Annotated in this window: 53 protein-coding genes and 2 pseudogenes (1 of these 55 only partly in view); 4 read left to right on the plus strand and 51 right to left on the minus strand. The window is 50.3% G+C overall.

The window, feature by feature from the left end; genetic code table 11:
- From CCB157_RS00480 to ftsE, 4 genes are all read right to left on the minus strand, one after another.
- Window positions 1-318 carry the start of a S41 family peptidase gene (locus CCB157_RS00480; RefSeq protein WP_077614063.1) on the minus strand. Its footprint begins 1,116 nt before the window's first position, so 318 of the gene's 1,434 nt are visible here — the first part of the coding sequence; its start codon is at window positions 316-318; its stop codon lies beyond the left edge, outside the window.
- Window positions 319-622: 304 nt separating this feature from the next.
- Window positions 623-1,786, minus strand: a complete 1,164-nt coding sequence (locus CCB157_RS00485) for a murein hydrolase activator EnvC family protein (RefSeq protein ID WP_158077148.1) — start codon at window positions 1,784-1,786, stop codon at window positions 623-625.
- Window positions 1,787-1,913: 127 nt separating this feature from the next.
- The gene (ftsX, locus tag CCB157_RS00490) at window positions 1,914-2,816 is read right to left on the minus strand and encodes a permease-like cell division protein FtsX (protein WP_077613961.1); all 903 of its coding nucleotides are present in this window, start codon (window positions 2,814-2,816) and stop codon (window positions 1,914-1,916) included.
- Window positions 2,806-3,492: a cell division ATP-binding protein FtsE gene (gene ftsE / locus CCB157_RS00495; RefSeq protein WP_077614064.1), complete on the minus strand. Its 687-nt coding sequence runs from the start codon at window positions 3,490-3,492 to the stop codon at window positions 2,806-2,808. Before ftsE ends, ftsX begins: the two co-directional genes overlap by 11 nt.
- 773 nt (window positions 3,493-4,265) lie before the next feature.
- Between ftsE and CCB157_RS00500 the strand changes: the two genes are divergently transcribed.
- Window positions 4,266-4,448: a hypothetical protein gene (locus tag CCB157_RS00500; RefSeq protein ID WP_077613962.1), complete on the plus strand. Its 183-nt coding sequence runs from the start codon at window positions 4,266-4,268 to the stop codon at window positions 4,446-4,448.
- Window positions 4,449-4,817: 369 nt separating this feature from the next.
- On the opposite strand, the gene CCB157_RS00505 is transcribed toward CCB157_RS00500, so the two are convergent.
- From CCB157_RS00505 to secA, 7 genes and pseudogenes are all read right to left on the minus strand, one after another.
- Entirely contained in the window at window positions 4,818-5,699 is an 882-nt protein-coding gene (locus tag CCB157_RS00505) for a YitT family protein (RefSeq protein ID WP_077613963.1), read from the minus strand.
- 329 nt (window positions 5,700-6,028) lie between these two features.
- Complete coding sequence (locus CCB157_RS00510) at window positions 6,029-7,123, minus strand: ABC transporter ATP-binding protein (RefSeq protein WP_077613964.1); 1,095 nt, start codon at window positions 7,121-7,123, stop codon at window positions 6,029-6,031.
- Window positions 7,123-7,953 (minus strand): carbohydrate ABC transporter permease, encoded by an 831-nt coding sequence (locus tag CCB157_RS00515; protein WP_077613965.1) that lies wholly within the window; start codon window positions 7,951-7,953, stop codon window positions 7,123-7,125. The genes CCB157_RS00510 and CCB157_RS00515 overlap by 1 nt, the downstream gene beginning before the upstream one ends.
- A gap of 16 nt (window positions 7,954-7,969) precedes the next feature.
- The gene (locus CCB157_RS00520; RefSeq protein ID WP_202970035.1) at window positions 7,970-8,956 is read right to left on the minus strand and encodes a carbohydrate ABC transporter permease; all 987 of its coding nucleotides are present in this window, start codon (window positions 8,954-8,956) and stop codon (window positions 7,970-7,972) included.
- Window positions 8,953-10,376, minus strand: a pseudogene (locus CCB157_RS17880) (sugar ABC transporter substrate-binding protein). The gene CCB157_RS00520 and the pseudogene CCB157_RS17880 overlap by 4 nt, the downstream one beginning before the upstream one ends.
- Before the next feature lie 1,189 nt (window positions 10,377-11,565).
- Window positions 11,566-12,673, minus strand: a protein-coding gene (gene prfB / locus CCB157_RS00540) for a peptide chain release factor 2 (RefSeq protein ID WP_143286860.1) whose coding sequence is annotated in 2 segments (ribosomal slippage) — window positions 11,566-12,600 and window positions 12,602-12,673 — 1,107 coding nt in all. Because the reading frame shifts where the segments join, the coding sequence is not laid out codon by codon here.
- 226 nt (window positions 12,674-12,899) lie between these two features.
- A complete protein-coding gene (gene secA, locus CCB157_RS00545) occupies window positions 12,900-15,416 on the minus strand; it encodes a preprotein translocase subunit SecA (RefSeq protein ID WP_077613970.1) in 2,517 nt (838 codons plus the stop codon).
- 640 nt (window positions 15,417-16,056) lie between these two features.
- On the opposite strand from secA, the gene CCB157_RS00555 reads away from it, so the two are divergent.
- A complete protein-coding gene (locus CCB157_RS00555; protein WP_077613972.1) occupies window positions 16,057-17,010 on the plus strand; it encodes an ABC transporter ATP-binding protein in 954 nt (317 codons plus the stop codon).
- Entirely contained in the window at window positions 17,000-17,818 is an 819-nt protein-coding gene (locus tag CCB157_RS00560; RefSeq protein WP_077613973.1) for an ABC transporter permease, read from the plus strand. Before CCB157_RS00555 ends, CCB157_RS00560 begins: the two co-directional genes overlap by 11 nt.
- 167 nt (window positions 17,819-17,985) lie before the next feature.
- Here the strand turns inward: CCB157_RS00560 and CCB157_RS00565 are convergent, their stop codons facing one another.
- The 5 genes from CCB157_RS00565 to CCB157_RS00585 all read right to left on the minus strand — a co-directional run bounded on the left by CCB157_RS00565 (window position 17,986) and on the right by CCB157_RS00585 (window position 21,880).
- Window positions 17,986-18,441 carry a hypothetical protein gene (locus tag CCB157_RS00565; RefSeq protein ID WP_077613974.1) on the minus strand — a complete coding sequence of 152 codons (456 nt, stop codon included), beginning with the start codon at window positions 18,439-18,441 and terminating at the stop codon, window positions 17,986-17,988.
- A gap of 345 nt (window positions 18,442-18,786) precedes the next feature.
- A complete protein-coding gene (locus CCB157_RS00570; protein ID WP_077613975.1) occupies window positions 18,787-19,590 on the minus strand; it encodes an energy-coupling factor ABC transporter ATP-binding protein in 804 nt (267 codons plus the stop codon).
- Window positions 19,583-20,428, minus strand: coding sequence for an energy-coupling factor ABC transporter ATP-binding protein (locus tag CCB157_RS00575; protein WP_077613976.1), 846 nt, complete (start codon window positions 20,426-20,428; stop codon window positions 19,583-19,585). The genes CCB157_RS00570 and CCB157_RS00575 overlap by 8 nt, the downstream gene beginning before the upstream one ends.
- Complete coding sequence (locus CCB157_RS00580; protein ID WP_238594544.1) at window positions 20,425-21,183, minus strand: energy-coupling factor transporter transmembrane component T family protein; 759 nt, start codon at window positions 21,181-21,183, stop codon at window positions 20,425-20,427. Before CCB157_RS00580 ends, CCB157_RS00575 begins: the two co-directional genes overlap by 4 nt.
- A 28-nt stretch (window positions 21,184-21,211) precedes the next feature.
- Entirely contained in the window at window positions 21,212-21,880 is a 669-nt protein-coding gene (locus tag CCB157_RS00585) for an ECF transporter S component (protein ID WP_439951300.1), read from the minus strand.
- Between the two features lie 489 nt (window positions 21,881-22,369).
- Between CCB157_RS00585 and CCB157_RS00595 the strand changes: the two genes are divergently transcribed.
- Window positions 22,370-22,909: a transcription repressor NadR gene (locus tag CCB157_RS00595; protein ID WP_077613979.1), complete on the plus strand. Its 540-nt coding sequence runs from the start codon at window positions 22,370-22,372 to the stop codon at window positions 22,907-22,909.
- A 272-nt stretch (window positions 22,910-23,181) separates the two neighbouring features.
- Here CCB157_RS00595 and hpf read toward each other — a convergent pair whose 3' ends face one another.
- From hpf to CCB157_RS00780, 35 genes and pseudogenes are all read right to left on the minus strand, one after another.
- Window positions 23,182-23,739: a ribosome hibernation-promoting factor, HPF/YfiA family gene (gene hpf / locus CCB157_RS00600; protein ID WP_077613980.1), complete on the minus strand. Its 558-nt coding sequence runs from the start codon at window positions 23,737-23,739 to the stop codon at window positions 23,182-23,184.
- A 397-nt stretch (window positions 23,740-24,136) separates the two neighbouring features.
- The gene (locus CCB157_RS00605) at window positions 24,137-25,852 is read right to left on the minus strand and encodes a DHA2 family efflux MFS transporter permease subunit (protein WP_077613981.1); all 1,716 of its coding nucleotides are present in this window, start codon (window positions 25,850-25,852) and stop codon (window positions 24,137-24,139) included.
- A 12-nt stretch (window positions 25,853-25,864) separates the two neighbouring features.
- Window positions 25,865-26,527, minus strand: a complete 663-nt coding sequence (locus CCB157_RS00610) for an HlyD family secretion protein (protein WP_077613982.1) — start codon at window positions 26,525-26,527, stop codon at window positions 25,865-25,867.
- Window positions 26,528-26,542: 15 nt separating this feature from the next.
- Entirely contained in the window at window positions 26,543-26,980 is a 438-nt protein-coding gene (locus CCB157_RS17495) for a MarR family winged helix-turn-helix transcriptional regulator (RefSeq protein WP_158077151.1), read from the minus strand.
- 591 nt (window positions 26,981-27,571) lie between these two features.
- A complete protein-coding gene (locus CCB157_RS00620; RefSeq protein WP_077613984.1) occupies window positions 27,572-27,958 on the minus strand; it encodes a DUF8042 domain-containing protein in 387 nt (128 codons plus the stop codon).
- 8 nt (window positions 27,959-27,966) lie between these two features.
- Window positions 27,967-28,413 (minus strand): hypothetical protein, encoded by a 447-nt coding sequence (locus tag CCB157_RS00625; protein WP_077613985.1) that lies wholly within the window; start codon window positions 28,411-28,413, stop codon window positions 27,967-27,969.
- Window positions 28,413-28,811, minus strand: a complete 399-nt coding sequence (gene fliS / locus CCB157_RS00630; RefSeq protein ID WP_439951299.1) for a flagellar export chaperone FliS — start codon at window positions 28,809-28,811, stop codon at window positions 28,413-28,415. The genes CCB157_RS00625 and fliS overlap by 1 nt, the downstream gene beginning before the upstream one ends.
- A 394-nt stretch (window positions 28,812-29,205) precedes the next feature.
- Complete coding sequence (locus CCB157_RS00640) at window positions 29,206-31,044, minus strand: flagellar hook-associated protein 2 (RefSeq protein ID WP_077613988.1); 1,839 nt, start codon at window positions 31,042-31,044, stop codon at window positions 29,206-29,208.
- 84 nt (window positions 31,045-31,128) lie between these two features.
- Window positions 31,129-31,485, minus strand: coding sequence for a flagellar protein FlaG (gene flaG, locus CCB157_RS00645; protein WP_158077152.1), 357 nt, complete (start codon window positions 31,483-31,485; stop codon window positions 31,129-31,131).
- Between the two features lie 291 nt (window positions 31,486-31,776).
- Window positions 31,777-32,466, minus strand: a complete 690-nt coding sequence (locus tag CCB157_RS00650) for an acylneuraminate cytidylyltransferase family protein (RefSeq protein ID WP_077613990.1) — start codon at window positions 32,464-32,466, stop codon at window positions 31,777-31,779.
- A complete protein-coding gene (locus CCB157_RS00655; RefSeq protein ID WP_077613991.1) occupies window positions 32,463-33,512 on the minus strand; it encodes a nucleotidyltransferase family protein in 1,050 nt (349 codons plus the stop codon). The genes CCB157_RS00650 and CCB157_RS00655 overlap by 4 nt, the downstream gene beginning before the upstream one ends.
- Before the next feature lie 2 nt (window positions 33,513-33,514).
- Window positions 33,515-34,147, minus strand: coding sequence for an acetyltransferase (locus tag CCB157_RS00660; protein WP_077613992.1), 633 nt, complete (start codon window positions 34,145-34,147; stop codon window positions 33,515-33,517).
- The gene (neuB, locus tag CCB157_RS00665) at window positions 34,120-35,217 is read right to left on the minus strand and encodes an N-acetylneuraminate synthase (RefSeq protein ID WP_077613993.1); all 1,098 of its coding nucleotides are present in this window, start codon (window positions 35,215-35,217) and stop codon (window positions 34,120-34,122) included. The genes CCB157_RS00660 and neuB overlap by 28 nt, the downstream gene beginning before the upstream one ends.
- A complete protein-coding gene (neuC, locus tag CCB157_RS00670; protein WP_077613994.1) occupies window positions 35,214-36,371 on the minus strand; it encodes a UDP-N-acetylglucosamine 2-epimerase in 1,158 nt (385 codons plus the stop codon). The genes neuB and neuC overlap by 4 nt, the downstream gene beginning before the upstream one ends.
- Window positions 36,364-37,536, minus strand: coding sequence for a LegC family aminotransferase (locus tag CCB157_RS00675; RefSeq protein ID WP_077613995.1), 1,173 nt, complete (start codon window positions 37,534-37,536; stop codon window positions 36,364-36,366). Before CCB157_RS00675 ends, neuC begins: the two co-directional genes overlap by 8 nt.
- Window positions 37,533-38,543: an NAD-dependent 4,6-dehydratase LegB gene (locus CCB157_RS00680; protein WP_077613996.1), complete on the minus strand. Its 1,011-nt coding sequence runs from the start codon at window positions 38,541-38,543 to the stop codon at window positions 37,533-37,535. Before CCB157_RS00680 ends, CCB157_RS00675 begins: the two co-directional genes overlap by 4 nt.
- A gap of 31 nt (window positions 38,544-38,574) precedes the next feature.
- Window positions 38,575-40,428 carry a motility associated factor glycosyltransferase family protein gene (locus CCB157_RS00685; protein ID WP_077613997.1) on the minus strand — a complete coding sequence of 618 codons (1,854 nt, stop codon included), beginning with the start codon at window positions 40,426-40,428 and terminating at the stop codon, window positions 38,575-38,577.
- Window positions 40,418-41,062: a DUF8042 domain-containing protein gene (locus CCB157_RS00690; protein ID WP_143286862.1), complete on the minus strand. Its 645-nt coding sequence runs from the start codon at window positions 41,060-41,062 to the stop codon at window positions 40,418-40,420. The genes CCB157_RS00685 and CCB157_RS00690 overlap by 11 nt, the downstream gene beginning before the upstream one ends.
- Before the next feature lie 160 nt (window positions 41,063-41,222).
- Window positions 41,223-42,194, minus strand: coding sequence for a flagellin N-terminal helical domain-containing protein (locus tag CCB157_RS00695; protein WP_077613999.1), 972 nt, complete (start codon window positions 42,192-42,194; stop codon window positions 41,223-41,225).
- A gap of 231 nt (window positions 42,195-42,425) precedes the next feature.
- Complete coding sequence (gene csrA / locus CCB157_RS00705) at window positions 42,426-42,662, minus strand: carbon storage regulator CsrA (RefSeq protein ID WP_077614001.1); 237 nt, start codon at window positions 42,660-42,662, stop codon at window positions 42,426-42,428.
- Complete coding sequence (gene fliW, locus CCB157_RS00710) at window positions 42,634-43,116, minus strand: flagellar assembly protein FliW (RefSeq protein ID WP_077614002.1); 483 nt, start codon at window positions 43,114-43,116, stop codon at window positions 42,634-42,636. Before fliW ends, csrA begins: the two co-directional genes overlap by 29 nt.
- Before the next feature lie 216 nt (window positions 43,117-43,332).
- Window positions 43,333-43,905: a DUF6470 family protein gene (locus CCB157_RS00715; protein WP_077614003.1), complete on the minus strand. Its 573-nt coding sequence runs from the start codon at window positions 43,903-43,905 to the stop codon at window positions 43,333-43,335.
- A 486-nt stretch (window positions 43,906-44,391) separates the two neighbouring features.
- Window positions 44,392-45,300, minus strand: a complete 909-nt coding sequence (flgL, locus tag CCB157_RS00720) for a flagellar hook-associated protein FlgL (RefSeq protein ID WP_077614004.1) — start codon at window positions 45,298-45,300, stop codon at window positions 44,392-44,394.
- Window positions 45,301-45,615: 315 nt separating this feature from the next.
- Window positions 45,616-47,139, minus strand: coding sequence for a flagellar hook-associated protein FlgK (gene flgK, locus CCB157_RS00725; protein WP_077614005.1), 1,524 nt, complete (start codon window positions 47,137-47,139; stop codon window positions 45,616-45,618).
- A 176-nt stretch (window positions 47,140-47,315) separates the two neighbouring features.
- Window positions 47,316-47,798 carry a flagellar protein FlgN gene (locus CCB157_RS00730; RefSeq protein ID WP_238594545.1) on the minus strand — a complete coding sequence of 161 codons (483 nt, stop codon included), beginning with the start codon at window positions 47,796-47,798 and terminating at the stop codon, window positions 47,316-47,318.
- A gap of 5 nt (window positions 47,799-47,803) precedes the next feature.
- Entirely contained in the window at window positions 47,804-48,082 is a 279-nt protein-coding gene (flgM, locus tag CCB157_RS00735) for a flagellar biosynthesis anti-sigma factor FlgM (RefSeq protein ID WP_077614007.1), read from the minus strand.
- A gap of 625 nt (window positions 48,083-48,707) precedes the next feature.
- A complete protein-coding gene (locus CCB157_RS00740) occupies window positions 48,708-49,127 on the minus strand; it encodes a TIGR03826 family flagellar region protein (RefSeq protein WP_077614008.1) in 420 nt (139 codons plus the stop codon).
- A 434-nt stretch (window positions 49,128-49,561) separates the two neighbouring features.
- Window positions 49,562-50,269 (minus strand): ComFC family protein, encoded by a 708-nt coding sequence (locus CCB157_RS00745; RefSeq protein WP_077614009.1) that lies wholly within the window; start codon window positions 50,267-50,269, stop codon window positions 49,562-49,564.
- Window positions 50,270-50,477: 208 nt separating this feature from the next.
- On the minus strand, window positions 50,478-51,149 hold the full coding sequence (locus CCB157_RS17885) for a helicase-related protein (RefSeq protein WP_238594541.1): 672 nt from the start codon (window positions 51,147-51,149) through the stop codon (window positions 50,478-50,480).
- A gap of 169 nt (window positions 51,150-51,318) precedes the next feature.
- Window positions 51,319-52,341: pseudogene (locus tag CCB157_RS18280) on the minus strand (DEAD/DEAH box helicase family protein); the annotation flags it as partial.
- The gene (locus tag CCB157_RS00760; protein ID WP_077614011.1) at window positions 52,341-53,204 is read right to left on the minus strand and encodes a DegV family protein; all 864 of its coding nucleotides are present in this window, start codon (window positions 53,202-53,204) and stop codon (window positions 52,341-52,343) included. The pseudogene CCB157_RS18280 and the gene CCB157_RS00760, both read right to left, overlap by 1 nt.
- Window positions 53,205-53,466: 262 nt before the next feature.
- Entirely contained in the window at window positions 53,467-53,898 is a 432-nt protein-coding gene (locus CCB157_RS17165) for a hypothetical protein (protein WP_158077153.1), read from the minus strand.
- A complete protein-coding gene (locus CCB157_RS00770) occupies window positions 53,892-54,431 on the minus strand; it encodes a nuclease-related domain-containing protein (RefSeq protein WP_077614013.1) in 540 nt (179 codons plus the stop codon). Before CCB157_RS00770 ends, CCB157_RS17165 begins: the two co-directional genes overlap by 7 nt.
- A gap of 566 nt (window positions 54,432-54,997) precedes the next feature.
- On the minus strand, window positions 54,998-55,456 hold the full coding sequence (locus CCB157_RS00775) for a chemotaxis protein CheX (protein WP_077614014.1): 459 nt from the start codon (window positions 55,454-55,456) through the stop codon (window positions 54,998-55,000).
- A 791-nt stretch (window positions 55,457-56,247) separates the two neighbouring features.
- Complete coding sequence (locus CCB157_RS00780) at window positions 56,248-56,973, minus strand: response regulator transcription factor (RefSeq protein WP_077614015.1); 726 nt, start codon at window positions 56,971-56,973, stop codon at window positions 56,248-56,250.
- Between the last annotated feature and the right edge of the window lie 698 nt (window positions 56,974-57,671).

Raw genomic sequence — 57,671 nt, forward strand, 5'->3', positions numbered from 1 at the left:
GATGCCTTGGAAGGAAGAAGAGAGCGATTCCGTGAACGCGCTCGCCGACTTCGGATCCATGTAAGAGGAAAACGGGTCATTGAGCGCCTCGATCATACCCTGAATCGCGCCGTTCAACAGTTTGTCGTCATCAACCTTTTTATAGTAGTTTTTATCGATAAAATGATAGAGCGACTCGATCTTTTGAATGTCGGCATCCGTTGCCTTTGACGGCGCCGCCGCAGGTACGTCCCGGCCGTCGCCTCCAAACCACGCCATCGCGCCGTACGTTCCTCCGGCGCCAACGAGGAAGGAGACGATCATGAGGAGCGCCACCATTTTTCCGCTGAATTTCACCGTTTTCTGCCACCCCTTTTATAAACGAAAATGCGTCGCGTTGTGATCACGGGCCGAACCGCCAGCCGGCGGAGCATTCGAATCCTCGTGTCGGGCGCTGCCGAATGGTTTGGCTCATCACACACGGCGCCCGCCCCGCGGTTGTTTGCCGCAACTCGTTTTTGCGGAAAGAAAGAGCATCACACCCAATGATGCGATGCTCTTCATCCACATCATCCGTACGGGGCCGCCCGCTACGGATTATTATACTATATGTTTGTACAACCGGGCCTATTCTCCGGTCATTTTACGGCAGATAATTTAATGGGTTGACAGAGCCTGGATGCTTTGCTCCCTCAGTAGGAGCAGCACGCCATGCACCAATATATACCTCAAAATGCAGGTGAAAGCCTGTCGATTCTCCTGTGCTACCAACATATCCAATCACTTGTCCAGCTGAAACGGTTTGGCCGTTTTGTACCAATCGTTTCTCCATATGTGCATAAACAGTCGTATACTGTTGACCATTGATGTAATGGGAAATAAAGATACATTCCCCATAGCTGGAAGACCTATATGAACGGGCTACAACGCCGGAGGCCGCCGCAACAACGGGTGTACCTTCTTTCGCTGCTATATCAATACCGGAATGAAAACCGCCATCACGGGGGCCAAAACCAGAACTAATAGCCCCAGAAGTCGGCCAGATAAACAGACCTTTTCCATGATGTACATTACTCGTTCCACCGCCAGAAACTCCATCCACGCGGTGAGTCTTGTGTTTATTCGACTGTTCTTGTTTCCAAAGCTCATAAGCCTTTTGCGCCGCCGCTTTTTGCGCGGCCAAGTTTTCGGCGATCTCTTGCTTGCTCATGACGAGTTTTTCAAGATGCTTTTCGTCTTCTTTCAACTGGGCCAAGAGCGCTTTATGTTGCGCTTTTTTGTCGGCAAGCGATTGCTGCAGCGCGCGCAAATCCGCATAATCCTTTTGCAAATCGGCCAACTGGCTTTCCACCTGCGTCTCTTTGGCTTCCAATCTCGCTTTATCGGCTTTTTGGGCGTTCAAAATCCTTTTGTCTTGATCCACAATGGTGTTCAAGGCGAGCACCCGGGTGACGAAATCGCCGAAGCTTTTCGCGCCAAGCAGCACTTGCAAATAGTCGATGGAACCTCCGTTTATGTACATGGAGCGGACGCGTTCTTTCAAAAGTTTATCGCGTTCCGCGATGCGCACCTTCGTATCGGCGATGTCCTTTTTCAAGGCCTCGATCTGTGTTTTTGTCCGGCTGATGTCGTCTTGTTTGGCCTGGATCTTGTCGGTCGTCGACTGAATCTCGTGATCCAAATCGGCAATCTCGTCGTTGATATTCTTTTGCTTCGACCGGTTTTCGTTCAGTTGGTCTTTCGTGCGGTTGATCTCATTTTGGTTTTGTTCCTGCTTTTTTTCGATTTCGTTAACCTTTTGCTTCAAACTTTCGCCGGTATTCGCACGGGCGGCGCCGGCCCCGACCGCGCCGATCGCCGTCGTGACCGTGATGCCGACCGCCAATGCCCGGCGCATCCAACGCGCTGCCATCTTCCTCCCCCTTATATGAATCTTAAACCTTCAAAAACTTGCGGACCGAAGTCAAGCTGCCCCAGACGCCGATGACCGCTCCGAGCAACACCAAAAGCCCGCCTAAATAAAGCGTCATTTTTTCATACGGAATGAGCTTGACAAATAAATAAGTTTGGTAGTTTTTGCCGATGAACCAATCATAGACTTGATGATAACCGATCGCGATCAGCAAAAACGGAATGATGGAACCGAGGACGCCGAGCATCAATCCTTCGATGAAGTACGGCCAACGGACAAAAGCGTCGGTCGCACCGACGAGCTTCATGATCTCGATTTCGCGGCGCCGCGCGACGATGGTCAGTTTGATCGTGTTGGCGATTAAGAAAATCGACGTAAAGAGCAAGCCGACGATTAACACCAGGCCGATGTTGCGCAGGATGTCAACGACGTGAAACAGCTTTTCGACATAGTCTCTGCCGTAGTTCACTTCATCGACGTAATTCAACTCTTTGGCGGCTTTGGCGACGTCGATCGTTTCTTTCGGTTTATCCGTTTTCACGACAAAAGCGTCGGGGAGCGGGTTTTCTTTTCCTTTCATCGATTTGAAAACGTCGCCGTCATCCCCCATGCTCTTGATGAAGTCTTCCAAGCCTTGTTCCTTGGAAACAAACGTGACGCTCTTGACATGGCTCAACTGCTGCAGTTGGTTTTTGAGCGTTTCCTGCTGTTCCTTCGTCGCCGTCCGATCGATGAAGACGCGAACTTCCACGTTGTTTTCGACTTGGCTCGCAATCGAATTCAGATTTAACATCACGGTCAAAAACAGTCCGACCAACAAGAGGGCGACGGTGACCGCACTGATCGACGCGAACGTCATCCAGCCGTTACGCCCGAGACTTTTTGCCCCTTCCTTGGCGTGCCGCATCAACGTCCTAAGCTTCATAACCGTATTCCCCCTGCTCGTCATCGCGAACGATCATGCCGCTTTCAATGGCGATGACGCGCTTCACCATGCGGTTCACGATTTCTTTGTTATGGGTGGCCATAACGACCGTCGTGCCGTTGTTATTAATGCGTTCAAAGATTTCCATAATCGTCCACGCATTTTCAGGATCGAGGTTGCCCGTGGGTTCGTCGGCAACGACCACGGTCGGATTGTTGACGATGGAACGGGCAATGGATACGCGCTGCTGCTCGCCTCCCGACAGCTCATTGGGGAAGGAACGCGCTTTATGTTTGAGATTGACGAGATCGAGCACTTCCATGACTTTTTTTCGTATATTCCTGGGGTTCTCTTCAATGACTTCCAACGCGAAGGCGATGTTTTCATAGACGGTCAATTTCGGAAGAAGTTTAAAATCTTGAAAGACAACCCCGATTTTGCGGCGCAAAAAGGGAATTTGTTTTTGCTTCAGCTTGGTGATGTCCGTGCCGTCAATAAAAATTTTGCCGCGCGTCGGCAGTTCTTCCCGATACATCATTTTAATGAACGTCGATTTCCCGGAACCGCTCGGCCCGACGATATAGACAAATTCGCCTTTATCAATGTGGACGCTGATGCCGTTGACAGCCATGACGCCGTTGGCATACGACTTCCACACATCCTGCATTTCGATCAAATCGATCACTTCCCAGCCTCATATGTATATCCATTCATCGGAAATCTCGATTGACGAGTGATGGGCCGCTTAAAGGAGATAAGTGCGCCCGTGGTCAAGATCTCGCCGCCTTCCAAGTGGGGAAGCGCCCTCTACAAGCGCCCGTCGGCGGCCTGATCTTATGAAAATAACGATGCGATCGCTGATAGCGAGATGATGAGGCGGCCTTGCCGAACATCCGGCCGGCCGGCAACGGTGAACTTGCTACTTAACTAAAATGGTAAATTACTAACTTACTAACACAGTTATTAATCTTACTAGGGTTATTATAACACCCTCATGTGACAAGTTAAGACAAAGTTTTATTACATTTGTATTTCAAGGGATGTAGAAAAGGATCGATTCGTGGACCTGTCGCCAAAAAGTGAATGGCGGCGTTTCGCTTGTTCATGCACAGCCGCCGCCGGATGCGGCGCACGTGCATCGGACGGGGCTGAATCCCCGACTAAGCGGAGCGTTGCCGCCGAATCCGCCCGAAAAACCCTAATTATCCAACGCGGAAGTCTATGAAACACGCAGCATCACTAAACTCCCGCAGAAAAACGCAAATTTTTCCACTTTCTTTTGTGCCACGCGATTGGCTGCCGAAGCGGATGGAAAATACGACGGTTCGGCAGCCATGTGAGACCTATCCAATAGCCGAAAGAGTCGGGAGGGAGTACGCGGGAGGGCGGAACGCACAACGGCCGCCTTTTCCGCATAAAATGATAAAAATTCATGTGGGAGGTCACTTTATGGAAGAAAGGAAGGAAACCCGTTTTATGGAGGCGGAGCTCCCGCTCGGAACCGCCCTTAATCCCGGCGTTATGATCATAAACGAGCGGCAAACGGACGCCGTTGGCGAGCGCTTAACGCCCGAGCCGATCTTTCCGAACGCCACCCATGAAAGACCGTCTCCGTTCGGCGAACATTCATAAGCATTCCTCAATGCAACTACAGGGGATAGACCGGTTATAAAAACGCATTTAGCCCGAGCAAGGCTTAGAAACCCGCACAAGAGCGGGCCTCTCGCCAAATCAAAGGCGCTTTCCATCCCAAAGGGCACGGCGGGCTGGGAAAAGGATGCGCCGGTCGACCGTTAAAAAAACATGCGCATCCCTTTATAAGGAGACCGGTTCCGTTCAGCACCCCGCCGCGCGTGGCGAATCCTTTACCAGAAAAGACCGATCCTCTTCAGAAGCGTGGCTGCCCGCCTTCATGGTTTGAAACCATCCGACTGACACAATGTATTTTTTAGGATGTTTTCTTCAACAAGCGTGCTCGCCGAGCAAAGGACGACCGCGCCGTCAGAGGGAGCGCTTAAATCCTTCGCCGAGCACTTCGGTCGCCTGCGTGACGATCACAAACGCTTTCGGGTCCACTTCTTTGACGAGCTGTTTCAGCTTGGTGATCTCGTTTTGCGAAACGACGCACAACAAGACCGGGCGCGGATGATCGGTGTAACCGCCGATGCCTTCCAATCGCGTGACGCCCCGATCAATCTCGGACAAAATTTTCGGCCGCAGCTCGTTTTGCCGCTCGGAAATGATGAACGCCATTTTAGAGGTGCTCATCCCCATTTGCACGATGTCGATCGTCTTGCCGGTCAAATACATGCCGACGAGAGCATAGAGGGCGCTTTCCAAAGACAGGGTGAGCGCCGAGGCGAGGACGATCATGCCGTCGATGGCGGCCACCGAAACCCCTAATGAAATGCCCGTATATTTGTTCACGATCTGCGCCGCGAGGTCGGTTCCTCCAGTCGACGCCTTGCCGCGGAAGACGATTCCGAGGCCAAGCCCGACGCCGATGCCGCCGAAGATCGCCCCCAGAAGGGGATTGGACGTCGCCGGCGGCCAACCCGCCGTTAAATGGACGACGAGCGGAAGAAACAGCGTTCCGATCAACGTTTTTAACGCATATTGAAAATAGCCGAAGCGCGAGCCCAATAGGAGAATGCCGCTAATATAAAGAGGAATATTCAACGCCCATTGGACATAAGAAGGTTCAAATCCGACCGTCCAGTGCAAAATCGTACTGATGCCGCTGACGCCGCCGGAAGCGATTTTATTCGGCAGAAGAAAGGCATTAAACGCCAAGCCGACGATGGCGGATCCCGCCAGGACGCAAACATAATCCATGACCAAGCGCATCCGCGCGGAAAGCTGAGGTTGTCGTTTTTTTCGCATCGTTCATAGTCACCTGATATTAAAAGATAATTAAAAGTCATCGCGTTTTTTCGATGGGTTTGTCCAACAACAAACTATAGCCGCAGCCGATGGCGCTGTCAAACCCCACCGCGCCTATAACGATGCCGTGCCGCCTCTCCCCGCTGCGCTTTCCTGTTTTCCATTCATGCGCAGGGGACTTTGGCATCGATCATACACCTCGTTTTTCAATGAACGCGGCAAAAACGAATAAAGCCCTCGCCGCATATCGGCGAAGGCTCAAACAACAATCGCCTGCTCGCTTATGGTTCTCTCCTCACGCTTGTCTACCCACGATCAACCGTGCCGGTTCACTCACCCGCAGCGCTTTCGATCATGTCGAAATCGATGCGGCGGCCCTCTTCGTCAAAATAAAGGACGTGCTCCCAGTCGATGCGCACACCGACCTTTTGCCCTTCATTCACCGGAACGCTTTCATGACTGCGGACGCGCAAGGTGTGCGGGCCGTAGGTTAACGTGTAAATGTATTCATATCCGAGCGCTTCGATGACCGTTACGTTTGCCACAAAATTATGGTCCCCGTTTAAATCCGGTGTCAAAGCCAAATGTTCGGGGCGGACGCTTAAAGTGAACGACCGGTCGTCGTGGCGCGGATAGCCGATCAGGCCGATCGCCTCCCCGCTCCATTGCGTCAACAGTTTGCCTTGCCGCAGCATCACGGGAATGTGGTTGATCGGCGGGCTTCCGAGAAATTCCGCGACAAACCGGTGATCCGGCTTGTTGTACAGATCCATCGGCCGGCCGTAAGCCATCAAGACGCCGTCCTTCATCACCGCGATCTTATCGGCCATCGTCATCGCTTCCGTCTGGTCGTGTGTCACGAGCACGGCCGTAAAGCCCAATTCCTTTTGAATCCGGCGAATTTCCGAACGCATTTGCATGCGCAAGCTCGCGTCCAGGTTGGACAGCGGTTCATCCAACAGCAATAATTCCGGTTCTTTGACGAGCGCCCGCGCCAACGACACGCGCTGCTGCTGGCCGCCGGACAATTCCGCCGGTTTCCGTTTGAGCAGCTTTTCGATTTGCACGATTTCGGCCGCCTCATGAACCCGCTTTTTGATTTCCGAACGGCTCATTTTTTTGTTTGTGAGCGGGAAGGCAATGTTATCAAACACGGTCATGTGCGGATAAAGGGCATAGTTTTGGAAAACCATCCCGATTTTTCTTTCCTGCGGCGGGAGATGATTGACGACTTGATCGCCGAACTTAATGACGCCGTTCGTCGGCCGGTAAACGCCCGCCAGCATCATTAACGTCGTCGTCTTGCCGCAGCCGGACGGACCGAGAAGTACCACCATGTCGCCGTCTTCAATGTACAAATTCATGTTTTTCACGGCGAATTCCGAACCGAACCGTTTTTCGACGTTTTCCAACCTGACCTCCATCAGCCTTTCACTCCCCCTGAATAAATGTGCAGCAAATATTTTTGCGTGAACGTGTAAAAGAAGAGCACGGGGATGACGTAAAAGACGCCGACGGCTGCAACAAGCCCGTAATTGGCTTTATCGGCTTCGCTCATCAGCGAATTCACAAGGATGGAAAGCGTAGCGCTCGTCGAATTGGGCGCGAAAATATACGGGATCAAGAATTCGCTCCAGCCGGTGAGAAACGCAAAAATGCAGACGGCCGTCAGCCCCGGCCGAACAATCGGCATCACGATCTTCCGCCAAATTTTCCATCGCGACGCACCATCGACCATTGCCGCGATCTCCACGTCCCACGGCACGCTGTCGAAGAACCCTTTCATAATCCAAAGGGCGAACGGCGTTTCAAACGCGACCTTGACGATGACCGTCCCGGCAACCGTGTCATAAAGGCCGAGCGTTTTCAAAATCCAAAAAATCGCGATGATCAACGTTACGATCGGAAAAGCATGCAGAATGATGATGAACGACAGAAAATATCGGCGGCCGGGAAAGTTCAGGCGCGACACCGCATAAGCGCCCAGCGAAGCGATGAATACCTCCAGCACCATTACAAGGAACGCATAGATGCACGTGTTGGCAAGATACGGCCAAATGGTCGTGCCGCCGTCAAGCGGCTGCCAAAGGAACGTCCAGTTTTTGGCCGTCAAATGTTCCGGCACGATTCCGGTCATCCGGTCGCTGATCGATGCGAGAAACAGCCAGACGAACATAATGACGATCGGCAAGGTGATCGGAATCAATATCATGTAGGGCACCCACGATTTCTTCCGGTTTTCCGATTGCAACATAAAGCTCCCCCCTTCCTCAAGCGTTGATTTCGATCTTGGGATCGGTGACCATCGAGCGGAATTTAAAGAATTTCAAGTAAATGAAGGAAATGACGATGCCGAGGACGACGAGAACGACCGCAAGCGCCGCGCCCAAGCCGAACTTCGCATTGCCGTAATAGTTGGATAACGCCGTATGATAAGCGAACAACGACCAGACTTCGGTCGTGTAAAATCCGGGACCGCCGTTTGTCGTGAGCATAATGTATTCAAACGACGTGAGGAGCGAGAGCGTCTGATATACGGTCGTAAACAAGATCGCCCATTTCAATTGCGGCAAAATGATGCGCCGGATGATCTTCCAGTTGGAAGCGCCGTCGATTTCCGCAGCCAAAAACTGGCTCGGGGGAATCGATTGAATCGCTGAGCTGAACAAGATCATCCCCATCGATGCGCCGACGAGGCCGTTCAGCGCGAGGATGAACAACCACGGCTTGACGTACATCCAATTTTGCGGGTGCACGCCCAAGGGCGCCAGAAGTTGATTTAAGATCCCATACGGCTCATCGGCGGCCATGTATTTCATCATGAGCACATAGACAACGGACGGCGTGATCCTCGGCAAAAGCCAGACCATCCGGATCAAACCGCTGACATGCTCAGGAATAAACGCACAAGCGATCGCAATCACAAGTGCAAGTCCGACGTTAAAAACAATCAGCGTCCCGAAAACATAGAACAACGTATTTTTTAAAATCATCGGGATCCACGGGCTGTGCAAAATTTCTTGATAATTGCCCGTCCCGATCCACGAAAAACCCTTTAGACCGGTGGAAACGCTCATGTTCGTCGCGCTGATCGCAAGCGTCAAAAGGACCGGCGCGACGAAAAACCCGGCGATGATCAATAAAGCAGGTATTAAAAAAAGAAGGGGAAGCCGGTAGCGGCTCCACAAACCTTCTTTTTTAACCTCGACGTGCTTCACATGCGCCTCGGGTTTCGGCGCGGTGACCATCGCGCTCATTGGATCACCACCTGATTGCCCAACTTCTGCTTGATATCGGCCACGACCGTATTCAACGCCTTTTTCGGCGTCATTTGTCCGGACATGACCGCCGACAAGCCGCGGAAGACGGATTCGTCGTAGTCGCCGAATTTATCGTTGTTCGGCAAGTAATGCGTATAGTCGAGCATGTAGGTGATGTCGTTTAAGAATTTGTCTTTCTTATACTCCGGCACTTGATCCTCGCCTTTTAAGATGCCGATGTGGTTGCTGGTCACCGCATGTTTCGCGTTTAATTCCGGCGTCGTCGCATAGGCGAGCACTTCAGCTGCCAAATCTTTATGCTGGCTTTGCTTCGTGATCATGTAAACGAGGGGGTGAGACAGCGTCACCGGTTTGCCGCCTTTTTCAGCCGCCGGCAGCAACGCGTAGCCCAATTGGTTCCATTCTTTTTCGGACATGTTGTAGTCTTGCATCCATTGCGACGTCATCCACGAACCGCCTTGGATGATGAAGCTTTTGCCCGAGGTGACGACTTTATGCCAAATGTCCCAATCCATGCCGACGAAATGATCTTTAGTCAAACCATATTTTTGAGTGACGTCATAGAAGAATTGATATTCTTTCAAAAGCGCCTGTTTATCCAAAACGAGCTTGCCGCTTTCGTCTTGCATCTTTCCGCCAAAGTCATAGTACCACATATAAAAGTCTGAACCGGTGACGGGACGCGGCCAGAACGCGTAGCCTTTATCGACAATCCCTTTGTCTTGCGCTTCTTTTGCAAGATCGATGAGGTCATTCAGCGTGAAGTCGCCGTTTTTGATTTTTTCGGGCAGCTGGTTGATTTCCTCATCCGTCCAGCCAAGTTTCTTCATGACGTCTTTTTGATAGAAAATCGGGCGGGCTTCCACGTCTTGGGGAATGCCCCATTTTTCCCTTTGTAAGTCACCGAATTCCAAAGGGTGTCATAGACGTTGTCGAATTGCGAATATTTGTCGATGTACGTATCCAGCGGCACGATATAACCCGAAGACGACCACGGCGCGATGTCTTCGTGACCGCTCAAAATGATGTCGGGCGCTTTCTTCGATTCAACGGCAAGAATGAATTTTTGCCTATAATTGTTCCAGTCGCCGCCGTTGTCGATTTTACCGTCAATCTTAATGCGCGTTTTCTTGCCTTCCTCTTTAAATTTTTCATTCAGCTTTTCGGCCGCCGCTTCGATGTTTTTCAGACGGTAAGTTTCGGTCGGATTGGCGAATACCCAGACTTTTAAGGTGACCGTGTTTTTATCGCCGGAGGCCGATCCGCTGCTGTTATCTTTTTTCACCGTGCTGCAGCCGGTGAGCGCCGTGAACAAAAGGACAGACAAGATAGATGCCAAGACAATGAACTTTCGAAGTGAAAACGTCATATCCACCACCGACACTCCTTTGTTCATTTAGATTGGAATAAATATCCAATAAAATCCCAAAGAATTGTTCTAGAAGATAGTGACGTTTTTAAAAAACGAGTGGTCATTTTAGGTAATGTACAGATTTAATAGGGTGCAAGAATCATTTGGATAGATTTAGGCGGGTAATAAGAGGTGTACGCATGACTTAAGTGATGTTCGGGATGCAAGTGGCCAGCCGCCCACGGATTTTAGCGGCAGATCGGCACAGAGAGGCCCCCGACTCACCCCAAAGATGAAAGGCGGTGGTCTCCGCATGGGGCGCTAGCCGCGCCTCCCGAATCTAAGCAACGATGGCTAAGAAAAGGCCATGGAAAGCGGATGGTCATAACTGCTTTCATGGCACCATTTCATCGGTCATCCCTCCAAGGTCTCATCGTGGCACCATGAATGGGCAACATCCAGCGGCTTGACGCTCGACAAAAGACGAAAAAAGATAAGGAAATTTGCCCATTGAGCACGTATCAAATGATTCCACCATGGTGGTCGGGCGCTCGCAAGCGATCCAAAGAGTCAAATTAAAAAGTTTCAAACGCGAACGGTTTGAACAAAATTCTACGAAAAGCTCTTTTGATCCCTACCGATAAAACAGAGGAGCGCCAAGTCCGCAGCGTCATATCTTTTACGACGCAAGTCGCAAGAAAGCTTTCTAACAGCACGCGCCGTAAAATCCCGATATTATCTTAGCATACTCAACTATATTTTTCAAAACGGGAAAACTCTGACTAGATTCTTCCACACGAAAGCAAAAATATTTTCGTGTCGTCGTTTCAACCATGCTTTTTAGGAGCATCGCGCGCGGTATTCAACAAAGAGAGGTTTTGCGGAAATGCAGCGGCGCTGGGCGATGCCTTTTTTTGATGGTTGTCACGACCCCTCTCCGGTCCGCGCCAAAAAATAAAAAGCCCCCGCCGGAGCGAGGGCTTTCTGACTGGACGACATATGTTTTTCGATCCGGGCCGTCCGGGACGGGGCTGTCGGACTTCCGATGAAAAGCGGCGCTTCGCCGCGGTCCCCGTCGATGCGAGGCGCATCGAGCCACCGCAGCCCAATCGAGCTCAAGGCCGCCTGTTGACATGGCAGGCTTCACGTCGGCGCACGAAACGAGAAGGCTTCCATCTCCCCATCTCGGTTGACCGTCACCGGCATGCCCGGTTCCCGTGCGGTGCCAAAGCGACTAAGCTTGGTTCAAACGGGAGCGGAGATACGCGTCGATGAACACGTCGATGTCTCCGTCCATGACGGCTTGAACGTTGCCGACTTCCACGCCGGTCCGATGGTCTTTCACCATGGAGTACGGGTGGAAGACGTAAGAGCGGATTTGGTTGCCCCAAGCGATCTCCTTTTGTTCGCCGCGCAGCTCCGCCAATTCTTGCCGCTGCTTTTCCAATTCGAGCTGATAGAGTTTCGCTTTCAGCATTTTCATCGCTTTTTCACGGTTTTTAATCTGCGACCGTTCGGATTGGCAGGTCACAACCGTGTTCGTCGGCAAGTGGGTGATGCGCACGGCGGAGTCCGTCGTGTTGACGTGCTGGCCGCCGGCGCCGCTCGAACGGTACGTATCGATTTTTAAATCCTCCGGACGGATTTCGATTTCGATGTCATCGTCCATTTCCGGAAGCACTTCACATGAAACGAACGACGTGTGGCGGCGCCCCGACGCATCGAAGGGCGAAATGCGCACGAGCCGGTGAACGCCTTTTTCCGCTTTCAAATAACCATACGCATTATGGCCTTTGATCAACAAGGTGACGCTCTTGATGCCGGCTTCGTCGCCGGGCAAATAATCGAGCGTCTCGACGGTATAACCGTGATCCTCAGCCCAGCGCTGATACATTCGCAGCAGCATGGACGCCCAGTCTTGCGATTCGGTGCCGCCGGCGCCCGGATGCAATTCGAGAATCGCGTTGTTTTTGTCCATCGGTTCGTTGAGCAGCATTTCAAGTTCGTATTGATCGAACTTTCCGCGCAACGCCTTCAAGTTCTCTTCCAGTTCTTTGCGGAGATCCGGATCGTCTTCCTCTTTTAAAAGCTCGTAGGAGACTTCCAAGTCCTCGAGGCCTTGATCCAATTCCCGGAACGTCTCGACTTTTTCTTTTAAGGCGTTCGCCTCGGCGATGACCTTCTGGGCGTTTTCCTGATCATCCCAAAAGCCGGGGAGCGCCATTTGTTCCTCTATGACTTGTATGCGTTCTTCCTTCGCAGCTAAGTCAAAGAGACCCCCTAAAATCTTCGAGCCGCTTTTTCATGGCCTGCAGCTCGTTTTTTATTTCAGTCAATTCCATCGCACTCACTCCGTTTCAGAAATTCATCCCTCATGGGCGCAAAGAAGTCCCGAGACGACCGGCCTTGCCCGGATGAAGCGGGCTTTGGCCGTTCATCCCTTTCGGCGGATTGGCCAAGAGACCGTTCATGCAGCCTCATCCAGGTGAAACCGCAAACGGCCGGCCGTTCACCCCGCTTTTTGCGCGCCATAAATCATTATATCGAATGCGGGCCGGCCGGAAAACCTCAAGCAAACCGGCCGTGGCAATTTTTATATTTTTTCCCGCTGCCGCACGGGCACGGATCATTGCGGCCGACTTTTTTCCCTTTGACGATCGGCTTTTTCTTCACGGGTTCCCCGCCGTCCGCACCCGGCCGGACGGCTTCGCCTTCCGCTACTTTTTGCCTTTGCATGTTTTCTTCAATTTCGGCCTTCATGATGTACATGACGACGTCTTCTTCGATGGATTCCACCATTTCTTCGAACATCCGGAAGCCTTCAATTTGGTATTCGCGGAACGGGTCGACTTGGCCGTATGCGCGCAGGTGGATGCCTTCGCGCAACTGTTCCATCGCATCGATGTGGTCCATCCACTTCATGTCGACGGTCCTGAGCAAGATGATGCGTTCAAACTCGCGCATTTGCTCAGGAGAGAAGGCTTCTTCTTTCTTCTTGTATTTCGCGACGGCTTTTTCATACAGCCAATCGACGATTTCGTCGGCATCCTTGTCCTTCAAATCGTCGACCGTGATTTCGCCTTCGTCGAAAATCTTGGCGTTCATGTAATCGACGATGGCCTTCAAATCCCATTCCTCTGGAAGTTCGTCGTCGCCCGCGTGCGCCTGCACGTTGCGCTCGATGACCGATTTCATCATCGCTTTGATATCTTCGCTCAAATCCTCGGAATCGAGCACTTCATAACGTTGTTTGTAAATGATTTCGCGCTGTTGCCGCATGACGTCGTCAAACTGCAGCAGCTGTTTCCGGGCGTCGAAGTTGTTGCCCTCGACCCGTTTCTGCGCCGATTCCACCGATCTCGTGACCAATTTGCTTTCGATCGGTTGGTCGTCGGACATGCCGAGGCGGTCCAGCATGGCCTGCATCCGCTCCGAACCGAACCGGCGCATCAATTCATCTTCCAAGGACAGATAAAATTGGGAAACGCCCGGATCGCCTTGCCGCCCGGCGCGGCCGCGCAATTGGTTGTCAATGCGGCGGGATTCATGGCGCTCGGTGCCGATGATGTATAAACCGCCGAGTTCTTTCACGCCTTCGCCGAGCTTAATATCCGTCCCGCGGCCGGCCATGTTCGTCGCGATCGTGACCGCGCCTTTTTGGCCGGCCTGAGCGATGATTTCCGCTTCCTTCGCATGGTTTTTCGCGTTTAAAACGTTGTGGGGAATGCCGCGTTTTTTAAGCATGTCGGACAAAAGTTCCGACGTTTCGACGGAAACGGTCCCGACGAGCACCGGCTGCCCCGTTTTATGGGCGCGGACGATCTCATTGACGACGGCCTTAAATTTGCCTTCCATCGTTTTGAAAATGAGATCGGGTTTGTCGATGCGGCGCACCGGCTTGTTCGTCGGAATTTCGATGACATCCATGTTGTAGATGCTTTGGAATTCTTCTTCTTCCGTTTTCGCCGTCCCGGTCATGCCCGCCAGCTTTTTGTACATGCGGAAATAGTTTTGGAACGTGATCGTCGCAAGCGTCTTCGATTCGCGTTGGATGGGCAAGCCTTCCTTCGCTTCAATCGCCTGATGCAGGCCTTCGCTGTAGCGACGTCCGGGCATGAGACGACCGGTAAACTGGTCGACGATGACGATCTCGCCGTCCTGAACGACGTAATCCGTGTCGCGGCGCATGATCGCATGCGCCTTCAGCGCTTGATGAATGTGGTGGTTGAGCGACACGTTCTTGTAATCGTACAGGTTGTCGATTTTGAAATATTTTTCGGCCTTGGTGATGCCCTCTTCGGTGAGTTGCACCGTTTTCGTTTTTAAGTCGACCGTATAATCCTCGCCTTCTTTCAGCAAGCGGACGAATTGGTTGGCTTGCGTGTAGAGGGCGGTCGATTTCTCCGCATTGCCTGAGATGATGAGCGGGGTGCGGGCTTCATCGATGAGAATTGAGTCGACTTCGTCGATGATCGCGAAATTGAGCGGGCGCTGCACCATTTCCTCTTTATACAGCACCATGTTGTCCCGCAAATAGTCGAAGCCGAATTCGTTGTTCGTCCCGTACGTGATGTCCGCTTGGTAAGCGGCCTTCTTCTCCTCATGGGAAAGATTGGAAACGTTCAAGCCCACACTCATGCCGAGGAAGTTGAAAAGCTTGCCCATTTGCTCGGCATCGCGTTGCGCGAGATATTCATTCACGGTGACGAGATGCACGCCTTCCCCGGTGAGCGCGTTCAAGTAAAGCGGCATTGTGGCGACCAAGGTTTTCCCTTCACCGGTTTTCATCTCCGCGATATTGCCTTGATGCAGCACGATCGCGCCGAGCAATTGGACATAAAACGGCGTCATGCCGAGAACGCGCGTCGACGCTTCACGGACGACCGCATAGGCTTCGGGGAGGAGATCATCCAATGATTCGCCATCGGCGTAACGCTTTTTAAATTCCTCCGTTTTCATGCGCAGTTCGGCGTCCGAAAGCTTCTTCATGTCGTCGGCCATGGCGTCGATTTCATCGGCGATCCGCTTGATTTTCGCGAGCTGGCGTTGGCTCGGATCAAGCAGTTTTTTTAATAAACCCATTATTATACACCTCGTTTATCGTAAAAGGCAGACTTCCTTGCTTTGAGAGAAAGAACGGTTTGAAACCCGCTTGAACGGATCGAAAGCCGTTTTCGGGATCACATATTTATTCGAACCGCTTTGGGGAGCGACCGACCGTATCGTACAAATCACTCTACCATTTTAACAATTTTAAGAAACAGCCGCAATCAATGGAAGGCAACGGATGGCGGGCGGGTTCGCGAAAGATGGGGAGGTTCGTCGGAAAACCGCGGCGAGGAAGGCTGAGCATTTGCGCGAAAAAGACGGCCGCGGCGTTGCCCGGTGAAGGATATCCCGTTCGCCGCACGGCGGCGCCATCGGTACGTTTTTTATCGATTTTAATCCTTGCGGCGCGGCGCGTCCACAGACATGCTTCACCCGCCGAGGCAACGGACCGAGCGCTTTTCGGCGCGCAGCGATCAAATTTTGCTGGAAAAATCCGACCGCAGGCGGAGAAAAAAACGAACCGGAGGGCCATCACTTTCGGAGACCGGAACCCTTAATATAAAATCACGAATTCCGCAAGCAAAGAGGCGCCTAAATAACAGAACAGCGGAAGCGCCTTCACATGACCGCATCCGCATGAAGAACGATTCACCAATCATTGCAAGGAGGGAACGACGTGCCGATCCTCTATGAAGTCTCCCATGTCGAAAAAACGTACAAAAAAGGTAAAGTGCGCGCCAATCGCGACATTTCGTTTACCGTGCAACAGGGCGAAATCCTCGGGGTTTTCGGGCCGAACGGGGCGGGAAAATCGACGCTGATCAAGCAGCTCGTCGGCCATATCAAACCGACATCGGGGGAAATCCGCTTCGAAGGCAAGGACATTTTTAAACAAACCAACCGCCTCGCCCGGCTCGTCTCCTACTACGCGCAAGAACCGCACGCACTGACGAGCTTAAAAGTGCGCGAAGTGATCACGTTTACCGGCCGGTTGCGCGGCATGCCAAAGCGCGCGGCGGAACGGGAAGCCGATATCTTGTTAGAGCAGCTCCATCTGACCGACGTCCAACACAAGCTGCTCAAGCGCATCTCCGGCGGGCAAAAGCGGCTCGTCGGCATCGCGGCCGCCTTGATCGGCGACATGAAGGCGCTCATCCTTGACGAGCCGACGAATGAGCTCGATCCGGAGAACCGCCGCCTCGTCTGGAATTTGATCTTGGAATACAACCGAACGCGCGGCGTCACCGTCTTGCTCGTCACCCACAACGTTCTGGAAGCCGAGCAGGTCGTCGATCGCGTCATGGTCATCGACCGCGGCCAACTGCTGGCCATCGACACCGTCGGCAGATTAAAACAGCTCGTCGATCAACGCCTGCGCATCGAAGTCACCTCCCGTTTCGGCGAACGGGAAAAAACCGAAAACGCGCTCAAAAAATGGGGCGAAGTCATCGTCCTGAGCGAAAACCGCCTGCGCCTGATGGTCGATAAACATCGAGCGAGCGCGATCGTGAGCGAAATCATCGAACAGAGCGACGCCATCGCCTGCGAGGAATACAAGCTGATCCCGCCGAGCCTCGAAGACGTCTATTTCCATCTCGGCGGAAAGGAGGCGCTCACCCATGGGAACTGAACGCCCGCTCGTCCAAGAAGCCGTTCAGCCTCACGGTGAACGGGCCGCCGAAGCCCAGCACATCCGGCAAAAGCTAAACGAAATATGGATTTTGTTCCGCATTCAGTTTGCGGAAATCCGCGAATCGTGGATTTGGATTTTCTTCATGGCCTCGATGTTTCCCTTTTCAACGTTGCTGTTTTTAAAATTTTATACGGTAAATCCGACGCCGGAAGCGATGATCCGCATCATCGTCGGCAACATGGTCTTTGCGGTCATCGTCATGGGCATCAACGCGCTGGCGCAAGAAATCTCTTGGCAAAAGCATCAAGGGCATTTCGTCTATTACGCCTCGCTGCCGATTTCGAAGCTCAATTTCGTTCTCGCCGTTTTTCTGCGCGGTTTTCTGACGTCATTTCCATCGGTCGTCATCATCGCCGCGATCGGCCAGCTCATCTACGGCATCCATTTTCACTACAGCTTCGGCCTGATTCCCGTTTTCCTGCTGTCGATGCTCGCCTGTGTCGGCATCGGAACGATGATCGGGTTCGTTTCGCCGAACCACCAATTCACCAATTTGCTCGCGCAAACGCTGCTCATGGTCATCAGCTTCCTGTCGCCGGTCATGGTGACGATGGAGATGCTGCCGAAAATGCTGCAATGGCTCAGCTATCTCTTCCCGACGACGTACGTGGCGAACGCCTTTCGCGACTTGTTCATCCACGGCTGGACGCACGCGGTGACCGTGAACACCGCGGTGTTGAGCGGCTACGTGATCTTGTCGTTCCTCGTGATTTACCGATTCGTCGAATGGCGCGTGGAACGCTGACCAAACCGAAGCCGGGATCGGTTCCCAAAAACAAAAGGCAAGCCCGCAAGACGAAAGCACATCTTACGGGCTTGCCTCCTATGTTTTTATGTGCGTTCAAGCCGGCCGCCGCCCCTGTACATCGAAGAGAAACCTAAGCGCCTGCCTTCCGGATCGGACCGGTCCTCTTATTGCGCCTCGTCTTCGTCTTCTTCACCCGGCTTTTTCGCCAACGCTTCCAGCTTCGGCGCCAATACATCAATCAGATCAAAGATAACCGAGTAAACCCAGGCCATGACCAATCTTCCCAAAACGGAGAGCGAAACATCCGCCATAAGCAAGTCGATCAAGGAGATATAACCCGCCAGCAAGAGATAACCCGTGATCGCTTCAACGAGCCCTCTCGCCTTTTTCAACCGGGACAAGAAGAGATCAAGCAAAACGGCGACGGGGTAGGCGACAATGACCGAAAACGACATGGCGACCGAAAACACGATCAACGCGCCCCGCGTCGGAATCGAAATTCCCAAAAACGGAAAGCGCGACAATCCGAAAAGAAGCGCGTAATTGATAAACAACGGAATCATCAATGCCCATGCAACAATCAAAAGAACGATGAAGAATGGCAAAATCGTTTTCTTCAAAAAGCATGACCCGCTTTCTATCTATGACCGGGATGTTTTCCTTTCCCGTCACGACTGGACATTCAAGATGGCGAAGCTTTTATCGGCATTTTGCGCACCGTCCGATCCGGCGGCGCCATCGCCCGCCGCGATAAAGACGTCCATCATTGATCATTATACCAAAAGTTTTAATCGGAACCCCCGAGCTATAAGAGGAAATGCCGGCCGAACATCGACATCGGTTGATTATGAGACCAGGTTTGTTTAGGCCGCAAAACCGTCTGCTCCGAAGACCGCGCGCCTTTCCCGTTGCCATGCTTTTTTTCCGTCCATGACCAATGCGCAGCTCTGTGCCCCCCGCTGTTTTTATCTCCGTTCATAATAAAGGCGAAGAAAAGACTCTTTTGTAACGGGCCGTTCGGTGAACCCGCACCGAATCGCCAACTGCATGACCGGCGGCGGTTCGACGCCTGCTTTTTTGAGCGCCTCTTCATTTGCGAAGACGGCTTCAGGCGGACCGTCCAAGAGGATTTCGCCGTGCGCCATGACGACGATGCGTTCAAAACATTCGGCGGCAAACGCCATGTCGTGCAAAACGGCGAGAACAAGCTTGCCTTGGCCCTTCAAATCCTCAAGGATCGCCTTTAACGTTCGGATGCCTTTTTCGTCTTGCCCCATCGTCGGTTCATCAAAAATGACGATGTCCGTATCCATCGCAAGCACCGAAGCCGCCGCGACGAGTTTCCGCTCCGACAGGCTCAAATCGTACGGGTTTACATCTTTCTTATGAAACAAGCCAACCGTCCGCAGCGCCGCCGCCGTGCGGGCTTCCGCCTCTCGCGCATCCATGATGCGCCGCGGACCGAAAGCGACTTCATCAAAAACCTTATGCTTGAAAATTTGCTCGTTGGGGTTTTGAAAGATCAAGCCGATTTCGCCGGCGAGTTTGGCGGCGCTCGTATCCTTCGTATTCTTGCCGTTGATCAAAATGTCGCCCCGCTCAGGAACCAATAAGCCCTTCAACAGTTTCATGAGCGTCGACTTGCCGGCGCCGTTCTGTCCGATAAACGCCGTCGATTCGCCGCCTAGATCGAGAGAGACGTCGTTCAACGCCCAACCCGTCCGTTTGTCGTAAGAAAAAAAGACATGATCGACTCTAATTTCAGCCACGATGTTTCACCAACCATTCGGCGGCGCCTTCCAGCGTAACAGGCACCGTTTCGGCGGATATTCCGCCCGCCTTCTGAACGGTTCGAACGATCTCCGTGTATACGGGCCGGCGGACGGAGATTCCGGAAAAATCCATGGCAAAAAGGCGCTCCGGCGTGTCGAAGGCGACGAGCCGGCCGCCGTGCATGAGCATGATCCGGTCGGCATGCCGCGCCAAGCGTTCCATTTGATGCGAGACGACGAGAACGGTCACGCCGTTTCGGCTCAACGTTTCGATCGCTTCAAACACCTCGGTCGCCCCTTGGGGATCCAATTGCGACGTCGGCTCATCAAAAATCATGATCTCCGGACGCATGGCGATCATGCCAGCGATCGCCACGCGCTGCATTTGTCCACCGGATAGGGCGAACGGCGATTTATCGCGAACCTCGGCGAGATTCAGCAGCTCGATCGCCTCGTCGACCCGCTCGATAATGGTTGACCGCGGCAAGCCGAGATTTTCCAAGCCAAAGGCAATTTCTTCGTACACTGTCAGCTTCGCCCCGGTGATCTGCACCACGGGATTTTCAAAAACCATGCCGACGATCGTTGAAAGTTCGCCGACGCTCGTCTCATGGACGGTTTTCCCCGCAACGGTCACCGTCCCGCCGTAGGCGCCCTTGTGAAAATGCGGAACCAATCCGTTGAGCGCCTGGCAGAGCGTCGATTTGCCCGCCCCGTTTTCGCCAATGATGCCGATGAACTCGCCCTTGTCGATGGAAAACGAAAGATGATCCAAAGCGAGTTCATCCTGCATCGGATATTTGTATCGCAAGGCTTCCGCTTTAATGATGCTCATCCCACCAGCCTCCAAACAACCGCCAAAATAATGGCAGCAAGACACATGATGCGCAACGCGACGTCCGCCGGATGCTTTTTTCTCACATGCAAAAAGGTGCGTTTGGTTTTGCTGTTAAAAGCGCGGACTTCCAGGGCCATGGCGCGGTCTTTCGTTTCGACAAAAGCGTTCATGACCACGGGGCCGATCAGCGGGAAAAAGGCTTTGATCCGGTCGAGCAAACGGCCGTCCGTCTCGAGCCCGCGAGCGCGCTGGGCATCGGTGATCCGCTGCAAGGCGTTCGCCATTTGCGGAATGATTTGCAACACCGCGTTCAATACATAGCCGATCTCGGGCGGCAAGCCTTTTTCCATCAGCGCTTGAATAAGGTCCGACGGCTTGGTCGTCAGGACGAGAAGAGAAAATGCCCCGAGGATGCCGATGACGCGCAAGCTCAACAAGGCGGCGTAACTTAAGCCTTCCTTATAAAAATAAAGGGGCCCAATGCGGAAGACGAGCGCATGATTGTCCGGCATGAACATCCCTTGTATGATGAATATCGACAAAAGAACGGGCGCGACGAACCCGAGCAGCGGCAACACTTTCGTCACCACCCGACCCGCTGCCAGTAAAATGTACGTGACGGCCGCGACGAGGAGCGCCACGCTCTTTACCGGACAGATAAACGGGACCGTCACGGCGGCCGCGATATAACAAAGCTTGGTCAGCGGATCCAAGCGGTGGATGACGGAAGGGCGGTCAACGTATAAGCTCATAGCTTTCAAAAAGGCTCACCGTCCAGCGTTAAAGGACATCGGTATGGTTTTGTCGATCGAATTGTTGCAGGAAAGTCTTCGGCAGGCCGCGGAAGATCAAATAACCGATGAAAACGGTGATGATTTTGTCGGGCACATCGACGACCCATTCGTCAAGGAACGAGGATAGCCAAACCGGAAAGTGATGGGCGATGAGCGCGGCGTACAAGGAATCGCCCCAGACGTTCCCCGTCTGACCGCCCCAAAAAATGATATTAATGGGCGTCGACACGACGCTCGCCACCAAGACGGCAACCAGCCCGACGATTAAGGCTTTGCCGGCATTTTCAATCCAGCCTTTATAGGCCATGGCGCCCACCGCCAATCCGAGGAACAAGCTCGTGAACGCGTAAGCAAAAGAAATGGGATCGAGCGTCAAACCGTAAATGATGTTGTTGATCGCACCGCTGAGCGCGCCAACAACGGGGCCGCCAATCATAGCGGCGAGCACTGTACCGATGGCATCGAGCCAAAGCGGCAGCTTCAGGAATCCGGCAATCATCTTGCCGATATAATTGATCCCGACGGCCGCCGGGATGAGGACGAGCGAAGCGGTGGACAATTTGAAGCTCCACATGCTGGTTTTCATCGTTTCCAACCCCTTTTCTTTATGGCTGTCCTTCTTGTTGTCAAATGTGGAATGGCTTTTTCTTTCCACGATCAAACCCGGCCGCCCACCGAAGGGCGAACGACGTGATTTTTTGTCGATCCATAGGCGGTTTCAAGCGCCGCCTCCGGATCCCTGGCACTCCAAGACATCGGGTAATTGCGCTTTCCTCAGTCCCGCCGTATGGCGACAGCAAGCAACGGACGGCGGAAATAAAGTCAATTTGGATCGACAGGCGTCATGACATATATATTGTCTTGTCACTTATATTGACATAAAAACGCACCTTTGACAATCTTTTTTTATCGTGCAAAGGATGATGGGAAGCCGTGCGGCGATCAGGACGATCGCATGCAATGTCGCGCGGTTTTCGGTATAATTTTTGAAAGATCGGCATTGCCGATTTGCATAACCGGCCGACGGCAGACTTTCGCAATCCGTATGCATGCGATGACCGCGTGCCGATTGGTTCACTTGTGCATCTCTGCTATCCCTTTAGGAAGAATTGCGGCAGGCGTTTGGATCTCAGGAGGGAAAATCATGCGGGATAAAAGCGATAAAGTGCTTGGAAAAGAACGGCGCGATTACATCTTGTCGCGGCTGAAAACGAGCGATCAACCGCTCACGGGACGGGCGCTCGCCGACGAAACGAACGTGAGCCGCCAAGTCATCGTGCAGGACATCTCGCTTCTCAAGGCGAGCGGCGAACCGATCATCGCGACGTCCCGCGGTTATGTCTATTTGAAAAAGAACGGAACCAACGAACGAATGACCAAAGTCGTCGCCGTCCGCCACCGTCCCGAGGACACCAAAAAAGAATTATACACATTGGTCGACTACGGCGTGACCGTCAAAAACGTCATCGTCGAACATCCGCTTTACGGCGATTTGACGGGGTCGTTAATGTTGCAAAACCGGCGCGACGTCGACGATTTTTTGGCGGAACTCGCGGCAAAAAAAGCGGCGCTGCTGTCTGACCTGACCGGCGGCATCCACCTGCATACCCTCGAAGCCGATTCCGCGGAGCGGATGGATCAGGCCGTCGCTGCGCTGAAAAAACTCGGCTTTTTATTGGAATAAAGACCGTTGCGATCTGCGCCGGCAGCCCGTTGTTCATGAAAAGAACACTTGGTTTATATTTATGTCAAACGCTTGATCAATATTTTATGATCGATCCAACCCGAAAAAAGCCGTTAAACGAACCCATCGAGCGTGAGGTGGCAGGGACGCCGGCTCTCCCACGAATCCCCTATCCAATATGAAAAAGCCGAGGCGGGCAAACCCGGCCGTCGGCTTTCAGCTCGTTCATCGCTCCTATCATCGAATCCATCCGTTATTTCCATTTATAGTATTTAAGCCTCTTGTTCAATCAACCCGTATTTCCCGTCTTTTCGACGATAGACGACATTCGTCTCGCCGGTTTCGGCATTGGAGAAAACGAAGAAGTCGTGACCAAGCATGTCCATTTGCAAAATGGCTTCTTCCACGGTCATCGGCTTCAGATTGAAGCGTTTTTTGCGAACGACTTCGAATTGGGGCTCTTCTTCCACTTCCGGTTGGATGGCGTTGGCCCCTTCGACGCCGTATGATCCTGCTTTCAGGTCCCCGTTAAACTGCCGGCTCTTGCGATTGATCTTCGTCTTATACTTGCGGATTTGCCGCTCCAGTTTCTCGATGACGAGATCAATCGCCGCGTACATATCTTCGTGCCCTTCTTCTGCCCTTAAAAGAAGGCCTTGCATCGGGATCGTGACCTCGACCACTTGCTCGTTGTTGTGCACGTGCATGTTTACGCGCACATCATCGAGCGGAGCATCGAAATATTTTTCGAGCCTTGAAAGCTTTTTCTCTGCATAATTACGGAGCGAGGTCGTCACCTCAAGATTTTCGCCGCGGATGTTGACCACCATCGGGGAACTCCTCCTTTGCAGTTTATATTCATACTATTCGACACGGTTGTTCATTATCCCTCTATCGTTTGCGAAAATTATAAGCGATTTCAGCTTTCAAAGAAGTGACGTCCGTCACACGCGCTGGAAGCGGTGCCGCGCGTTTTTTCTTTCCCTGCAAAAAAACGGTTATTTGCATTATTGAAAGGCGTTCCTGATTTCATACGCGGCCGTGCACATCGCGATCAAACTTTTTTTACGGACACGCCCATGCGCCTGCAAGCACAAAAAAAAGCGGCCGCCTCCACTATGGAAGGCGGCGCAAAAGAGCAGGCCGGCTTTTCAGGGGGCGGCCGCAACCCGCCCCGCCGTTTAAAACCGATTCACGGGCGGGGCGGTCCTATTTTCTTTGATTCATTTAGTCCTGCAATGATGGGCGCAACCGCTCGGGTTGGTCGCTTGACGGCTTCTCTTCAGCCACGGCACCATCGTCTTCTGGAGGACGGGTCTTTTTCAAGAAGATCGAAAAGACGAGGGCGATGATTGACAAAACCGTGGCGAACAAAAAGGCGTCGTTAATCCCCTGAATCGTCGCGTGTTTCATCACCAGGCCGTACAAAATTTGGGTCGCCCCGTTTTGTCCGCCGGGCGCCACCGCGCTGAGCGTTTGCCATTTTTCCAAAAATCCGGGATTATTCGATGTCATCACGTCGGCATAAGCGGCCGCGTGGAAATCCGTCCGGTTCGACATCACGGTGACGAGAAAAGCGGTGCCGAGCGACCCGGCCACTTGCCGCAAGGTGTTCACCATCGCTGTCCCATGCGCGTTTAACCGCTGCGGCAACGCGTTCAATCCGGTCGTCATGATCGGCATCATCAGCATGGACATGCCGAACATTCGCAGTGAATAAAGGACAAGCAACCAGCGATACGGCGTTTCATCCGTTAACCGGGTAAATTCGTACGTCGTCACCGTCGTGATGAACAAGCCGACAACGGCGAGGGCCCTCGGCCCGATTTTGTCAAAAATAATGCCGGTGACCGGGCTCATGAGACCCATGAGCAGCGCGCCGGGGAGAAGCAATAACCCCGACTCGAGCGGCGTGAACCCGCGAATGTTTTGCAAATAAATCGGCAGGAGGATCATCGCGGCAAACATCGCCATCGTAATGACGGCATTGACGAAAGCCGCCAAGGAAAACATCCCGTATTTGAACACGCGGAATTCCAGCATCGGCCTGTCGACCGCAAACTCCCGCCAGATGAACAAGGCGAGGGCGAGCAAACCGACGATCAAAGGAAGGATAACGGTAGTGCTGCTCCAGCTGTGATTGCCCGCTTCACTAAAGCCATAAAGAATGCCGCCAAACCCGATCGTCGATAAAACGATGCCGAGGTAATCCAACTTCGGATACGTGAGTTTCGTCACGTTTTTCAACAAAGCCAAAGCGAGAAATACGTCCAACAGCGCAAACGGGAACACGATATAAAAAAGAACCCGCCAGGTATAATGCTCGACGATGTAACCGGACAAGGTCGGGCCGACCGCCGGGGCGAAAATCATCGCCAAGCCGATGATTCCCATGGCCGCGCCGCGTTTTTCGACCGGAAAAATCGTCAAAAAGACGTTGGTCATCAAGGGCATGATGATGCCGGCGCCGCAGGCTTGGATCACCCGCCCCGACATGAGCAGCGCGAAATTGGGCGAGACGGCGCAAAGCAAAGTGCCCGCCGCAAATAGGGCCATGGCTGTGATAAATAGCTGCCGCGTCGTAAATTTTTCCATCAAAAAGGCGGACACCGGAATGAGCACGCCGTTCACCAGCATGAATCCGGTCGTCAACCATTGCGCCGTGTTCGCGGAGATGTTTAAATCGGTCATCATCACCGGCAAGGCGACGTTCATCAATGTTTGATTGAGGATCGATACAAAAGCGCCCAAAATGAGGACGGTGATGATCGGCCCTTTTTTGATGGAAGCAGGGTTTTCTTCATTGGCCGTCTCCGCTTGTATACGCGTGTCACGGCCGTTTCCCCCGGTATCCCGGCGCCTCTTCACCCGCCGATAGATCAGGTTACATCCGATCAATACAAGCAGGGAAAAAATGGTGTATCCCGTCCAAAACGCGGACATCCCCATCACCTCCTACTTGTGGATCCGCACCGAAACGTTCATACCGGGTTTCAAGGCCATGCCTTTGTAGCCATTGATCGAAATTTTCACAGGAATGACTTGGGTGACTTTCGTGTAATTGCCGTTCGCATTGTTATTCGGTAAAAGCGAGAATGTGCCGGCCGTCGTCAAGCCGATTTGTTCCACTTTTCCTTTCAGCACTTCATTGGGGTAGGCGTCCACATAGATATCAACGTCTTGGCCGACTTGGACATCATCGATATCCGTTTCGTCAACGTTGGCCGTGACCCAAAGTTTATCCATGTTATAGGCTTGGGCAAGCGGAGTGCCCGCCGCAACGAACGTATCCTTCACCGCGTTTTCCTTAACGATCGTCGCTTTTTGCGGGAAAGTCACGGCAACCTTGGTCGGAGCCGACGAGCCGGATGCCGGGGCGGCCAAGATCGTGCCGACCTTTTCACCGCTATCCAACGTTTTTCCGACGCTGCCTTTCCATTCCGTCAATTTTCCTGAAGCCGGCGCCGCGATCGTAATCATTTGTCCGTCGATCATCGCGTTGTCGGTTTTAATGTAATTGACCGACTGATCGTAATAGTAGTAACCGAGAAAACCCCCGGCAACGAGAACCAAAAGAACGATAATGTTCAAGACAAGCATTTTTTGGAAACCTTTCATCGGTGTTCTCTCCCTTCATCCACGAATTTGGTTTAAGATCGCATCATGAATCCGCAACAAATGGCGAAGCTCCTCTTCCGGAATGTCGAGAATTCGGTGCAATTTCCGCATGAGCGACGAAGACGGCGAAAACGCCTGTCTTTGAATGCGCGCGCCCTCTTCGGTCAAAGACACGGCCAATTGCCTCCGGTCCCCCTCCGCCCGGTTCCTTTGAACCAAACCGGCGTCGACGAGCCGGTCGATCACTCCGCTCACCGTGCTGTTGCTTAACAGCAATTCTTGCGCCAAACAGCCGAGCGTGGCGTCGGGATGTTGATGCAAGGAGCGGAGGACGAGCAGCTGGACGGCCGTCACCCCTTCCTTTTGCGCTTCCTCGCGCAAGAGATCAAACAAAGCGCCTGTGACACGACGGAACGAATGCATCGTTTCATGCAGCAGCTCGTCACTGGCCATCGCGGGCTTTCCCTCCATAAATAAATCGCGGCTGATATTTCGCATAGGAATATTTTCTATGCGAAATAAAGCAACTTCTATTTTACCGTTCTCAGATTTCTTGTCAACAAATTTGTATGACCGGTTTTCGCTAAATTGAACGGTTTCGTCATTCCGAATCTGGCTTGTGCCCGGCCGCTCATAATTGAGAATGACGAAACCAAGAGCATGCGACACCGGGAACCCATTTCGGCATGCTGCGCGACCGGTGCCGTCCAGAAACTTACTAACAGTATGCTTCCTCCGATGCCGGGTCATGCCGATCGCCAAGCCCCTCTTAAGGGTTACAATAAGGTCGGACGATCCTTTTTGGAAAGGCTTATCCAAGAATGGCCCGCCTGATTTTGGCCAACGGCCGATATCGCCCGAGCGCAGCCGAAACGCCGGATGGAATCGTCCGGTGAGAAAAAGCGGCCGGATGAGCGATGCACAGGCGGCAAACGTCCCCGCTGCAAAGTACGGTATGGTAAAGGTCGTCTTTTTATCATGCTTTTTTATAGCTTTCAAAACGCTATCCGGTGAAACAGAAAGCCGGCACCGAGCGCCGTCAGCTCAATGCCGGACGAAAGGGGACAAGATCAATTCGGTTTTTGTTTTCCATTCCCGATAAAAAGGGGACAAACGATTCAGAACGTATTGGATCATTTTTTCTTGGCTAAAGCTCCAGACGTTGATCGTTTCGCTGAAATCGGCGACCATGTCGCGGAACTGTTCAACGAGCGCCTGAATTTCAGGCGAATCGCCGAGCATATCCAACAGCGCGTCGTGGGAGACGGCCAGTTGGATCCAGCTCGACCACAAATCAGGCATGATGAGGTGGAGCGCATCCGCCTGCTCAAACAAGGGTTTGTTTTCAACATAATTAAAAGCTTGTTCTACTGTATTGAGGAGTTCCAAATATTGTCTAACAAAAGTGAGTTGGGATTCCTTGTGTAACATGATGTGCCCTACTTCCTTTTGTCCAGAAACATCCCTTCTCGCGCCGCATTTTGAAAAGGCCGGCGATAATGTTGACTCAATCTGCGTTGCGCGTGAAAACGCTGGCGATCGCTTTGAATGTCGTCCATCACGGACTTTAAAAGGTTCGGGATGTCCCGCTCCATCGCGACGATTTTTTCGGCGGCCGCGGGATCCGCGTTTTTCATCCGTTCCGCAAAAGCCGCTCCGGCTCTATCCGCCGCCTGTTTCACCCGGTCGATCACCGTTTGCCGTTCGCGGATACACCGTTGCACGTCGCGGATAAACGCGTCCCGGTCCGCTTTTCGCGTTTCATAAGATTGGAGCAACTTGTAAAGCGTTTCCGACCGCTCTAAAAGTTCAGAGATCAAGGTTCGAGCGGCGTCATCATACCGGTTGTCGTCGCCCGCCTTCCGCAGGCGTTCATCCGCCGCCATCACGCTTGCCCCGCTTGGCGGCGGGTTTGTTGTTTCGTGATCTGCAGGACCTGTTTCCACGTATCGCGGAACCCTGTTACCAATTCCTCGACTTCGTTCAAAATTTCAAGATCGGATTTCACGTTCGCCTCGATCAAGCGGCGATGAATGTAATCGTACATTCTGAGCATGTCCTTCGCGATCGGCACATCCATGTTCAACGTGACCATCAGCTCGTGGATGATCCGTTGCGCTTTTTGCAGATTGGTATTTTTCGCCTCCATATCGTTTTCGCTGATCGCGGCTTTGCCGAATCGAATGAACTTCAGGCATCCGTTGTATAACATCAAAGTCAGCTCGCCCGGCGTCGCGGTCGTCACCGACGTCTGCTCATAAGCTTTATACGGGTTTGCTTTCACGCCGACAACCTCCATTCCAGCGTTATGTCCTGCGCTGCCAAGCTGCGAAAAAAACGGGCGGAGGATCGGTCTCCGCTTATCCGTCCATACGTACAGACCGCTTTCCCATTCCGCTTGTAGAAAAGCGAATGGCCTCCACCCCTTATTTTAATAGGCTTCAAACCCTTTTCAACCGACAAACGGCCGATCTTGGACCCGCCCGACGCGGCGATGTCCGTCAGCAAATTCTCCTTTACCGTCTTCTTCTTTTTTCCGTCCGTAAATCCAGCGCCGACGATTCCATCCATGGAGCAATGGGTCTACCCATGTAGTCTACGGACGCCTTCCAGCATCACTCTAGCTTTTAATAGTTACAGAGCCCGCTTGTTCTTAACCTTAATCAGTCCAGATGACCTTATTTTCCGGAATTAAAGAATGACATGATATAGGAAGCTTGTTGGTTCGCCATTTGGATCGCTTCTTCCATCGCCGTAAATTGGGCATAGTAGCGGTTTTGCACATCATTTAAGTGATCTTCAAAAGCGCTGATGCGCTCGTCGAGATCGTGAATATCCTTGCCGAGGAAATATTGGTCATAGGTGCTTGAATCGTTGCCCGCCTTTTGTTTGACCTTGTTCATCGTATCTTGGATGACACCTTGCAGCCGCTTCATGAGACCGGTGTCATCATCGGTGCTGCCCGATTTGGTAAAAAGATCGATGACGGCCTGCGGATCATCCGCGATTGCCTGTTTCAGCGTCGCTTCATCGATTTCCAATTTCCCGTTTTGCGTGTAATCGCTCGACGTTTTGATGCCGATTTCGGCTAACTGATCGTACTTTGTGTTGCTGAGGCCGCTGACCTGCTTGTACAATTCCAGGCGCATTTGCGAGAGCCCGTCGCGGAGAATCGTGTCGTCCGCGAGCATGCCGCTCATCGCTTTTTGGTTCCAAAGATTGATCTCGTCTTCCGACATGTCTTTTTTCTGATCGTCGGTGAGCGGCGGATAATCGCGATAGCGCTTCTCGGACAACTTTGCGTTGATCTTGTCGATCGTGTCGTTATATTTGTCGACCCACGCTTTGATTTTGTCATAGATACCGTCCGTATCGTTGGTTACACTGACCGTCACCGGTGAAGTGATGTTTTGTTTAAGCGTAAACGTGACGCCATTGACGGTAAACGTGTTGTCGTGGCGGGTCGTCGTAAGCCCGTTGATCGTAATCGTAGCATCCGTACCGCCTTGTTCATTGTTCGAATCCAGCTTGAGCGTGTCGGTGAAAAACGCGCTGGTGAATATCATTTCCGCCCCACTTTTGTTGTAATCGCCCGTTTTGCTGCGGGTGATGGAGACCTGACCGGTGGCGGAATCAAAAAACATGGAAACACCCGCGGCCGAGCCGTTGATCGCGCTGATTACGGTGTTCAAACTTTTGGTGCCATCGAACGCCCACGAGTACGTTTGCAGGTTGCCATTATCGTCGGGCGTTTGCAAGCTGACCGTAAACGACGTGTTCGTGTTCGTCGCGTACGTGTAATCCGCGGTGATCGATCCCGGGTCATAATTAAAGGTCAAATCGCCCGTGACCGCGTTCACGTACACTTTTTTCGCGCTTGTCGTATCCGCGTCGTAGTCCGCCTTGGAATAATAAACTTTCGCCCCGTCACTGAAAGTGAGCGACTGAGTCGTATCGATGTAGCCGTGAGCCAATTTGTACGATCCGTCGGGATTTTGGACAACCGCCTCGCCGACCGCCTGCTGTTCTTGCAGATCCAATCCGGCAAAGGGGTCGTTGGCAAAAGCCCCTCTCATATTCCAAAGGCTTTCGTTTTCGTCCAGTCTGTATTTGCCGCTTGTAATGGAACCGTTGCTGTAATTGTAAGCCGCCGTCGCAATCGATCCGTTTTGGAGAAGATACGTCGCATTGGGAGCGCTTGATTTCGCCGTCGCCGAAACCACGCTGTCGTTCGACGAAACCGCTTGTTTGACGAGATAGTTCGACTGCAGCGTCATATCAAAGGTCATATTGTACAAATCGAGGAGCAGGCTGTTCATCGAACGATAATCGTCTTGTTGCCATTGCAGCAGTTGTCTTTGCTGCTGCATCTGCGTAAGCGGGATGCGCTCGGCCGCCATCAATTTTTCCACGATGCTGTCGACGTCGATACCGCTCGCCAAGCCGAACGTGCGCAACGGATTGGATGAAGTGATGCCGGTGAGCGAGGAACTGATTCCAGAAACCGAATCGGCCATACCGAATCGCCTCCTTTATTTTGAGAGCTGTCGATTTTATCTCGAAAGATAAGACTCTCCTCCGTTTGGAGGATCGGATCGGGTTTAGACCTTTTTGTCCACAAGAAAACCGATGGACTCCAAAGTCGCCGCATACATGTCCAGAAACTTTTTCGGCGGAATCTCGCGGATCACGTCTCCGGTGTCCGTATCGACGACTTGGACATAGTATTCGTTCAGTTTCTCGTGCAGAACAAAATGAAGATCAATATGGTGCGGGATCATCACTTGGTTCAGCGCGTTGACCGCCTTCCGCAATTCGTCCTTGGTTGCCGTTGGTTGCTCTTGTTGTTCATCCTTGCGGAAGTTTGGACCGACAACATGATCCGCAATCTTCAGTTGAGCCACATGCGGCAGCGTTTGAACATCCACTCCGGAAGCTCGTTCAACTGCAAACCCCACGATTTTCCCTCCAGTGAAGTCATTCTACTGATTATATCGGCCTGAAGGAACGTTTTGTTTAGCTTTTCAGGACTGATCTGACATTTGAATTATTAAGCTATCAAACGTGATTAAGTGCCATGGTTCGAGAATCTTAACCCTATTCATTCCTTCTCTTGCCTCGCGTACAAAAATAGCAATCTCCCAACAAAATAAGGGAGAATGCCTTCATTTCAATGCGAACTGATTAGGAAAACTTTTAGTGTAAGTTGATGATTTAGTGAACAATAAGAATTAAAGTATTGACGTTCGTTAAATTTCATCACTTTTCATCAGGCATTCACATATTTTAAAATCCAGTTCCGTATCAATATCAAAAGAATGTTCTTTATCCATGACAAAACCAATGGTTTGCTCTGTGACAAATGTCTCGTGCTTTAATAAAAAATTTCGTTTCGCAATATAAATCGCCCCATTAAGGGCATAAATTTTATTTGCATCTTGCCTACGGGCGACTGTCATCCCTTCGACAAACGGATGTAAAAGTGATTGTTCATCCAATGTGTACATCCAATAAGGGGGTTTATCAACCTCAACGACGGAAACACAGGATTCCGAATGATTTTCCATTAAATATTCAATACAGCGATCGATATCCTCATGTGTTCTTAAAGGCGATGTCGGCTGCAATAGCAGGATATACTCATAATCCGGAAAAAACTGCATGGCATGCAGGACAGGTTGAATTCCAGGCGTTGTATCCTCTGCAAGTTCTCTAGGACGAACAAAAGGAACTTCACATCCCCATTGTTTCGCCATCGCGATGATCTCTTGGTCATCTGAAGAAAGAATGAAACGATCGATGTATTTCGATTTTTTCGCTTCCTCAATGGTCCAAGCGATTAACGGTTTCCCGGCCAATGGTTTTATATTTTTCTTTAATACTCCTTTGGAGCCGCCTCGCGCCGGAATGATCGCTAGAATGGAATGGCCATTAATCATTTAAATACCTCCGAAAATTCAACCTTTGCCCTTTCATAATCCCCCAATTGGCCAATATCGATCCAATATTCTTTTATTGGATAAACGTTCGTCGTTTGCTGATGGCTGATTAAGGAAGTGAACAATGCGGGCATGTCGTAATATGTATTTTTGGGTACATATTGAATAACGCCGGGATCTAAAACATAGATACCCGCATTGACAAAAAAGCGCTGCTTCGGCTTTTCTATGATGTTTGTAAGTTTATATCCTTCGGTCTCTATGACACCGTATGGGATTTGTACCTCGTATTCTCGAACGCTTAAGGTCGCGATCCCTTTAGAGTCCTCGTGGAATTCTAATAATTTTCTAAAATTAATTTTAGTTAATATATCCCCGTTCATGACAATGAAAGGCATTTCTGGCGGTTCCGGAAGAAGCGATAAAGCCCCCGCAGTCCCCAGTCTTTTTTCTTCAATGATATAATCGATTGAAATTCCCCATTTCGCACCATCACCAAAGTAATCCATAATCATATCTTTTTTATAATTAACAGATAAGAGAAAACGATAAAATCCTTGTTCGATAAAATTTTCAATAATCGTCTCTAATATGGGTTTTGAACCGACTTTCAACATGGGCTTTGGGACATCATTGGTCAATGGTTGGAGCCTTGTCCCTAATCCCCCGGCCATGAGTATGACTAAATTGTCTTTTTGTTTAAGGTTCAACAAATCATCGGCAAAGTAAATATTAACAACCCGTTTTTTATGGTCCACAACCGGTATCTGGCGTAAACGTTTTTTATGAAAGATCGACATGATTTTGTATTCAGAATCATCTGTCGTGACATAGACCGGATTTCTGTTCATAATCCTTTCAACAACATCATCGATTGCGATGCCCGACAGAATACCGCGACGAATATCTCCGTCGGTCACCGTTCCCAAAATCTGTGATCGATCATTGACAACGACGGCAAATTGGCTCGCTGTATCATTAATAAGCTTCATGGTTTCAAAAATTGTTTGATCCGGTTTGATAAGTAGGCTTAACCATTTTTCCATGTTTATCTCATCTCCCTTGCCGGGACTCCAAACGCTTTTTTGTTGTCGCCAATATCCCGAATCACCAGTGCCCCCGCTCCAATTAAGCAATGATTTCCAATACGAATGTTTTGGATGACGGTGGCACCCGTCCCTACATGCGTTTCATCGCCAATCCAAACAGATCCCGACAGCGTCACGCCCGGCGCAAGATGGACGTGGTTACCGATTTTACAATCATGATCAATAGACGCCTTTGTATTTACAATGGTATTTTCACCAATGAGACAACTGGCCTGCACAACCGCACCTGCCATAATTTGTGCGCCTTCTTTTAACTTGGCGTTTGGTGAAATCACTGCGGAGGGATGAACAACGGTTAAAAAGGAATAACCTTTTGATTTAAAAAAATTAAATATTCTTTTTCTTGTATTTGTGTTTGTGACGGAGCCAATGGCATTGACTAATTGGATGTCCTCAGGATTAAACTTGTGGACGACGTCATGATCATCGCCAATATAGGGAAGCTGATAGGGATTGTTTTCCTCAGCCGGTGCTGAATATCCCACAATGTCTTTTTTCTGCAAAAGCAGCAAATCGATTAACACCTTGGCATGTCCGCCATTTCCTAAAATAACAACCGGTTTGGAACACATTGGTTAATAACCTCATCTTCTTCATAGTCTTTATCAGCAGGCGTACCGATAAGATCCCAAAAATAATAGGGCTCGATGCCAGATCCCGGCCGTTTGACGGTTAGATTATCAAGGGTAAATCGCTCACCTTTTTTAATTGATTTTGCCGCAACTAAACTTTTCCTTGTTACGGCTTTGTTTTTCAGCTCTCGTTCCGTCGGTGTTTTGCTTTTTTTACCAAGGGCTTTTTCAACGATGCGGATCGATTGGATCATATCCTTTAATTCTTCAGGCTCTAACGATGCTCGGTGATCAGGTCCCGGCAATGTCTTATCGAGCGTAAAATGCTTTTCAATGATCTCAGCGCCTTTGGCCACCGCGGCAATCGGTACAACAATTCCTTCAGTATGGTCCGACAATCCAATGGGAAGATGAAACTCTTCTTTTAAATCATCCATGGCGTTCAAATTGACTTCTTCATAGGGGGTTGGATATTCGGTCGTACAATGTAAAAGGCTTACTTTTTCTTTCAACAACATGTTGGCTTCCTTTGTTTGGTAAAAACGTTTGACTTTATCAAAGGATACATCGCTTTTCTTAGCAAAGCCATAAGCTAAAAACGCCAATGCGAGATGTATTTCTTCCTTAGTGGCCATCCCCGTCGATAAAATTACCTTCACACCATACGAACCGATTTTATGTAAATATGGGGCGTTTGTAATTTCCCCAGATGGTATTTTTATCGTCTTTAATTGCATTTCTTGAATTAAAAAATCTACACTTTCAAAATCGAAAGGTGTAGATAAAAACACAATGCCTTTGTTATCGCAATATTGCTTGAGCTTTTTAAAGTCTGCATAACTTAACTCTAACTTTTTCAGCATTTCATATTGGGATGAGGAATTTCCCATATTCCTTATTTGATATTCGGCCTGCTGAGCCGACTTTGTAACCAAATTTTCGGCTTTAAATGTTTGAAACTTAATCGCATCAGCCCCCGCCTCGACTGCTGCATCCACTAATTGACGGGCCAAGTCTAATGAACCGTTGTGATTTACGCCGGCTTCCGCAATGATAAAAGAATTATTCATACCCACTCTCCATCATAAAATTCTTTAGGTTCAATTGGTAAACTTGTATATTTTAATATATTTGTTATTTTTTTAGATGACTGCCCATTCCCGAAAATCTCGTATTCAATCTCTGGTTTAAATTCATAATGCAAAGCTTGATTAATCGCTTCTTTGATTTCTTCAACGCTTGGTGCACAATCAAATACAGAAGGTGGTCTCATTCTCCCTTTTTGCCTCATCCCAATATTGACCGTAGGAGTTTTCAAATACGGGGCTTCAATAATACCGCTCGAAGAATTTCCAATGACGACATTGGCATACTTAAGTAAACTTAAATATCGCAATTGACCTAAAGAAGCGAAAATCTTTCGTTTATTTGGTTGTTCGCCGACAAATGCATTAAATCGTTCATTGATCTTTCTACCCTGCTCGTCCGCATTGGCTTTCGTAAAAATGATCGTGGCTTGATTAAACCACCTTAATGCTTCGAGGATTTCTTCCGTTCCTTCTATCGGATTGTGAGACCATGTCGTCGGGTGATGCGTTACTAACAGAAGCGGTTCTTCCAATTTAATGCCTAATGACCGCTCCAATTGTTTTTTTGTTAACAACTGCAATTTCATAATATTTTCCACGCCGAGGGCCCCAACGTTATATACACGGCTAGGATGTTCACCTAATTGAATAACCCTTTTTCTATAAACTTCCGTAGCCACAAAATGTAACTGACTCATTTTAGTTATCGAATGTCTTATGGCATCATCATACGCGCCATAAGTTATCTCTCCGCCATGAATATGGGCAATAGGAATTTTGGCGATCAGCGCCGCTTGAGCGGCTGCTAATATTTCAAACCGGTCTCCCAATAAAACTAATATATCGGGCTTTAGGCGATCGAGTGCATCGGCAAAACCAATAGTCCCTAAACCCAACGATTTTGTAATTCCGACTGGTGTATCACTAGATAACAGCATTTCAACTTTTGCGTTAATAACAAAACCGTCTTCCTCGATTTGCTTGTATGTGAACCCAAACTCCGGCGACAAATGCATGCCCGTCGCAATAATCTGCAGTTCCAAATCGGGGTCGGACTGTATTTCTTTCATCAACCAATATAAAAGACCATATTCCGCTCTGGAGCCTGTGACAACACATATTTTCCTTTTATCCATCGATATCTTCACCTAAGTAGGAACTGCTAGGAACATTCACAATTTGATGCTGTAATTTTTCCGTAACCGATAAATCCGCTTTAGGATAATGCTTAAAAGGATCCAAGAGATGGAGCGGCTTCCAAATCGGTCTGGACATCACGTGATAATCATTTAATGTCTGCAAAACTTCATCAATGCTGTACTTTTTATCATCAAAAATCAACGTCTGTAACCAGTAATTGCTTTTTGCATAATGAGGTTCTTTAAATAATTTAATGCCCTCATAATCCGCAATGAGTCGCTCATATTTATGAACAAGTCGACGCTTTTTATCAATAAAATCATCTAAATGTTCAAGTTGCGCGCATCCCAGTGCCGCGTTTAGATTGGGCATCCGGTAGTTATAACCAACCTGATCGTGCTCATATTTCCAAGGGTGGGGAAGCTTAGCGGTGGTGGTCAGATGTTTGGCATAATCGGCTAACTTTTCATCATTGGTCAAAACAGCGCCTCCGCCGCCGGTTGTGACGATTTTATTCCCGTTGAAACTCATGGCAGAAGCTTTTCCGAAATTCCCCGTATGAATCCCTTTATAATAGGAACCCAGCGATTCTGCGGCATCTTCAACCATGATCAAATGCCATCGTTCACACAAATCTAACAAGGGATCTAAATCAACGGGATGGCCAAATGTATGCATCGGAACTATTGCCCGTATGATCCTGCCGGTTTTTTTATTGAAACAAACATCCTGCTTTACTACCGCGATATCTTTTAAATAATTTTCAAGTGTAAATGGATTAATGCCCAACGTTGTATCTGAAACATCCACAAAGTGCGGGACAGCTCCGCAATAAACAACCGCATTTGCCGTGGCGACAAAAGTTAAGGATGGAATCAACACTTCATCATTGGGCTTAACTCCAACAATCTTTAATGCGATATGAAGCGCCGCAGTTCCGTTGACCACAGCCACAGCTCTTTTTACTCCGGTGAACTCGGCCAACATCCGTTCAAATTGATCGACATATCTCCCAACAGACGAAACCCATCCCGTCTTTATACAATCCAATACATATTTTTCTTCATTTCCGATAAAAGTCGGTTCATGCAGCGGCAAAATATCTTTGTCTGGATAAATGTTTTTAATTTTTTTTGCCAAATCGATTAAAACATCATTCATATATTGTAAACATCTGCCTTGTATCGGGATAAATTCTTTTCATCTGTAAACCATTCTATGGTTTTTCTTAAACCTTTTTTAAACCCTTCTTTACCGGCGTATTTCGGCATCCACCCCAACAGCTGTTTGGCCTTTTGATTGTCCGCCCACAATCTCTCGACTTCACTTTTTTCCGGGCGAATCCGCGCATTGTCCGTTTCAATTTCAATATCTACGCCCATGATCTCAGCAATATAATGCGCCGTTTCACCAATGGATACTTCAAAGTTACTGCCGATATTGATCACCTCACCGATTGAACGATCACTGTTCATGACAGATATAAATCCTTCTACCGTATCTTCTATATAATTAAAATCACGCGTGGGGTGAAGCGAACCCAGTTTGATTTTTCGCATGCCTGATGCCAGCTGGGTAATAATCGTCGGAATAACAGCCCTTGCTGATTGCCTCGGCCCATATGTGTTGAAAGGACGGATAATCGCAACGGGAGTCTCAAATGAATAATAAAAAGACATGGCCAACTGATCGGCCCCGATTTTGGACGCGGAGTAAGGAGATTGCCCCTGAAGCGGGTGGGCTTCATCAATAGGGACATACCGTGCAGTTCCATAGACCTCACTTGTAGACGTATGAACCACCTTTTGAACATCCAATTCCCGGGCTGCTTGAAGAATGTTTAATGTGCCCTTGATATTTGTATCAACATAGGTGTCAGGCGAATGATAGGAATAGGGGATCGCGATGAGTGAAGCGAGGTGCAAAACGGCATCACAACCCGTCATGGCTTTTTTAACACCATGTGGATCCCGTATATCCCCCGAAAACACTTCTATCTCATCACGGATTTCCTTTGGCGATTCATCCAACCATCCCCAGGAATTAAAGGAATTATAATAAACGAAAGCGCGGACATTATACCCCCGTCTAACCAGCGTTTCTGTAAGGTGTGAACCGATAAACCCGTCGGCGCCCGTTACTAATATTTTTTTATCTGTTAGATCCATTCCGATCACCTTGATGATATAATGAACTCTTTTAATCAATTCCGTTGATTTTTTTCTTTAACTCGCAATAGGCAGGATATATGAGAGAATGATTTCGATTGCATTCGAGCAAGAAATTGCGATACGCCTGAACCACTTTCAAACCTTTTTCAGAAATATTTTTATGAAAACGATATCTTTGAACACTCTTCAATTGTAACTCCAATTGAACGCGCCCCATTGGCTTTATAAAAACGCGGAAGTATGGATTTTCATGCAGTTTTTTGAACGAGTCATCCAATTTTGCGAAAAGGCGTTCCAACTCCGAATCACGGCCTGACATGGCGCACGCCTCTATGTCATTTAAGATGGCCATCAATTTATGGCATGCCGTTTGAAAATTATTTAGCGCTTGAGCCATTTCGCTTTGGCGTTGCCGAACCACGTTTATGTCATAATGATTGGTCGTTTTAAACCAACCGTTTTGAACAACGGGCGTTTTCAGTATCTCGGCAATAACGTTTGACAAAGGTCTAAATTGTGTCCCTTCGATTTTTGCGCCACCAACAGTTGTGTTAATCACCTTCGTGTTTTTATTATGCAAAATATACATTTCCATTTGTTTGCGCATTTGAATAAATAATTCATTGGTGTACACTTGTTTACCATCCGTGCTTTCCACCGTGATCTCCGTTTTGTCTATTTTCGTCGCTTGGTAAGAAAGTTTCCCCGTTTTACTGCCATCCGCATAATTCTCGCCACTTTTATAAGCGAGGTTTTGACCGACGAGAATAATTGGATTAAAGCCTAGCAGGAACAAAACCTGCAAGGTGATCACGGCTATGGAAGGGGCATCGTTTACTTTTAAATATTGAGTAGATTTTTCCAAATAATAGGAGGAAACGCTATCTTGCGTGGTCAGCATATGCAATTTAATGCCTTTGTACTTTTGCAAAGTCTCGAAGCCAACGCTGCTTCCGAAAACCAGCGGAATTTGCCTAGTCATTTCCTCCGGAATTTCTTCAAAAATATATTGGTTTTTCTCCGAAGGATCATATGAAAAAGTCGCATGGGGAAATATGCCGTTTTTTAATAGGGCGTTAATCGCCGAACCGACCGAAAAAATATAGGCCAATCCGTTTTCTTTTATATAACGCAGGTTTTCCAATTCCTCATTCAGCGAAGGACCGGCGGAGACGATAATCGCCGGTTTGTCTTTAAAAATATCTTTATCAACATCATGCAATATATTTGGCGTTTTCAGCACTTCGGGGAAATTCATAACGCTGTTAAACGTCCAACGCTTCTCGAAAGCCAAATCCGTATGTAAAGCCGATCTTTGACTTCTAACGTGTTCTTTAAAATCATTGATAAAGCCTTTATAAAGTTCCGGATAAAGCCGTTCATAGCTGGGCAAAACAACTAATAAAATATTGCCGTTCAGTTGCCCGGCAAACCGATTTAAAAAGTTCAGCCGCTCACCCACACTTGTTTCGACAAACAGATTTTTTAAACGCCGCAGCGGCAGATCGTCTAATTTTTTATGGCACATATAATGATAAAAGTTTGCGGGTACCGGTTCATATAAGGTAAAGTCGATATCCGGGTGTTTTCCCAAAAACGCCTCAACGTGATACCCCAATCCCAAACCGTAAAAAAAGACGTGATCATATTGGGAAACGTCATCTTCATATTTCCCAACGATTTGCTCGGCTTCTTGTTCAGGATTGTATTTGCTATGTAAATAATAAAATTTCCCGTTCGATTCCACCTGTAAAGTCGGTGAACCGGATTTCGCATTCACGACTTGGACCGGTTCCTTTTGCAAATTGGATTCGTTTTGACGGAAATATTCCCGCACCGAACGATAGTTTTTCCGCAGAAAATTGATATTATCAATTAACATTCGGACGCTTCCCCTCTTGATCGATTGTCTCTGATGCCGCCGTTTTTAATGATTCCATAATCGGATAGATTTCATATTGCAAAATATCGGCGAGAAGAATAATATCTCCGCTTTGCAGAGCGTTCTCAAGTTCCGGCAACGTATTTTGAATATCGGCGACAGCCAACACATATTGGTCCCAATTAGAAGGTCTATACGTAAGTCGATCAACGGAAGTAACCAGCGCTTGGATCCATTCAATGCCCTCCAACCATTGATTAAATTTCGCCCAAGATTCTTCCGCAGGGCCCGTATAAAACTCATTAATCAGCGCTTTCATCTCAGGCAAAGCGCGGTTTAAATATTCTTCCAACGAATAAAGGGATTCCAATACATGTTGCTTGACAGGTTGAAAAACCGCTTCCACTGAGCCGATTTTGCCAATACGATCCGACAGATAGGTTTCAAAATCATCATAAACGGCGACGCCGTCCACGATCAGATGGCTGAAAACGTCATCGGTCATTTGTACTTCTTCTTCTATTTTTTTTATGATGGAAAGGATGTCTTTTTTTTCATCCTTAAACTGGTAACACTTTTTTTTAATAACTAACTGCACGCGAACATCCTCCCTCAACGGATTCGCTATACCCATCTAGTATAATTATCGACAAAAAAAGACGTGTTGTTAAGAGGAAGAGGCCATGCGTGCATCACTGTGATGAGAAAATCGCTCTATGCAGCCGAAAAACTCCATAAATTGAGCGAATTAAGAAAGGACGGCCGTCTTAAATAACAGCCGTCCTTTAAATGTATTACCGGAGAAGTTGAAGAACGCCTTGGGGAAGCTGATTGGCTTGAGCCAGCATCGCTTGCGCAGCTTGGTTGAGAATGCTGTTCTTCGTGAATTCGGCCATTTCTTTCGCCATATCGACGTCGCGGATACGCGATTCCGCAGCCGTCAAGTTTTGCGAAGACGTGCTCAGGTTATTGATGGTGTGCTCCAGACGGTTTTGATAAGCGCCGAGTTTGGATCTTTCGGTGGAAACCGTGTTGATGGCGTTATCAATGGTGGTGATAGCTGCTTCAGCACCGGATTGGGTCGAAATATTAATACCGAACGCACCCTTAGTGCCGCTTGCCAAAGCCGCATCAGCCGCCAATACTAATTTTCCGCTGCCGTTATAATAGCCAGCTCCTGAAGCACCTGCTGCATTATAGGTAGCGATAGAATTTCCACTGGCATCAACCAAATCATTACCGCTTGCGGTATAGCTTGTACCAACTTGTAAGGTGTCGGCACTTAATTCAGCAATAGAAAGGGTAATGTTTTGGCCTTCATTAGCGCCGATATGGAACGTTCCAGTGAAGCTGCCATCCAGCAACGTTTTGGTGTTAAATTGGGTATCTTTTGAAATTCGCGTAACTTCAGCAGCTAATTGATCCATTTCTTTTTGCAGTTGCGCACGATCTTGATCCGTGTTCGTGTCGTTGGCAGCTTGGACAGCCAGTTCGCGCATCCGTTGAAGAATGCTGTGCGTTTCGTTCAGAGCACCTTCAGCAGTTTGGATGAGCGAAATGCCGTCTTGGGCGTTTTTCGTAGCCATGTCCAGGCCGCGGATTTGGGCGCGCATTTTTTCAGAAATAGCAAGACCGGCAGCGTCGTCCGCCGCGCTGTTGATGCGCATGCCCGAAGACAGTTTTTCCAGCGATTTTTGCACGGCGTTGTTGTTCACTGACAATTGGCGCAACGTGTTCAACGCCGCAATGTTGTGGTTGATGATCATCGCATCGTTCCTCCTTGAATCGTTATCCCACATCCGTGTGGTGTTGTTTTCCGAAGGCGGCCGCACTTCAAGAAAACTGATTTCACTTTTTATATCGTCCGGTCCTCTGGAAAGTTTAACAGCCTGCTTAAAAAATTTTTCCCGTTTTTGCCGCCATTTCAAGAAAACAGCGCCGGGAAAACGTATGCCGATTCAAAACGTCCTGTTTTGGATGAATCCGTTGTCCGTCGTCTATTCCGAACCTTTCAATCTCTTGAGCGCTTGAATGGCGTTCGCAGACAAATCCGTTGCCGCCGCTTCATCATTGGCTTTCTTAATTTCCAAGTAGATTTCCTTGCGATGAATGTCAACGTCGCGCGGTGCACGAATGCCAAGCTTCACTTGGTCGCCGTCGATCGCCAAGACTTCGATTTCGACGCGATCGCCGATCATGAGGGATTCATTTGTTTTTCGCGTCAGAACGAGCATGCGAATCCCCCTTTCGCCGGACGGTCCCCTGTTCGTCCACCAATCGGTGTGCAGCCCGATAGGTTGTCCCCTCCAACACCACTTGTTTTCCGATCCTCTTTCGCGTATTGACGACGACCGGTGCGACGAGGTTTGCCGTCGATTCCGAAAACGGCTCTTTCACGGTTAAAATGACGTAAACCGCAACGTCTTTTTCCGACTCTAACTCCAGCTGTTCAATCGCGGCATCATTGAGCCTGAATTCATATTCGGGAAAAAAAACGAAAGGATCGGCGGTCACGAAGGCCAGCGCCGGAGTCTTTACGGATTGCATGATGAAAAAAGGCGAGTCTTCCGCGAGCGGCAAAAAAAGAAAGGCCGTTTCATCGGGGAAACCGGGAATGCCCTGGGAAAACACCACCGTTTCACGCGCATCCGCTTCCACTGTGCCGAAATATTTCGTCTGAAGTTTCATCGTCTCACTCCATAAACATCAAAGGATTGAAACCTCGCACGTTCATGTTTCTTTTGAAACATTCCACGTCCAAAACCATGAAACGTGGCATATGAATAAAGACACATCTTGAATAGATGATTTGAAAAAGAATGCAGAACAAATTTTTCTATAGCAGAACCCTTTCATCCGTTCCCCAGGCGCCGCTCATATTTGCAAAGTGTTCACGCCGGCGCCTCAACCGTAGAGATCAATCTTGCCGCCGACGACATCGATCGTCAGAGCAGGATATTGGATCATGTAAATGGTGACGCTCCCGGGGCGGTAGTCAAAACGGGGCGGAACAGTGGTCACTTCGATTTCGGGTCGATGCGTCTGCCAGCGGATATCAAGCGTTCCCGGCTGCCCGTTGATTTTGACCGCCAAAGCCGGAGGGACGTGGCCGGTGTCGTACGTCCCATGGCGTTCGCTGTTCTCGATCGCTTGTTTGACGATCGGATTGCCCGGCTTTTCAATCCGCATCAGCTCATCTCCCTGTTCAGCCCGGCGGGCGATGCCTTCAAGCACGGCCTCTCTTCCCGCCTCGGCCGCTTCGCGATTGCGGACGATCGCGGATTTCAAATCGAGATTATGCCACGCCTCGGTCTGGTCGATCATGACTTTTCCTTGCGTGCGCTGAATAGTCATTTCCGCCTTCGGCTGGCGAATGGACATCTCACTATGCCCGAACGTCGGATCCAAACTCGCCCGCTGCGTACGGATCCCAATTCTCCCCATCACCGAATGCATGACGAGATGTGGCAAGTCCATAGGACCACCTCCCCTAAAAAATTGTGTCGGGCCTCCCGCGGAGTGCAGATCGCTCATAGCGTCAAACAATGCTTTTCACCATTGTCGTACTAAAATTTATACCATTGAATGAAAAGGTGGCTGTACCGAGCCGAGCGCCGGAATATCTTTCTCTTTGCCGCAAAATCTAGGCAATTTGAAATGGGCACGACGTCAGTCCGTTCTCGGAGCGCCTTTCCCATCCTCCTGCAATCCAAGTATTGAAATGGTGCACAACAAGCACCCGTTTCCCCGCGAATAGACAAAAAGCGATCGGCAGGGCGATCGCTCGAATAGAGTTTCAGAATGAATTATATAGACGAAGCCGAACACGGAGGGCGCGCGATCCGGTTATATCATCGCCGCAAAATAAAACCCAAACAGGTTGCGGTGAAAGCGGCTGACGCCGAAACGCTTTACAGCAAGAGGGCTCGATCCAGACCTACAAACCTAGATAAACGGGATCCGTTATTTGAGAAAGTCGACGAGGCTCGGCTGAATGATGCGCGAACCGACCGCCAGCGCGGCACGATGCATATTTTCTTGGTTCAAATAGTCGACCAATACGGTTTCAAAGTCGGCGCCTTCATTGTTGGCCATGATGTTTTCAGCGATGAGTTTTTGGTTGCTGATGCGGTTGTCGATCATGTCGATGCGGTTTTCCCGAGCGCCGAGTTCGGCGCGGGCATTCACGATCGCATCGGTGTGCGCGTCGATTTTATCGAGGAAAGCGCCGATTTCCGTCCCGCTCGATCCATCTTTCAACAAGGCGTTTTCCAGATCGGTAAGGTCGTCGAACAGCTGCTGCGGGAACGCCTCCGCCGGGTTGACGTTCACGGCGATTTTGACCCCATCGTTCACTTCGATGAGAACGTCCCGCGGATTCGCGCCGTAGTTGGTGGTCACGGTGCTCGGCGTACCGGGGGCACCGTCTGTCAGCGTCACCGGCGGGTTGGACGTTTGCGTGCCGTTGAAAATGTATTTTCCGGCCACTTTCGTGTTCGCGATCGTCACGAGCTGTTCTTTCAATTGGGCGATCTCTTTTTGTATGTTTTTCCGTTGATCATCGGTATAGGTATCGTTGCTCGCTTCGACGGTCAAGTCGCGGATGCGCTGCAACACTTGAGTGGCTTCATCGAGCGCTTCATCCGAGCTGTCGATCCAATTGTGCACTTCCGACATGTTGCGCTCAAACTGTTCCACGTGGGCCACATCCGTCCGATACTGAATGCCGAGCGTCGCGACGACCGGATCCTGCGACGGGCGCGTGATTTTTTTGCCCGTGAAGAGCTGTTGCTGCAAATCGGCCAATTTGCTGTAACTGTTGTTAATCTGGCGGAGCAAGTCCTGCGATAACATGGTTTGCGTCACGCGCATCGTTCTCACCTCTTTCGCTTGATCTTCCGTAGCGGTTTGCCATGAATCCGACCCGTCAGACATGGATCGAAATACACAGATCGGGCGCCAGGTGCCAAGCTTTGTCTTTTTAGGCACCCGCGGTCATCACGGAAGCACGTTTCACCCAAAAAGATCGAAGGCATCGGGCAAGGGTATCCTCTGCGGACAGGTGCGGCTTTTTCAGATTGTGCTCATGCCCCCATGCTCTGCTGCTATATACGACCATTTGATCGATCGTCAAACCGCTTGATCGCCATCCCTCTTGACTCTTTTATTGCGTCATCTAGCGAGAGCTTATTGCCCCATCTTGTTCACGATGGTGTCGAGCATCTCGTCGATGACAGAAACCATGCGGGCGGCGGCATTGTAAGCGTGCTGATATTGGATCAAATTCGTCATTTCTTCGTCGAGCGACACGCCGCTCACCGATTGCCGGCGCTGATCGGCCGTCGTTTGCAACGTTTCGCTGTTCGCTTTCATGCGGTTCGCCGCTTCGGCGTTGACACCCATCTGGCCAATCATGCTTTGCAAAAAGCCTTTTAGCGTCGTCGTGACGGTTTCCGTCGTGCCGCCGTTTTGGACCGTAAACGTCATCGCCTGGTTGGCCAATACGTCCGCCAAAGCCAAGGCCGTTTCGTTGTCGCCGTCGCCGTTGGAAACGCCGCCCGTGCCGCCGGCCGCCGCAATATTGTTCACGGAATCTTTGATCGCTTGATCCAAATCAATGGCCGCGGCCGCGCCTTTCACGTCGGTCAGCGGGGCAAAAAAGTCGTTGCCGGTCGGTACGGTTCCGTCGCTCGCCGTTAAACCGAAGCCGGTTTCGTGGACAGCGTTGAACGCATTGACCAAGTTATACGCCATTTGATCCAGCGCATTCAACATGTTCGGATAATCGATGCTGTAGCTTTCGACCAAACCTTGCAAAGCGCCGCCGACGGAAAATGGATCGATCGCCGTTCCGTTCACCGAAAGCGACGGCGGATCACCGCTAAAATCGACGTTGAAGGTGCTTGCCGTCAAGTTTTGTCCGTCGACGAGGGTGATTGTCTGCACCGCACCGGATGAATCGGTCGCCGTCATCGTGATGGTGTATTTCCCCACAGCGCTGGCCGGCGCCAACCCGCCGCTCGGCACCGTGGTGACGTTGACGTTGACATATTGAGACAATTCGTCGACCAATTGGTCGCGCGCATCATAAAGATCGTTCGCGGCGTAGCCGTTCGGTTCGATCTCTGCGATTTGCTTGTTGATTTGATTAATCTGGTCAAGCAGCGCGTTGATTTTATTGACATCGACGCCGATTTCCGTTTTGATGTTGTCGCGGTTTTGGTTGAGCGACGCGGACAAATAATGAAAAGTATCCACGACCGTTTGGCCGCGTTGGCGTACGACGGAGCGCGCCCCGGAGTTTTCGGGGGTGTCGGCGAGATCCTGAAGCGACTGCCAAAATTGATCGAGAACTTTAGACAAACCTTGATCGGTCGGTTCATTCATGACATCTTCCATTTGGCTCAAAGCGTCGCTTTTGGCCGACCAATAACCGACCTTTGTCGTTTCTCCGCGGTACTGCAGGTCGATGAAAGCGTCGCGAATGCGGGAGACGCTGCTCGCTTCCACGCCCGTTCCGATTTGACCGGGTATGCGCGGTTGGTTAAAACCGATGGCCGGATACGGCAACGTTGTTTGAAAATCGACCCTTTGCCTTGAATAGCCGGGCGTATTGGCATTTGCGACGTTGTGTCCGGTCGTCTGGATCGCCGCCTGTTGCGTAAACAGCGCGCGGCGCACGGTTTCTAAAGTGGCGAAGGTGGAAAGCATGGCGAACCTCCTAACGGGATGGTGCTGAAAGTGACATGAACGAGTTCCTAAACGATGTGGTTATGGCTTGACCCGACGGTGAACCGTTTCTGAGATCCGAACGGAAAGTCTTCGTTTCAGTCGTCCAGCATGACAGCCGTCCGCTCCAGAAAATCGCGAAAAGATTGGTGCCACGGTCAAGCCCGTGTATCAAAACGGGACAGCGTCGGTATATCCGTTTCCTTCTCTGCTCTCGGATGTTTGTAAGTCGGTGATTTCAAAGCGGGCAAGAACAACTTTTGATTGAGCTCAACCCATTCCAGCGATTGTTTCAAAAGATCTTGATTCAAATCGTTCTGGGCTTTTAGATGAAACACCTCGTGGGCAAGCGCCTTTTGCAAGTCGCGAAGTCGCTCCCGCTCCTCTTCAGGCGCCGCCTCGATCAGCGCGCTGAACGTCGCTCGTTCTCCCGGCAAGCCGGTCGCTTCCTCAACCAAACGCATGCGTTTTTGTTCCAGCTGGGACAACCGTGCCGTCTCCGCCTCTTCGCGGTTGATGATGCGGTCAAGGGTCTTAAAGTCGCCCTTTATCACGGCATCCGTTTTTTCTTTGGCGAGCGCATTCAGCGTCCGGTGAATGGCCACCATTTCCTCGATGATCTGTGCGATCGCTTCGGTCACGGCGATCAAGGCCTCCTAACGTTTTTCCAATAAGCGATCATTTTTTCGGCGACCGCTTTATGATCAATGGTGTATTGCCCCGCGTCAATCCGCCGCTTCAACGCGTCCACTTTTTCCGCGCGCTCAGCGGCGATCCGGTCCTTTCCCTGGAGTTCAAGAGCCTCTGAAGAAATCTCGATCCGGTCGCGGTTCGCCGCTTCGCGGGTTTCCGTTTCCGGACGCCTGCCGGCCAGTTTTTGATATGTTTGAACGGCGTTCACGCCGCGCGGTTGTTCGATTTTCATCGTCTCACCTCACTGTTCCGGACTGCGGTCCATGTGTTCGTCCGACGTCTGCCACTAAACTTTTCGTGACCTCATGGAAAGAACCATCGCTTAAAATTTTGCGCTTTGGCGGCTCAAAGTTAATACACCAGGACAGTCGGTTCCCTATTTAATAAAACCATGCGGTCCATCGGCCGATTGCTGCCCTGCGCATGCATGTCCCCGTTTTTGTTAACGCTCACCCGTCGGCACGATCACCGGCATTTTTGGCATCAGCCGAACAGACTCTGGCGATTGCGACCGCTTTTTTGAATCTATAACTTATATCGGCCGTTTCAGCGGAATGTTTAACCGCCTTCCGTTCAACTCCCGACAACGCCGAAACGCCTCACCATCCGCTGCAGTTTATCGCCTTGTTCGGGGCTTCTTGAAGACGCGATGACAGCACAATCCGAGCCCGTAAGAAGCGGTAACCGAAACGCCAGCGCCATAAAATAAGGAGCTGGGTTAATCGCGTCGCTTTCGTCCCTTTCTCATGTATCACGCGCCATGATTCGGATCACTACAATACGTTACAGCCGCTCCGCGCCGGCGTATTCCTGGTGTACCGGACCCGCTCCGCGTCTTGTCCTCTTGCGGCGTTTCTTTATCTCAAATCGGCTTCATGGCCCTGGGTATAATACGTTTTAAACGGTTTTTTCTCTTTCATCTGCTGTTCCTCGTCGGCTTCCAGCCGGGCCAGATCTTTTTTCAGCCGGCTGGCGCACGCCTCGCAAAGATTGCCCGTTTGGATCGGCTTCCCGCACGAAGCACAAGGATAAGCCAGGTTGACGAATTCCTTGACTTTAAGCCGGCCTTCCTTGATCCATTGAAAAATCAATTTCTCCTCGACCCCGGTCGCTTCATGAACTTCGATCACGGTCGCTTCGCGATTTTCTTTTTTGCGGATATAGCGCCACACCCGTTCGAATTTTTCTTCGAGTTCTTTGCGGCAAGACGGACAGATCGGCGACGCCGTTTTAACGAAAACTTTTCCGCACGTTTCGCAGTTGGCCAATTCCGCCATGTCACTTTCTCCTTCCTGATCCATCAAAATTTTTAGTAAAAAAGGGTTGGAATACACTCCGATCTTGATCAACGATCAGCAACGGCCGGCAAAAGGATCCGAAAAAAAGTACGCCGCAAGACAAGGTATGTAAGTGTTGGCCCAAGATTCCTTAACAAAATATAATGCCGTAAAAAGAATGGGCGGCCGGTTATGCGAATAGACTGGCGATGATGGTTCGCCACTCATGATTCGAAGCTTGAATCGATAATAACCGAACCTTGGTCCGACCATGGTGCCGTTTTCCGCACCATATGAAGCAGGCGGAAAAATCTTCTTCCAATAATGAGTATCGTTCAAATGTATCGCTTTTTCAAGATTGGCCCGCCCGCAGGAGGGTGAAGACGAGAGCTTGCTCCGAATGAATTGTCCGGCGACCGAGAGCAGGGGAACGATCAACGGGCGAGCGTCATGGAACAGATCCGCGCGGGCCGAAGCGGTGCGAGCGCGGCCGCCGCGAAACGAACGGTGGCGCCGGTCGTGTAAACGTCATCGATAATGACAAAGCCCTGCCCGCGAAAACGTTCGGCTCCCGGGGCGAGCACGAACGGATTGTCCCTTCGCGCCAATCGCTCGCGGCGCGTTTTCTTGCTTTGTTTTTCTCCGTGCCTGGGGCGCCGGAGCAGATCGCCATAGGGCACCCCTAGGAGTTCCGCAAGCCGCTCGGACTGATTGAAAAACCGAGTCGCCAGCCGCTCGGCGCTGAGCGGTACGGGAACGGGCACCAGTCCTTTAAAATGTTGACGATACAATTTGCGCCAGCCATCCAGAAATCCTTCGATCAAAACGGCATCGCCCTTGAACTTAAATCGGGCCATGATGTCGCGCATCAACCCGTTGTAAACATAAAGCGAACGGTTCATCTTCAGAACGCCGCCGAGGGGATCGGCTTCCCAAGCCGTACAGTCGCCGCACACGTTTCCTTTGACATAACGGGGATCAAGAGCAGCGAGATCCCGACCGCACACCTCACAAAGATCTTCGGTAAGCGGTTCCAATTTTTCCAAACAACGGGCGCAAAATCCGCTCCGCCCGTGCGCAAGAAGCCGCGTCCACCTGATCGCTTCTTCATAACGGGCGCCGCACCATAGACAGTTCGGCATCAAACCACCCTCCATGGTTTATAAATAGGCCACCGATTAAGCGGCTTCAACGCGAGTCATTCTGGGTGAGATTTTGACGGTATGGCGTTCATGCCGCCCGACTTCTGAGGAAAAACAACTACCCGCTCTTTTGAATGGCGCAATCTTACGAGATAGGGATAAGTTTTCATTTTCCGTTTCATATCGCTTAATGATGGAGGTTTTTGAATCATGCATGGTCGATGTCCCCGTCCGAATCGCCTCGTTCTTCGTTACGTCCGCCCCGATTCCGCAACCATTTTGCTCCTTCCCGATTCATCATGCGTATATGGCGAAGGGCGCGCATCATTTCCAACGTGATGCCATGATGAAAAAAGACGAGATCGCCGCCCGGATCGCGCGCGTCGCGGCCGACGCGTCCGCCGATTTGGACGAGCGCCCGTTCATCAAATATAGGCGCATCGGCTCCGTAGACGGCGACATCGCTAAACGGAACGGTCACTCCCCTCTCCAAAATCGTCGTCGTGGCGAGCACGGGAATCTCGCCATTTCGAAAAGCTTCCACCTTCTCATGCCGCTGCGGATCTTCCGCATGGACGCCTTCAATGGCGGCGCTTACCGTTTTTTTCAAAAGCGGCACGAGAGACTCCAGCGCGGCGATTTCCGGAACGAAAATGAAGCCGGGACGCCCGCGGGCGATCCTTTCCGCCGCCCAGCGCGCCAGTTTTTCCGGCATTCTCCTTTTGTCGAGTTGTTTTTTCCAATCGCCGATCCATACAAATCGGGGTTCGGGAAGCGGCTTTCCGTGGTAGCGGAGCGGCAGGCGATAACCCTTTAATTCGCCGTTTAAGAAGCGGCGCTTCAGGCGGCCGTCCGGCGTTGCGGAAAGATAAACGTGCACCGCGCCGTCTTTTCCAGCAAACCTCAACGCATGCGCGAACATCGGATTGGCGTGAAACGGAAAAGCGTCGACCTCGTCGATGAAAAAAAATGTCAAAGCGGCGGTAAAAACGGAGCAATTGGTGCGTGGTCGAGAGGATGAGCGGCACGTCGGCGTAAGCATCCGGGCTGCCGCCATAGAGCGTGACCGCGGCCGCATCGCTGAAAACGCGCTTCAGGCGTTTCTCCAGCTCGAGGATCACGTCCGTGCGCGGAGCGACGACGCCGACACGGAGGCCGCTTCGGAGCGCGAAGGCAATGGCTTCATAGAGCATTTCCGTTTTCCCGGCGCCGCACACCGCCCATATCAGAAAATCTTCGCGCATGCGGACCGCCTCGAGCAAGGCGGCGGAAGCCTGCTGTTGAAGATCGGACAGCCGCCCGTCCCAACGAATCTTGAGCGACCGCGGGGCATCTAGCGCCGGGGGAGGTCCGCTCCACGTCAATAATTCGGAACACGCCTTGATGACGCCCATTGAAAGGCACGCCCGACAATAATGACAGTGTTGGCCGCAACGGGCGCAACGGTATACGCCGAATTGCGCTTCATCGCGGTTTCCACAGCGCCGGCACCTTAGGTTACCCGCAACGAGCTCGATGCCGCGGTCGACCTGAATGTAACCGTGCTGAATATGGCGACGGATCATCGCTTCGGGAAACTCCCGGCATTCCTCAAATAACAATCGTCGGCCCCATAAAAAGCGCTGCAACGCCCGGTCAAACGGAAGTTCAGGCCCGGCAGCAAGCACATGGGGCTTGGACGGGCTTGAAGTGATCGCATCGGATCCGGGGAGGTTCGAGTGGCGCCATGCCGATGTCCGTTGATTGGATGCCGCCCGAACGGCGGACGGTGCTGAAGAGGGAAGGAAGCGGGACTCTGAGCCGATCGGCGGCGGCAAAACCGCACCACTAGACACGTCTTCAGAAGCCGCAGGGTCTGTCATCATGGAATGCTTTGTGACGTTCGCAGGATGTGTGGGGAGAAGCGGCGGGGAGGTCTTTGGGAGATTTTCTTCGCGATTTTCGTGGGAAAGCACGGAAGACGGCGGGGAAGGACTTTCGAAATGCAGGGAATGATCGGGGCGGGCCACTGAAGCCGCGTCGAGGCGCTTTGGCCCGCGGGCCGGCCGGAGGCCGAACCACCTCCGACCCATCAGACAGCCGATCCTTTCACGTACCAAGTGATCGCTATCGTCCCTTCACCGACATGCGTCCCGACCACCGGGCCGATATCGCTCGTATCGACTTCGACATTCGGGTATTTCTGCCGAATCTCTTCCGCGAGCGGTTCCGCCTCCTCCCGGCGGTTGGCCGTGATGACCGAAGCGCGGATCGGTTGCCCCGTCGCGGCGTCCGCCTCAAAAAGCTCCTTAATGCGTTCCAGCGCCCGCCGTTTGGTGCGCACCTTTTCAAAAGGCACGAGTTTGGTGTCTTTAAAAGTCAATATCGGTTTCATTTTTAACAAACTCCCGATCAGCGCCTGGGCGCCGGTCAATCGTCCGCCGCGGTGCAAATGATTCAAATCGTCAACCATAAAATAAGCTTTGACGCCGCGTTCGCGCATCGCTTCGAGATGCCGGACAATCTCGTCAACCGTGCGGCCTTCCTCAATCAGCCGTCCCGCTTCCAAAACATAGTAACCTTCAGGCAGCGCGGCGATTTGCGAGTCAAAGAGGTGAATCCGGATGCCTTCTACAGCCTGACTCGCGGTAGCCGCCGTCTGATGCGTACCGCTCAAGCTCGCGGACATCGTAATCACAATGGCGTCTTCATAACCTTCATCCGCGAGTTTTTCATAAAGCGATATGAATTCACCGATCGCGGGTTGTGACGTCGTCGGCAGCACTTCGGCTGTCCGGACTTTCTCATAAAAAGCCGATGCGTCCAAATCGATGCCTTCTTTATACGCCTCATCACCGAAAATAACGCTCAGGGGAACGATATGCACGTTGTATTTTTCAATCGCTTCCCGCGGAAGATAAGACACGCTATCCGTCACTAAAGCAATTTTTGCCATTTTTCCTCCTCCACTGACTTATCGGTTTTCTTTCACACAAGTTTTTTCTTCATTTTACCTGAACCGAGACGGCGTTTCATCTTTTTTATGGAAACGGCGAGGAATTCAACGAAAGCGAAGAGGAATTCAATGAAAGCGACGAGGAATTCAACGAAAACCGAGGTGTATCCAATAAATTTAAATTTTCAACCTATTTTAGCCGTCGAATAAGCGTTGCGCCATGGTGCAATTTATATTTTCATCCCCCTCTCACAGCTATCTTTCATTCATCAAGCGGCAGCAAATATTTTCTTCCCTTCGTCTTTCCGGTATGAGGTAAATTCATGGTCATCAGGATGTGATGAGCGGAGGCGCTCGACTGAATCTGCAAAAACTCTTTCAACTGTTGATTGGTGATTTCCGGTTGAAGTAGCAAAACGTAATCCTTTAAAGCGGCGATATGCGCGTCTTTCGAAGAAAACAAACACGTTGGACAAACCCAAATTCCTTGTCTTCTTTTCATCGGCAGTGAGCGACAGTTCGGGCAGTGAACCCCCATTAACAGATCAGACTTCGCAATTTGATAACGCGCCAAAACGTCCACCTTTTGTGGCGTGTGGTGCTTAAGCAATCGTTTTCCCAGCTTTCGCAGCTCTTCGCTGGTCAGTTTTTTGTCCTTATATAACTTCCTTAATGACTCGATTTTCTCTAACAAATTGGCGTTGCGGACAATCTTATCCAATGAAGAAGGGTGGTCGGAGATCGTTTTGATAATCGTCTGGGGGTTGGTGATGACGACGATCGCTTCGACAGGTGCCTGGGGCATTTATTCATTTTCAACCATCTGTTAAATTGCATCTGCTGGTGCCGCACTTGCGCCAGTGGATCCGGAAATGCCTCCACGGCTGTATCCTGCACACGGATGAATTGTTGATGCTTTTCATCAAAAATGACCGCTCCGGAGAAATTTTTAACCTCAGCGATGAGAAAGAAAAACGGGGAAAGGATCAACACATCAAGCTGAAAAAAATGTTTTCGATCCGAAAGCCTAACGTCGTGGAAAACGAGATATTCTTCGGACAAAAAGCTGAAAAAGTAATCCAATGACTGCTCACCGCGATAGCCGGTCAAGCTCTTAGCATAATCGCTTTCGATCTCTTGACGTTTGGGATGATCACGTGGCAGTCGCCGCAATAACGCCTCCAATTTCTTGACTTTATTCGGCATAACCAGCTCTTTTACAATCACATGTAATCACTTCCTTTATCAAGTGGATAAAAACAGTTGAGGGAAAGTGATGCAGAAACGCACATTGGAAATCTGAAATTTCTCCGGGGAACATCGCGCATGAAGAAAAAATGCGGAGGACACGTCAAAAGGGTTGGTGGGCCGAAAACGCGAGAACATCTGCTCATTGTTTTGAAAGGTGGTAACTTACAACATTTAAGAACTTCGCTGCAAACGAGGGCAATTCCTGCCAAGAGCAACGTTTAAGCAAAAAAATCGGTCCGGCTTTCATTCAAACGGATCATTCAATGGAACATCGTCTTGAATGCAATATAATGACTCGGTATTTAACAAGAAATTGAGGTATCATGCAATGAAAATCAGCAGCAATTCAATGGATCAAGGTAATCATCCATTCTATATTGCGCCTTCAGATTATAAAGCTAGAAATGGGAGCCGGCACTCGGACGGCGCCGGCTCCTTTCGCTTTTATCCTCATCCTCTATCAAAGTAAATCCATCGGTTCCATTTTTATTCAACCCTTATTATCATAGAAGGCGGTTTGAAAAATCGGATCAAGCCCGTTTTTATCGATCCAACAAAAGCGATAATGTAATCGCGCGTCCGTCCTCAAAGCGGATATCCAATTCAATGGCCTTGTCAAAGCCGGTGATCGTCGAATGTCCCTCAATGATGGACGGAGCCGTAATATCGATAAAATGGCCTTTCTCGGCGACGTGTGTGGAAATGCCGCCGGCGATCATATTGCCAAGCTCTCCGGAAAATGATTTCAACATTTCCCCTTCAAGCGGCATGCCGTAAAGCGCTTGGCCGATATATGAAAAGTCTTTATCCTCGCCGATCATGAGCAATTTGCCTTTAATATGGCCGGTAAATCCGATGAGGACGCCAAATCGGATCATCAGCGGCTCGGTGACCAAACTTGGCGAGGAAACCGTAGGGGATAGAGGAATGACCGTTTTAATGGATTTTAATGTACCGTTGAGCAAGTCCGTAATTCTCTGGTTTTCCGTTTTGATCGCCATGGCAGCATTCTCCCCACTTCCTGTTTGTTGTTTTTCAATCGTCTCTTTTTTGGCGCCTGCCCACCACGTTTATGAGATCGTGGAAGGCTTCGGCAAATGCGCACCCATCTAAATGTTCACATAGACACCGATTCCGTGCAAATGACAAATTCGCAAGATTTTCTCTTTTATATCGACGCATAAGGCCCCCCTTTTCACCTAAATCGTGCATTTGCCTTGAAGGCTAAGGATTTGGGAGCATGAGAACAGCATCGTGATGGTTTTTATGTATGCGAAATCTTTGGGCCCTTTTATTTCTTATACGTCTAAAAAATAGACTCTATCTTTGGCTGAAACAGAGATGACAGCCGACACGTTTTGACACAAAAATATCTTTTTCGCTTATCTCATATATCGACTCGACATATGATCAAATTTAGGTGTGGCGCCGACCTTTGATTTGCACGATTCAAGGCTGTACCAAACGATGAATAGAACGACTGCCGTCTTCGGAATCATGCCGGTTTTATACGATTGATCACCCTTCACCAATCTCACCGCCGACTGTCTATTTATGTTTGACAGCGATGGCTGCGTCAATCAACTCCCATAACACGAGCGATGTTTAAATTTGGTAACGAACGTTAGGTCGGTTACGTCCAGTCCGCGCTCTCCGCTAATGGGGCAATATCTTCCCGAAAGCAGGGAAATGGCAACGGTTAGTCCTAAGGTCCAGTTGACGAAATCCACGGCAGGCAACGATCCTTTTCCATGGCGGACAATGACTGACTGCTTGCCTTCACAGCCTATGGCTAAGTCTTCAGCAGCCAACCTTTTTTAAAGGCCAAGGCAATCAGCTGCGTGCGGCTCTCCGTGCCCGTTTTCTTCAACATGTGGCTGATGTGGTTCTTTAATGTGGACTCGGAAATAAAAAGGGTTTTGCACATTTCAGCCGTCGACATCCCGCTCACCAAGGCTTGGAAAATTTCCAATTCCCTTTTCGAAAACACCTTTCGAACGGCTCTCATATCCATTAAAATCGTTCCCAATGAGATGAGGTCGTTTGCGTAAAGCTGGCGGATTTCCCGCAAAAGATGCCCCTGGTATCGAGCATCCAAAAATACCCCGTATTTTTTGATCATAGTGAGCGCCACGTTGAGTTTTTCGGGCAATTCGGCCTTAGACAAAAACCCGGAAGCGCCGAGTTTGATGACGCGGGAAACAAACCGCGGATCTTCATTGTAAGACAAAACCAATACGCGAAGGCCGGGCGTATATTCAATGATTTTTTTCAGATTTTCCTCCCAGCGATGGTCCTGGAAGAATCCATCCGCACCAAAAATCAATAAATCCATCGAATGATGTTTCATATAGACGATTAATTGAATGAACGAATCCGTTGTGAACTCCAAAGATAAATCCGGGGATCTTTGGACGGCGGACCGAATGGTTTCCAGATCTTCCCGATTTCCATCGATGAGCGCCGCCCGCAATACCAACGAACCTCTTGACTTCTGATTGGTTCTATAAAACACCATACTCAATTAATCGTCTCCCCCCTGCATCACCAAAGACCGACCGTCTGATAAACAGTTTTACTGTACCGCTTAGGTCTTTAGTAATCAATCGTCTCCCGCAAATTAAAGACTTTTTTACCAATAAAACTAAACCAAGTGCCTACTACTTTTTTACCGTTTTCCCTCTTTATCGACTTATTTCACTAATATTCGACACGGTTTTTCGACAACCTTTCCCATTTGGATCGAAAGCTCGAAAAAAGTTCGGACGCTGTTTCGATCGGCCGCTCCGGCCTTGACGCTGGCATGACATGGCGCCGGTAAAGTCCGGAAAATATCGCCTAAGAGCAAAGCCTTTGAAACGATGAAACCGCCACATGATCTGAAATCCGATGCCACCGGACACAACAAAAAGAGCACGGTTGAAGGCCGCGACCCCGTTTACGGCGATCACCCCAGCTGTGCACCACCGCCCGTCACAGACATGAAACAAGCTCCCTTGACGGAGTGAGGTTGCTGTCCACCCCGCCGGCACGTCCCCAATTCCCCAGGATTGGATCAACGCGCGGATGCGCTGTCTCGAACGTTCCTACCCGTTCGTTAGGGGCTCTTGATTTGCGCCCGACACGTCAACGCAAACATGCTCTATAAAAGAAGTGTCAGTTATCCCCGACACCTTACAGATCAGCGATTCTGCTCGTGTCGGTCACACATTCTCT

The organism is Caenibacillus caldisaponilyticus (assembly GCF_002003465.1).
Lineage (GTDB): Bacteria > Bacillota > Bacilli > Bacillales > Sporolactobacillaceae > Caenibacillus > Caenibacillus caldisaponilyticus.

Excerpts from the sequence above, each read along its gene's own strand:
- CCB157_RS00520 (WP_202970035.1), bottom strand. The coding sequence starts at position 8,956 with ATGAGCGCGATGGTCACCGCGCCGAAACCCGAGGCGCATGTGAAGCAC.
- CCB157_RS00610 (WP_077613982.1), bottom strand. The coding sequence starts at position 26,527 with ATGAAAGGTTTCCAAAAAATGCTTGTCTTGAACATTATCGTTCTTTTG.
- CCB157_RS00505 (WP_077613963.1), bottom strand. The coding sequence starts at position 5,699 with ATGCGAAAAAAACGACAACCTCAGCTTTCCGCGCGGATGCGCTTGGTC.
- CCB157_RS00580 (WP_238594544.1), bottom strand. The coding sequence starts at position 21,183 with ATGAGCTTATACGTTGACCGCCCTTCCGTCATCCACCGCTTGGATCCG.
- neuB (WP_077613993.1), bottom strand. The coding sequence starts at position 35,217 with ATGAATAATTCTTTTATCATTGCGGAAGCCGGCGTAAATCACAACGGT.
- hpf (WP_077613980.1), bottom strand. The coding sequence starts at position 23,739 with ATGGTGGTCAACATCCGCGGCGAAAATCTTGAGGTGACGACCTCGCTC.
- CCB157_RS00640 (WP_077613988.1), bottom strand. The coding sequence starts at position 31,044 with ATGGCCGATTCGGTTTCTGGAATCAGTTCCTCGCTCACCGGCATCACT.
- CCB157_RS00595 (WP_077613979.1), top strand. The coding sequence starts at position 22,370 with ATGCGGGATAAAAGCGATAAAGTGCTTGGAAAAGAACGGCGCGATTAC.
- CCB157_RS00680 (WP_077613996.1), bottom strand. The coding sequence starts at position 38,543 with ATGGATCTAACAGATAAAAAAATATTAGTAACGGGCGCCGACGGGTTT.
- flgL (WP_077614004.1), bottom strand. The coding sequence starts at position 45,300 with ATGCGCGTGACGCAAACCATGTTATCGCAGGACTTGCTCCGCCAGATT.
- CCB157_RS00775 (WP_077614014.1), bottom strand. The coding sequence starts at position 55,456 with ATGGCGATCAAAACGGAAAACCAGAGAATTACGGACTTGCTCAACGGT.
- CCB157_RS00745 (WP_077614009.1), bottom strand. The coding sequence starts at position 50,269 with ATGCCGAACTGTCTATGGTGCGGCGCCCGTTATGAAGAAGCGATCAGG.
- CCB157_RS00655 (WP_077613991.1), bottom strand. The coding sequence starts at position 33,512 with ATGGAAAAATGGTTAAGCCTACTTATCAAACCGGATCAAACAATTTTT.
- CCB157_RS00620 (WP_077613984.1), bottom strand. The coding sequence starts at position 27,958 with ATGTTACACAAGGAATCCCAACTCACTTTTGTTAGACAATATTTGGAA.
- CCB157_RS00515 (WP_077613965.1), bottom strand. The coding sequence starts at position 7,953 with ATGTTGCAATCGGAAAACCGGAAGAAATCGTGGGTGCCCTACATGATA.
- CCB157_RS00605 (WP_077613981.1), bottom strand. The coding sequence starts at position 25,852 with ATGTCCGCGTTTTGGACGGGATACACCATTTTTTCCCTGCTTGTATTG.
- CCB157_RS00510 (WP_077613964.1), bottom strand. The coding sequence starts at position 7,123 with ATGGAGGTCAGGTTGGAAAACGTCGAAAAACGGTTCGGTTCGGAATTC.
- CCB157_RS17495 (WP_158077151.1), bottom strand. The coding sequence starts at position 26,980 with ATGGCCAGTGACGAGCTGCTGCATGAAACGATGCATTCGTTCCGTCGT.
- CCB157_RS00560 (WP_077613973.1), top strand. The coding sequence starts at position 17,000 with ATGGGAACTGAACGCCCGCTCGTCCAAGAAGCCGTTCAGCCTCACGGT.
- CCB157_RS00760 (WP_077614011.1), bottom strand. The coding sequence starts at position 53,204 with ATGGCAAAAATTGCTTTAGTGACGGATAGCGTGTCTTATCTTCCGCGG.
- CCB157_RS00660 (WP_077613992.1), bottom strand. The coding sequence starts at position 34,147 with ATGTGTTCCAAACCGGTTGTTATTTTAGGAAATGGCGGACATGCCAAG.
- fliW (WP_077614002.1), bottom strand. The coding sequence starts at position 43,116 with ATGAAACTTCAGACGAAATATTTCGGCACAGTGGAAGCGGATGCGCGT.
- CCB157_RS00675 (WP_077613995.1), bottom strand. The coding sequence starts at position 37,536 with ATGAATGATGTTTTAATCGATTTGGCAAAAAAAATTAAAAACATTTAT.
- flgK (WP_077614005.1), bottom strand. The coding sequence starts at position 47,139 with ATGCTTTCCACCTTCGCCACTTTAGAAACCGTGCGCCGCGCGCTGTTT.
- CCB157_RS00715 (WP_077614003.1), bottom strand. The coding sequence starts at position 43,905 with ATGGACTTGCCACATCTCGTCATGCATTCGGTGATGGGGAGAATTGGG.
- CCB157_RS00625 (WP_077613985.1), bottom strand. The coding sequence starts at position 28,413 with ATGGCGGCGGATGAACGCCTGCGGAAGGCGGGCGACGACAACCGGTAT.
- CCB157_RS00690 (WP_143286862.1), bottom strand. The coding sequence starts at position 41,062 with ATGGGTATAGCGAATCCGTTGAGGGAGGATGTTCGCGTGCAGTTAGTT.
- CCB157_RS00575 (WP_077613976.1), bottom strand. The coding sequence starts at position 20,428 with ATGAGCATCATTAAAGCGGAAGCCTTGCGATACAAATATCCGATGCAG.
- csrA (WP_077614001.1), bottom strand. The coding sequence starts at position 42,662 with ATGCTCGTTCTGACGCGAAAAACAAATGAATCCCTCATGATCGGCGAT.
- flgM (WP_077614007.1), bottom strand. The coding sequence starts at position 48,082 with ATGAAAATCGAACAACCGCGCGGCGTGAACGCCGTTCAAACATATCAA.
- CCB157_RS00780 (WP_077614015.1), bottom strand. The coding sequence starts at position 56,973 with ATGGTGTTTTATAGAACCAATCAGAAGTCAAGAGGTTCGTTGGTATTG.
- CCB157_RS00685 (WP_077613997.1), bottom strand. The coding sequence starts at position 40,428 with ATGTTAATTGATAATATCAATTTTCTGCGGAAAAACTATCGTTCGGTG.
- CCB157_RS00740 (WP_077614008.1), bottom strand. The coding sequence starts at position 49,127 with ATGGCGGAATTGGCCAACTGCGAAACGTGCGGAAAAGTTTTCGTTAAA.
- CCB157_RS00650 (WP_077613990.1), bottom strand. The coding sequence starts at position 32,466 with ATGATTAATGGCCATTCCATTCTAGCGATCATTCCGGCGCGAGGCGGC.
- CCB157_RS00500 (WP_077613962.1), top strand. The coding sequence starts at position 4,266 with ATGGAAGAAAGGAAGGAAACCCGTTTTATGGAGGCGGAGCTCCCGCTC.
- ftsX (WP_077613961.1), bottom strand. The coding sequence starts at position 2,816 with ATGAAGCTTAGGACGTTGATGCGGCACGCCAAGGAAGGGGCAAAAAGT.
- neuC (WP_077613994.1), bottom strand. The coding sequence starts at position 36,371 with ATGGATAAAAGGAAAATATGTGTTGTCACAGGCTCCAGAGCGGAATAT.
- CCB157_RS00695 (WP_077613999.1), bottom strand. The coding sequence starts at position 42,194 with ATGATCATCAACCACAACATTGCGGCGTTGAACACGTTGCGCCAATTG.